The sequence below is a fragment of the Candidatus Lokiarchaeota archaeon genome (assembly GCA_014730275.1).
GTDB lineage: Archaea > Asgardarchaeota > Thorarchaeia > Thorarchaeales > Thorarchaeaceae > WJIL01.
Window position 1 is genome coordinate 1 of sequence record WJIL01000143.1, and the last position, 57671, is coordinate 57671.

General features: G+C 45.4%; 39 protein-coding genes (1 of these 39 running past the window's edge). 22 read left to right on the forward strand and 17 right to left on the reverse strand.

The genetic code is table 11. The annotated features are described in order from the left end of the window. Positions 1 to 288: 288 nt before the first annotated feature. The 3 genes from GF309_15955 to GF309_15965 form a co-directional block, all read right to left on the reverse strand. Positions 289 to 612 (reverse strand): hypothetical protein, encoded by a 324-nt coding sequence (locus GF309_15955; GenBank protein MBD3160273.1) that lies wholly within the window; start codon positions 610 to 612, stop codon positions 289 to 291. 298 nt (positions 613 to 910) lie between these two features. Beyond that, complete coding sequence (locus tag GF309_15960) at positions 911 to 2593, reverse strand: hypothetical protein (GenBank protein ID MBD3160274.1); 1683 nt, start codon at positions 2591 to 2593, stop codon at positions 911 to 913. Between the two features lie 8 nt (positions 2594 to 2601). Further along, complete coding sequence (locus tag GF309_15965; GenBank protein ID MBD3160275.1) at positions 2602 to 4848, reverse strand: hypothetical protein; 2247 nt, start codon at positions 4846 to 4848, stop codon at positions 2602 to 2604. Positions 4849 to 5985: 1137 nt separating this feature from the next. On the opposite strand from GF309_15965, the gene GF309_15970 reads away from it, so the two are divergent. The 6 genes from GF309_15970 (at position 5986) to GF309_15995 (ending at position 11103) form a co-directional block, all read left to right on the forward strand. Further along, a complete protein-coding gene (locus tag GF309_15970) occupies positions 5986 to 6240 on the forward strand; it encodes a hypothetical protein (protein ID MBD3160276.1) in 255 nt (84 codons plus the stop codon). A 609-nt stretch (positions 6241 to 6849) separates the two neighbouring features. Then, positions 6850 to 7425: a pyruvate synthase gene (locus tag GF309_15975; protein MBD3160277.1), complete on the forward strand. Its 576-nt coding sequence runs from the start codon at positions 6850 to 6852 to the stop codon at positions 7423 to 7425. Between the two features lie 23 nt (positions 7426 to 7448). Next, positions 7449 to 7718, forward strand: coding sequence for a 4Fe-4S dicluster domain-containing protein (locus GF309_15980; GenBank protein MBD3160278.1), 270 nt, complete (start codon positions 7449 to 7451; stop codon positions 7716 to 7718). Further along, on the forward strand, positions 7711 to 8925 hold the full coding sequence (gene porA / locus GF309_15985) for a pyruvate ferredoxin oxidoreductase (GenBank protein ID MBD3160279.1): 1215 nt from the start codon (positions 7711 to 7713) through the stop codon (positions 8923 to 8925). Before GF309_15980 ends, porA begins: the two co-directional genes overlap by 8 nt. After that, entirely contained in the window at positions 8926 to 9867 is a 942-nt protein-coding gene (locus GF309_15990; protein MBD3160280.1) for a pyruvate ferredoxin oxidoreductase, read from the forward strand. A 324-nt stretch (positions 9868 to 10191) separates the two neighbouring features. Beyond that, positions 10192 to 11103, forward strand: coding sequence for a DUF998 domain-containing protein (locus GF309_15995; GenBank protein MBD3160281.1), 912 nt, complete (start codon positions 10192 to 10194; stop codon positions 11101 to 11103). A gap of 155 nt (positions 11104 to 11258) precedes the next feature. On the opposite strand, the gene GF309_16000 is transcribed toward GF309_15995, so the two are convergent. Both GF309_16000 and GF309_16005 read right to left on the reverse strand, forming a co-directional pair. After that, complete coding sequence (locus GF309_16000) at positions 11259 to 11822, reverse strand: hypothetical protein (GenBank protein MBD3160282.1); 564 nt, start codon at positions 11820 to 11822, stop codon at positions 11259 to 11261. A 206-nt stretch (positions 11823 to 12028) separates the two neighbouring features. After that, positions 12029 to 12736 carry a hypothetical protein gene (locus GF309_16005; protein ID MBD3160283.1) on the reverse strand — a complete coding sequence of 236 codons (708 nt, stop codon included), beginning with the start codon at positions 12734 to 12736 and terminating at the stop codon, positions 12029 to 12031. Positions 12737 to 12901: 165 nt separating this feature from the next. Here GF309_16005 and GF309_16010 point away from each other — a divergent pair, with 165 nt between their 5' ends. Next, positions 12902 to 13708, forward strand: a complete 807-nt coding sequence (locus GF309_16010; protein MBD3160284.1) for a hypothetical protein — start codon at positions 12902 to 12904, stop codon at positions 13706 to 13708. Between the two features lie 36 nt (positions 13709 to 13744). Here GF309_16010 and GF309_16015 read toward each other — a convergent pair whose 3' ends face one another. The 5 genes from GF309_16015 to GF309_16035 are packed head-to-tail and all read right to left on the reverse strand — an operon-like array spanning position 13745 to position 16703. After that, positions 13745 to 14107, reverse strand: coding sequence for a hypothetical protein (locus GF309_16015; GenBank protein ID MBD3160285.1), 363 nt, complete (start codon positions 14105 to 14107; stop codon positions 13745 to 13747). A gap of 17 nt (positions 14108 to 14124) precedes the next feature. Next, positions 14125 to 14649: a GTP-binding protein gene (locus tag GF309_16020; protein ID MBD3160286.1), complete on the reverse strand. Its 525-nt coding sequence runs from the start codon at positions 14647 to 14649 to the stop codon at positions 14125 to 14127. Positions 14650 to 14666: 17 nt separating this feature from the next. Beyond that, positions 14667 to 16025 carry a hypothetical protein gene (locus GF309_16025; GenBank protein MBD3160287.1) on the reverse strand — a complete coding sequence of 453 codons (1359 nt, stop codon included), beginning with the start codon at positions 16023 to 16025 and terminating at the stop codon, positions 14667 to 14669. A 13-nt stretch (positions 16026 to 16038) separates the two neighbouring features. Beyond that, positions 16039 to 16428 carry a hypothetical protein gene (locus GF309_16030; GenBank protein ID MBD3160288.1) on the reverse strand — a complete coding sequence of 130 codons (390 nt, stop codon included), beginning with the start codon at positions 16426 to 16428 and terminating at the stop codon, positions 16039 to 16041. Further along, positions 16428 to 16703 (reverse strand): hypothetical protein, encoded by a 276-nt coding sequence (locus tag GF309_16035; GenBank protein ID MBD3160289.1) that lies wholly within the window; start codon positions 16701 to 16703, stop codon positions 16428 to 16430. The genes GF309_16030 and GF309_16035 overlap by 1 nt, the downstream gene beginning before the upstream one ends. A gap of 271 nt (positions 16704 to 16974) precedes the next feature. Here GF309_16035 and GF309_16040 point away from each other — a divergent pair, with 271 nt between their 5' ends. The 6 genes from GF309_16040 (at position 16975) to GF309_16065 (ending at position 23713) form a co-directional block, all read left to right on the forward strand. Further along, positions 16975 to 17112, forward strand: a complete 138-nt coding sequence (locus tag GF309_16040) for a hypothetical protein (protein MBD3160290.1) — start codon at positions 16975 to 16977, stop codon at positions 17110 to 17112. Between the two features lie 150 nt (positions 17113 to 17262). Then, positions 17263 to 17529 carry an Lrp/AsnC family transcriptional regulator gene (locus GF309_16045; protein MBD3160291.1) on the forward strand — a complete coding sequence of 89 codons (267 nt, stop codon included), beginning with the start codon at positions 17263 to 17265 and terminating at the stop codon, positions 17527 to 17529. A gap of 118 nt (positions 17530 to 17647) precedes the next feature. Further along, complete coding sequence (locus GF309_16050) at positions 17648 to 18478, forward strand: hypothetical protein (protein ID MBD3160292.1); 831 nt, start codon at positions 17648 to 17650, stop codon at positions 18476 to 18478. 121 nt (positions 18479 to 18599) lie between these two features. After that, positions 18600 to 19538, forward strand: a complete 939-nt coding sequence (galT, locus tag GF309_16055; protein ID MBD3160293.1) for a galactose-1-phosphate uridylyltransferase — start codon at positions 18600 to 18602, stop codon at positions 19536 to 19538. Next, complete coding sequence (gene galK / locus GF309_16060; protein MBD3160294.1) at positions 19538 to 20704, forward strand: galactokinase; 1167 nt, start codon at positions 19538 to 19540, stop codon at positions 20702 to 20704. The genes galT and galK overlap by 1 nt, the downstream gene beginning before the upstream one ends. Before the next feature lie 27 nt (positions 20705 to 20731). Then, positions 20732 to 23713 (forward strand): hypothetical protein, encoded by a 2982-nt coding sequence (locus GF309_16065; GenBank protein ID MBD3160295.1) that lies wholly within the window; start codon positions 20732 to 20734, stop codon positions 23711 to 23713. Positions 23714 to 23728: 15 nt separating this feature from the next. On the opposite strand, the gene GF309_16070 is transcribed toward GF309_16065, so the two are convergent. Beyond that, complete coding sequence (locus tag GF309_16070) at positions 23729 to 24277, reverse strand: DNA-3-methyladenine glycosylase (protein ID MBD3160296.1); 549 nt, start codon at positions 24275 to 24277, stop codon at positions 23729 to 23731. A gap of 257 nt (positions 24278 to 24534) precedes the next feature. Here GF309_16070 and GF309_16075 point away from each other — a divergent pair, with 257 nt between their 5' ends. Together GF309_16075 and GF309_16080 are read left to right on the forward strand one after the other, a co-directional pair. Further along, a complete protein-coding gene (locus GF309_16075) occupies positions 24535 to 27831 on the forward strand; it encodes a GNAT family N-acetyltransferase (protein MBD3160297.1) in 3297 nt (1098 codons plus the stop codon). Between the two features lie 385 nt (positions 27832 to 28216). Continuing rightward, positions 28217 to 29521, forward strand: a complete 1305-nt coding sequence (locus GF309_16080) for a TrpB-like pyridoxal phosphate-dependent enzyme (protein MBD3160298.1) — start codon at positions 28217 to 28219, stop codon at positions 29519 to 29521. 135 nt (positions 29522 to 29656) lie between these two features. On the opposite strand, the gene GF309_16085 is transcribed toward GF309_16080, so the two are convergent. Genes GF309_16085 through nadB form a run of 3 tightly spaced genes read right to left on the reverse strand, consistent with a single transcriptional unit; the run spans position 29657 to position 33686 of the window. Then, entirely contained in the window at positions 29657 to 31294 is a 1638-nt protein-coding gene (locus GF309_16085; GenBank protein ID MBD3160299.1) for a hypothetical protein, read from the reverse strand. Next, positions 31294 to 32073: an ATP-binding cassette domain-containing protein gene (locus GF309_16090; GenBank protein ID MBD3160300.1), complete on the reverse strand. Its 780-nt coding sequence runs from the start codon at positions 32071 to 32073 to the stop codon at positions 31294 to 31296. Before GF309_16090 ends, GF309_16085 begins: the two co-directional genes overlap by 1 nt. Positions 32074 to 32099: 26 nt before the next feature. Continuing rightward, positions 32100 to 33686: an L-aspartate oxidase gene (gene nadB, locus GF309_16095; protein MBD3160301.1), complete on the reverse strand. Its 1587-nt coding sequence runs from the start codon at positions 33684 to 33686 to the stop codon at positions 32100 to 32102. Between the two features lie 238 nt (positions 33687 to 33924). Here nadB and GF309_16100 point away from each other — a divergent pair, with 238 nt between their 5' ends. Beyond that, positions 33925 to 34770 carry a hypothetical protein gene (locus GF309_16100; protein MBD3160302.1) on the forward strand — a complete coding sequence of 282 codons (846 nt, stop codon included), beginning with the start codon at positions 33925 to 33927 and terminating at the stop codon, positions 34768 to 34770. 14 nt (positions 34771 to 34784) lie between these two features. Here the strand turns inward: GF309_16100 and pruA are convergent, their stop codons facing one another. Continuing rightward, positions 34785 to 36416, reverse strand: coding sequence for an L-glutamate gamma-semialdehyde dehydrogenase (pruA, locus tag GF309_16105; GenBank protein MBD3160303.1), 1632 nt, complete (start codon positions 36414 to 36416; stop codon positions 34785 to 34787). Between the two features lie 115 nt (positions 36417 to 36531). Continuing rightward, entirely contained in the window at positions 36532 to 38772 is a 2241-nt protein-coding gene (locus tag GF309_16110) for a hypothetical protein (protein MBD3160304.1), read from the reverse strand. Positions 38773 to 38996: 224 nt separating this feature from the next. Here GF309_16110 and GF309_16115 point away from each other — a divergent pair, with 224 nt between their 5' ends. From GF309_16115 to GF309_16140, 6 genes are read left to right on the forward strand one after another with little or no spacing between them, the layout of a single operon-like run. Continuing rightward, on the forward strand, positions 38997 to 40175 hold the full coding sequence (locus tag GF309_16115) for an ABC transporter permease subunit (protein ID MBD3160305.1): 1179 nt from the start codon (positions 38997 to 38999) through the stop codon (positions 40173 to 40175). A gap of 9 nt (positions 40176 to 40184) precedes the next feature. Then, on the forward strand, positions 40185 to 41864 hold the full coding sequence (locus tag GF309_16120) for an ATP-binding cassette domain-containing protein (protein MBD3160306.1): 1680 nt from the start codon (positions 40185 to 40187) through the stop codon (positions 41862 to 41864). Next, positions 41842 to 46251: a S8 family serine peptidase gene (locus GF309_16125; GenBank protein ID MBD3160307.1), complete on the forward strand. Its 4410-nt coding sequence runs from the start codon at positions 41842 to 41844 to the stop codon at positions 46249 to 46251. The genes GF309_16120 and GF309_16125 overlap by 23 nt, the downstream gene beginning before the upstream one ends. Before the next feature lie 2 nt (positions 46252 to 46253). Next, entirely contained in the window at positions 46254 to 47228 is a 975-nt protein-coding gene (locus GF309_16130) for an ATP-binding cassette domain-containing protein (protein MBD3160308.1), read from the forward strand. Then, positions 47228 to 53983 carry a hypothetical protein gene (locus GF309_16135; GenBank protein ID MBD3160309.1) on the forward strand — a complete coding sequence of 2252 codons (6756 nt, stop codon included), beginning with the start codon at positions 47228 to 47230 and terminating at the stop codon, positions 53981 to 53983. Before GF309_16130 ends, GF309_16135 begins: the two co-directional genes overlap by 1 nt. A 47-nt stretch (positions 53984 to 54030) precedes the next feature. Beyond that, positions 54031 to 55287 carry a tetratricopeptide repeat protein gene (locus tag GF309_16140; GenBank protein MBD3160310.1) on the forward strand — a complete coding sequence of 419 codons (1257 nt, stop codon included), beginning with the start codon at positions 54031 to 54033 and terminating at the stop codon, positions 55285 to 55287. A gap of 4 nt (positions 55288 to 55291) precedes the next feature. Here the strand turns inward: GF309_16140 and GF309_16145 are convergent, their stop codons facing one another. Next, positions 55292 to 57671, reverse strand: partial view of a hypothetical protein gene (locus GF309_16145; GenBank protein MBD3160311.1) — the 3' portion only. The gene runs 149 nt beyond the window's last position; only the last 2380 of its 2529 coding nucleotides appear in the window; its start codon lies off the right edge, out of view; its stop codon occupies positions 55292 to 55294.

Below are 57671 nucleotides of genomic sequence, written 5' to 3' on the forward strand. Positions count from 1 at the left end.
AATGGGTATGCCTATCTCGATGTTGATTTGCCTGACGAAATGGCTGGGAGACTTGGGCACAGATACAGTGTCGATTTCATTGAAAATGTGGGATGGATTTACGAAGACGATTATGAATACAGAACAGCTGACTGGGGTGACAAACCAGGTCTTGATATTGGTTCGAGCTATCCGGTTACAGCACAACTTCATAACTGAAGAAACAGAAACACACAAGGGATGTATAGTGACTGCTAACCGAGTCCCATCCCGGTCTCAGGATACAGAAGATTCTGTGTAATGCATATTTTATGTTCTTATAAGCCAACAGACAAAATAGTCGGGCAGGACATCCTCGATTTTGTCGATGTTGCCAATATAGAACTCGGTAGTCCATCCCCCGACTTCGTAGCTGTCAGCCATGCCTTCGGATGCATAAGACAGGAGGGCGGATCCTATCAACAACATGAGAATAAGCGCAGTTCCGTAAGCCATCATGATAGGGTCGGACCCTCTACATGCTGAGGTGTGAACGACTATGCCCACGGAGCGTCGGACAACGATTTCATCCAGTCCAAGATTTACAGCCTGCTTGAGCAGTACTGGTTCATCTGGATGCACGAGTTTGAGCATGGAGGTACCGTTTCACTGAGGTCTACACTAAATCTTGGCAACTCTAGGTGCGCACGAGTCATACTTTCGGTCCGCTCGCCTCGAACAGTAGTAACGGTGGACTGGACACCTCACCGGAGCTCGGTGTAATCGAGTTGTTACGTGATCAATACCTAAATTCCGCGACCAATCTATCCTGTTGGCATGCAGTATCGTGTTATTTCTACAATAAACTCACGAAAATCATGACAACTACGGACATGTATGCTGGATGAATTATAGTCTGCATCTACGAAGTAAGGGGCTGTGGTCTGACCTCTTAGTCGTCCATCTGAGAAGTTGTAGTCCTCTTTCGCCGACGCTTCGCAAAATAGGTGGTACCAATCAGGCCAGCTCCGATTATCACTATAATCAAAATATAACGCTCTGCATGTCCGTTCACAGAACGTGGATGCCAATCGAACGTGAATATGTTTCCCGGAATATAGTACGGTCCAATTCCGATGTAGTCATCCCAGGAATTACCTCGTCCTATTCCATTATCCCAACTGTTGAAGGAATTCCAATCCCATGCATTCCCTCTGGCATTTCGTGCCAAGACATTGCCATAAAACGTGTTGTGGTTACTGCCTTCGTTTAGAATGCCCCACCCACCGTTGCCCTCTATGGTGTTATCAATGACGCCACATCTGTTGGACTGTGAAAGAAAAAGACCCTGCAGTGTGTTATTCGCTATATGATTTGACCGTATGACACAGTTGGAGGACAATTCGATTTCAAGCCCGTGATACGAGTCAGCAAACGTAGAATCGAGAACCCTACAACCTGTTGATTGAAGTATCAACAGAGACGCCCATGTGGCTCCGTACGCCTGTATCTCTTGGACCGTACAATTTGTTGAATAGACAATATTGACTGGGATTTTGGTGGTGTGAAAATCACCACCATCCAGAGTAGTCGAAGTGCTGTTAATCAGGAATATCTGCCCATATCGAGCACCGTCTATGCTCTCATGTGATTTTGTCAGGAAATAGCCGAATTCCTTTCCATTGACATCGTTGCCGTGGAAATCATGCACATAATGAGGCAGTGAACCAGTGATTTCTATACCACAGTTCTCAAACGTATTATTCACAATTGCACATGAAGTCGAATCATAAAAATCTAGACCGTAGTAGCTGCAATTAACAAGCAAGTTATCTCGCACGCGTATCCTTTGGGAAAGTCCAATGCCTATCCCTCTATAATCTCGTATGATGTGATTATTCTGTAGGTCACAATCGCGTGATCCGGATAGATGAATGGCAGTAGCGTGGGTATTGTCCACCAGTTGATTATACGATACCGTGCAATCAGTGCAATTGCGTATTTCTATTGCTTCCCCCTGATGCCATACAAAATCTGCATCGGTTACCTGTACTGCTCTACCAATACCATTCAGGTCATTCCCACTAAAAATGCAGTCGTTAGAGTTCGATACATAGACTCCAACCCAAGAACAATCCACAATTGAACAGCTGGTAATACTGCATGCCTTGGTTTCATTCATTTCAATTCCATATGATGTTGAGTCAATAGTACAGTTCTGAATGGCACCGTTTTCAACCCCCTTCAGATAAACGCTGCCAATCAGTTCGCAGTCTCTCATAACGAAGTGCGCGGTTGTATTCTCTACTCGCAAGCAGTTGTTATTCGATTCAATTCTCAAGTTCGCAATAACAAAGGGATTTTCTGCTGTACCATTTCCAGGATATGCCTGCAAAACAAAATCACTATTGGAACCTATTATGATAGGGCTAGACTTATTGTAAGATTCTTCAGCGAGGACTGGGCTCCGTTCAGGAAAAGAGTATGTGTAAGATGGCTTAGTGCTCTTAGCTTCATGGCAAGAATGAATCCCGTCGAATTGATTTTCCAGATAAACAGCAAATTGGAAACCAATTAGTAACATCACTAGTATGCAGATGCTTTGTTTTTCCATTCTGTGTAACATCGAGTTCATTTTCCAAGTCAATGCATTGTTCGTTGAATGTTCTGGTTACTATTTACATGGCTCCATTTGGAAACTTGGGGCAATGTCATTATTGACCTGATATGGAGCGAAAAGGGAGATGAGCTACTGAAATAATCGGAATCTATAGATGGATGCAATTTCCAATCAGTTTCAGATAATGGACTGGATTGCATGTTTACTGTATCTGATTCATCGTTAGCTGCACAAACAAGTGGGCTAATTCCTGGTCTATCAAAATGATAGCGTATGACCAAATCCAAGACTCTGCCTAGGTGTCCATGATAATTGTAATATCGGGCACGTGCAAACTGGATTCCAATATACTTGATTTTTCTCTCAGGATTAAACTCATTCCCTGAATAATGGGTGTGTGTTTTTGGCGTGCCATCGTCAAGCTCACTGGTGAGAAATGTGATTGATTCTGGATTACATCCGAATAGCCAAGTAGCGGTGAAATTACCATAGTGCTCTCCTTCATACCAGTTATCATGCTCATCACCGGCCTTGGAATAATCGAAATACGAACGTGATACAGAGCCGTACCACGAATCGTAGAGACAAAACACGATTGACCTTTCTTTATTTGTGTCAAACAATGTTATGATAACATCTCCCATGGTATTACCATCAATCAGCTGCATTTTCGCTTGCAGAGATCGGATATCTTGAATCTCTACAGATGTGTGTAGCTCCTTGACAAACAACGGGCCGTGTTTCCAAGAGCTAGTTCCTGCTATTTGAGTGCAATATAGGTAATCCTTCTTAGTGTGAAGGGTACCAGAATCCTGAAGAGTACGGTACCCCTCGAATCCTGACCCAGGCCCTTTCCTTGTCCATCCAGAGGTGCTATTACATACGTCATGCCAAATCGATTCATAATAAGCTCCCCTTTGCCAATGCCACACACAATAGGTCGGATCAGAATCTATGCAGTCTAATCGGTGAGCGTAACAACAATCAGGGCAAGGACAATCTGTATTATCGTAGTAGTGAGGCATGCCTAGGTAGTGGCCAAATTCGTGCATGAGCACTGTCCTTCGAGCCGAAGAAATGTCTCGCCAATTCCAAAAACACCAATCCTTCCAAGCTTGATCGGGGAAGACTATGCTATCTCCACCATAGTATCCACCCGATTCCCAAATATAATGAGCAAATAAACACCATAACCAGTCAATATTACCTGCTTGCTGAGTATATTGCTTTTTGTGCTGAAAGTGGTTATCGTGCAATGCTGAAATTTCGGGAGGATGCAGAGTGTCGCTGAAAGCGAGCGATTCGTCCACTCTAATATCAACTCTGTGGTAGGAATAGCATTTGTAATAGCTCTCAAAATAGGAAATGAATGCATCATCAGGTTTGTGGTCAGAGCGATAATCCAGCTCGATGAAAGCGCCTCTATGATGAACCTGAAGAATAGTGATTTTTTTACCGCACTCCGTGTATCCCTGCCAATATATGTCTAATCTCAGCTCGTGAACAGAAGAATCGATATAATCCCCTAAATCTATCTCTAAGTTTGCCGGAACAGTTCTAGAAGTAATGAATGTGTCATCTACATATATATCGCAAATTCTAGTGTGAGTCTCCCATCCATTCTCAATAGCTAGATTGAGAGTTGTGTCCGGACCCATTTCCACGAGGTATCGCAGATTGCAATGACCCTCCTTATGTGTGAATTGCCCTGTAACATCTAGCGGATTGCCATCGAGGTCATAAACCCAGAAATGCTTCAACAACCATCCTTTCTCCGCATGTGCGCCGTAGTTTATTGTAATAGTTATTGTATGTTCTCCGACTCCATAGATAACTGGTGTACCGGTAGAAGTGTGATAACCGTCCTCATCTATCCAAATATTCTCAGCAAACGGTTCACCATCTAAACTTAAAGTTAGATAACGTGGGTACGAATCTTGATCCTGTTCAATCTCCAAATGAATTATGTATGAAATTGGGCCTGGCTGATTAGTCTCAAATGAGAAATAGAGTTTAGAATAGGCTTGTTTCGGAAACCAATGACCTCTCTTAGCAGGCGTCAATGGAGTCACTGGAGCATCATCATCACCGGGTTCAGCTAGAATTTGAGAGTCTCGAGTTTCGGTTTCAAGGCTGCCAGTATTGTTACCATTCAAGGAATCTGAATCCGAGTAGCGTACTTCCGAAGGGGGGCTGCCTGTAGGCATTTGGAGAGTACCATTGTCTAGTTCCTGGATATATTCAAGCCCGGATTGCCACGTCGTATTCATGAAGCGCCTTACAATGGGGGTGTCAGAGTGATCAGGATCTTGTAATTGACGATTTTTTGTTATAGATGGCTCTGGAAAAGAATGCGTTTGGTATTTGGATTCTAATGTCTTATCGGAACCGTTAGCGAGGCCTTTAGAGGGTTCATTTGATAGCGTATTTGGAATACCCGGGAAAATACCTATCGATATTAAAACCACAATTACAAACGTTAAGATGATCGTTCTATAACCCATAGTTACGAACTCCAAACCCCTCAATGGTTATTCATTTTTAAATGTTACTAATTATTTATCTCTATGACAAAAGTCAAGAACATAACGCGAGCTTCTATAGGGCTACGTTTGCGAGATTTTCGCCCCTCTTTCCCTATTTCAGAACCTATAGCATTTCTTAACCGTTTCTAGAAAGATAGAAATTTTACAAATTCATAAAGAATCCAAGTGGAGAAGCGGAAGATTTCTGTAGGATTTCATCCAAGTGCTATTGTGACTGAGGGCGGTAGGCCACTCCCCCACGGGAGAAGCGCCCAGCCCCGAAGGCTGTAAGGAAGACTGGTTCTTCTAAGCAGAAGTCCTCACTCTCCAAACAAGGGACTCTATCAAGTCCCGGAGAGTCCGCGGCTGTTCACCTCGTCCGTAATGGACCTCCTTAGCGGCGGTGACAATGTTGAGGTGGGTGATCATGACCACGCCGTGACAAGCACTGTGGAAAACCTCGCTGTCGCCGGGAGTGATGACCTGGGGCAACGACAGGAGAAAGAAGCCAAGACCGCGAGAGGAATCCCATTCCGATGAACGTGGACAAAGCCTCTGCTGACTCACGGGCCTACGGGTACCATGGGGGCGGCGACGCTGGCAGGGGAAGGGTGGAACACAGAAGTTTCACGCAGTTCCTAAAACTGTAAGAAACAGGTTATCTAGATGGTTGTCACGAAAAGAGAGTCCTCAATTTTTCACACTCTGACGGTGAAGAGAAATCGATATATCTGTTATGTCCATTCCTTTGAGCGTTACTTGGTCTGCCATTTAAGCTTACATCTTCTTCCCCTATTGTCATTACTCGTTGAGTATTCTAATGTCGTCTTGCTCCAAGGAAGTTACATCATACTCACAATCCTTTCCGTGATACTGAGGTTCATGGGAGGAGAAACACAGACACGTAGCTCAATGTCAATCCTTCTGACATTCTCCGATAGTATCTATTGTATGTGCGGCCGTTTCTCACTGCTTGCCCATCAGAAGCTCCTACGAGAGCGCTTCAACATCGACAGGTTCGACCACGTCCCCGACAAACTGTACAACATAGATTCCGAACAGGAGATAGCAGTCATCATCGTAGTGCAAGTGTCTATCTTCTCTGTAAGGTGCCTCCCCGAGGTTATGATTGTATAAGACATCATCTACTGCTGGTATGCAGTTTTCTCCATCTCCGTGGATCAGAAGCTTAGCTCCAAGTACACCGACACCTCCAACCTTCTCTTCTGCTTACTTAGCACATTGATTAAATCCTAGGCCATTAACAACATTGGACCAGAAATATTGGTCAAATTCTGTGGCTGGATTGTGATAGACCGAACCTTGCCATCCGAAGTAGGTACACACACCACTACTAAGTGTCACATTCGCTAGGTACAAATGTGCAGAACTGGATTGCGACGCGAAGCATCCAGAGTGCCATGCTGAACCATAAACGATTTCGGCATGATTCCTGTCGTTGGGAACATTCCCTGACATAAATACGCTTTAGGTATCATCACGCGGAAATAGGGTAATCTGTAGGCAATCCTATCCGTGTTAATATCATTGTAATTGGTCTTTTCGTGTGGTTGAAACTAATGTGGTCAGATTTTTTGCCCGGGCAGAGGGGGAATAATAAGCTACAAGATGGGAATGAAGACATGCATAGAGTTTCACACCACCATGTAGAATGGTTCATAAGTAACAGACTAGAAAAATGAGTGAGAGGACAGACAAAAAACATCGAGCAAGATGTGATAATTAATGAGTCTTGATTTTGCGAAGGGCATAAAGGAATTCCGCTGGCACGGCAGAGGCGGTCAGGGCGTAGTGACCTCCAACCAGATGCTTGGAAAAGCAGCCCTGGAAGAAGGAAACTACATTCAGTGCTTCCCGGAGTTCGGGCCGGAGCGCACTGGCGCCCCTGTGAAAGCATATTTACGAATTAGTGAGAAACCCATCCAGATTTACGCTCAAGTGTATACGCCGAGTACTGTGGTTTGCATAGATCCAACCCTGCTACAGGTTCTAAACCCAGCAGAAGGATTGGATGAAGATGGCACCCTTGTTTTGAATACGGATATGAGCCCCGCAGAAGTACGGGATCAATTCGATTTCAGAAAGGGTACTGTAACTACGGTTGATGCGAGTACTATTGCTATGGATATCATGGGCCGTCCATTCTATAACATGCCCACGATGGCAGCAGCAATTAAGGCGACCGGCGTGGTCAAACTTGAGACTGCTATCAACACGGTCATGGAACGGTATCCAGGAAAGGTGGGCGAACTCAACAAAGCCGCGATGGAACGAGCGGTAGAGGAGGCTGAAGTAGATTGACTGAGCGATTCGACGAGATACCCATGGCTGGCAATATTATCAAGCCAGGCAATGCGACGGAGTACAAGACCGGTGGCTGGAGGTCAAAACGGCCTATTCATATCCCCGAAAAGTGCTTGTGGGTGAAGAACGGCACGTGCGGTCTCTGTTGGATTTTCTGTCCAGATGATGCCATTCGGCTTGAAGAGAAAGATGGTGAATACGTGCACATCTATGACTACGACTATTGCAAGGGCTGTGGTATCTGTGCAGAACAGTGCCCTGTTGATGCAATAAAGATGGAGGATGAGTAGAGTGACGAGTGTTGAAAGAGTACCTGATGATCAGATTACGATTGAAGGACTGACTGGCGACGCAGCGATTGCACATGCGCTGAAGCAATGTGATCTTGATGTTCTCGCTGCGTATCCGATTACACCACAAACCATCATTGTAGAAGACTTCCAGAAGTTTGTTGCAAATGGTGAGGTGAATACACGAGTTATCCCGGTAGAATCTGAGCACAGCGCGATGTCGGCTTGTATTGGTGCATCGGCGGTGGGCGGCAGAGTTGGAACAGCTACTGCATCTGCTGGTCTGGCACTGATGTGGGAGATTCTGTACTGTGCGGCTTCCATGAGAATGCCTATCGTGCTCAATGTTGCAAACCGAGCCCTGTCAGCTCCCATCAATATCCATAACGACTGGAGCGACAGCTACGGTGCTCGTGACAGCGGCTTCATTCAAATCTACACGCAGAGCTGTCAGGAAGCCTACGATACGACAATCATGGCGTTCAAGCTTGCAGAAGACCATGATGTGCTTCTGCCCGCGATGGTATGTATTGACGGTTTCATTCTGAGCCACAATGTGGAACGTGTTGAGATGCTTCCTACCGAGGCTGTTCAGGATTTCCTGGGTACGAGAGAACCTGTTTTGCCCCTGGATCCTGACGATCCAATCACGATGGGTCCTTTGGCTTTGACCGACTATTATTTCGAGTTCAAGGAGCAGCAGGACCGGGCAATGAAGAATGTTCCCAAGGCGTTCAAGAAGGTCGAAGAAGAATTCGAAAAGATGACAGGACGCTCCTACGGCATGTATGAGGAATACAAGACCGAGGATGCCGAGATCATCATTCTGACCCATAGCACCACTGGCGGCACAGCTAAGGCAGTGGCTGATACTCTCCGAGAGAAGGGTGAGAAGGTGGGTGTGCTTCGACTTCGAATGTTCAGACCATTCCCGACTGAAGAGATTCGAGAGATTCTCGCCGGTGCAAAAGCAGTTGCCATATTTGAGAAATGTCGTTCCTTTGGTGCGGCAAGCAATCCGCTTGCTCTTGAAGTACGAACTGCACTCTATAACCTAGATGAACGTCCGATGGTTTGTGATTTTGTTGTTGGACTAGGCGGGCGAGATGTACCACCAACGACTATCGTTGATGGAATACGAAAGACAGAGGAGTACCTCGAAAAAGGTGAAGCTCCACTGTACGAAACACTGGGGGTGCGTAAGTAAATGGCTACGAAACTCAAAGATATGTTAGAGACTGACGAGATACTTTCCTCTGGACACCGCATGTGCGCAGGGTGTGCAGCGCCGGTAATAGTAAGACTCATGGGTCAAGCCCTTCGTGGGCCCACTATTGTCTGTGAGGCAACAGGGTGTCTTGAGGTTGCGACCACGATTTACCCATACACAGCATGGAAGATTCCCTGGATTCATGTGGCGTTTGAGAACGCATCTGCTGTAGCATCAGGTGCTTTCGAAGCCATTGAGGTCATGAGGGAGAAGGGTCGCTACAAGGACGAGCATGTTGACGTCATTGCTATTGGCGGTGACGGTGGAACGTTTGACATCGGCTTCGGTTCTCTGAGCGGTGCTCTAGAGCGGGGCCATGACTTCGTCTACATGGTATATGATAACGGTGCCTACCAGAATACTGGGATTCAGCGCTCAGGAGGTACATTCCCTGGTCAGGAGACAACCACAAGCTGGGCCGGATCAGAATTGCCTGGAAAGACTCAACGCAAAAAGCCAATTACAGAGATTGTGGCAGCACACAAGATTCCTTACGCTGCCACTGTGTCTCCGTATTACTGGCGTGACTTCATCAAGAAGTTCAGAAAAGCGCTTGAAGTTGATGGACCAGCATTTATCCACGCAATATCCCCATGTCCGCGAGGATGGAGATCTGAAAGCTCCAAGAGTATCGAGTTAGCCAAGCTGGCTGTGGAGACTGGAATGCATCCACTCTATGAGATAGTGGATGGCGAAGAATACGTGATGTCAACTCCAAGCAAGCGGCTCAAGGAACTCAAGCCAATCGAGGAGTACATGAAACCACAGGGCCAGTTCAAACACCTGTTCACTGATCGCTGGGAAGATTTCCGCGAGCAGATACAGGAATGGGTCAATGAGGACTGGGAACTTCTGAAGAAGAAGTGTGCTGAAGAGTAATTTCGTAGTTTAATGGAGCACTGAACGGTGCTCCTTTTTCCTATTTTTTCTGTAATGTAGCATTTTGTTGTAAGAAGAGCCAGTAGTAGCAGTTATTACAGTCTGTTCACCATCTAGTTTGGTGATTTAGATGGGGTTTTTCGGAACATCGGCTAGTATTTTTGCTGACATCAATCTACTTATTCAAATCGTTCTGCTTGTGTTGTTGATCTATGGCAGCATAAAGAGCAAACCGTATCCTTTTCATGGGAAAATAATGACGGTTTTGACAATCGTGACGCTACTCACAACCGTATTCATTATGGCACCCGCGCTTTTTCTGAAATGGGATCTTTTCTCTGCAATACCCTTTCCGCCTGGGTCAAGTATAGTCATAGTACACCATATTGCTGGACTTGTTGCTCTCTTTCTCGGATTGCTATGGAGCTACAGATATTTCGATGCACGGAGAAACCAGAAACCATTCACCTGCGGTTCACGACGGATGATGTGGCTTACAGCGATTCTTTGGGCCTATTCGCTCTTTGGCGGCATTGTGATTTACTACCTTGCGTATATATGAAGGCTGTTTCCAATAGATACGTCCAAGTCAATAACCAAGGGCATGAGAGCATGAGTGGATATTGGAAGAAGCATTGGCCTTTGACAGTAAGTGGTGGGGTATTGACAATCGTCTTCTATTGCCTATTCACTGGGATCTCATGGATTCTCTACCCTGGGGGATACGGCCCACTAACACATTACCTGAGTAGATTGGGCAATTGCGATTATAGCCCGTTTGGAGCTTGGTTCTATAATCTTGGCTGTGTCTTAACTGGAGCGATGCTTATACCGTTCTTCCTTGGCCTACTACAGTGGCATACTAAGCACATGTACCAACGAATGGTCTTATCACTTGGACAAATACTGGGAGTTTCATCGGCGGTGGCTCTCATGGCAATAGGAATTTTCTCTGAGGACCAAGGAGCCCCTCACATACTCGCTTCATCAATCTTTTTCGAACTAAATTTTGTGGTTCTTATTCTTGTTTCCATTGGTCTTCTACTTCATCCAAGTTTTGTGAAGATATTCGGTTTATACGGACTATTCATAGATTTTTCCAGTCTTTTCCTAGCTTTTTCTCTTGGCGGTCCTATTGTCGAGTGGTATACGGTTTTCGGCGCACTTGTGTTTGTTGCGATGGTTTGTCTGAATACAAGAAAGATGGATATCACACTTCGAAGCTATTTTGAATGAAAATAGCATAATTGAATATTGCTGTCATATCTCTCTTGACTGGGGAGCCTCGATAGTACATCTTTTTGAAGTCAAGGATTTGAAAATCGGAACACTCCTTTCGTTCCTGGAGGAAGTCTACCAAGACAAGGAAAAGCGGTTATGGCGGAATGCAACTAGTACCATTCTCCTCTGCGTTTTCTAAGAATCTCTCTTTCAATGTCGAATAGATGCTGAATCTCTTTGTATTTTACATGCGCCAATAACCTGGCGACTACGTTTCCTAATGCAGGAATAAACAAGGCAAATGCTAACGCGATGAACGGAAGTGCCAATAGAACATTTGCCCCCGCATTTGCTAACCAAAGCCAAATCGCAAATAGTACTGTTGCGAATCCATATGCAGCCAGCAATGTCCCAGCGCGAAGCATTTTTCGGAATCTGAGAAAGAGCTCGATATGCTTTTCTGGTATTTCTCCTGTTCTTGGTTGAATTACATGTTCAAGAAACTCATGATCAGACTTTGCAGAAGGAAAGGACCCATAGACAAATCCGATGATTATGATGAACGTCGGTAAAGAGAGGCCGCTTTTCAACAGCCAGTCCTCAAATGATAGAATGACAAACTGGCCAATTATGAGCGCGAGTCCAACAAAGACATGTACATTTCGGATCCTCTTTTCCGTTGGACCAGGTTTGGAATAGGGAACCTTTCGTGACTTCTCTTCTTGTGCCATCATCTTGTACTCCTCTAATCTAGCCAATCAAGATAGAGCTGGCCAATATATACTCCAATATTTATCAGAACAAGAGTGTATCCCGCAGGTGTATTCAGTATTGCTGTATTGAGGGCGATTAGGGCCGAAGAATAAGGGAAGATAATTGACAATCCGTAGGCTATTAACAGGAACAGTGAGATTAATGGGAGAACTAAATCCAGTGGGGATTAATACCCTCCCATTACAGCCCTTGCCAGTAACGCTGTATCAATGAAAAGCAAGGTTCCCATCCCATATATCGCATTTACTACGCCTTGTGTAATGTATAAACCTGCACCAGCCAACATCAATCCAATCATGAAATTTATCGTATCCCAAGCAAACTCCAACGTGGTTAGTTCCAAGAACATTAGCGGAGTTTGGCCCGTAGCAAGAGAAATGAGTTTAGATGCAATTGCGTTTAGAGAATGAACCCCGCCGAGGATGAGCGAGACAAGTAGCGCACCTAGATTTGACTCAACGCTCCCATCAAAAAGCAAAGCCTCTTGCGGAGATACATAGGACTCAAGTTGCTTCGAATTACAGGCAAGAACAATATCCTTTGACGGTGTAATTGCTATATCTTTGGCAAACTCACCCCACAACATTAGAGCGTTGTCAGCAAGGATTCCCTGCTCCGATCCATGAGATACCCAGATTGCCGCTCTAATAACTCTCGAAATTAGAATGCTATACATAGGAGATCTATAATCTACCACTATAGAATTCGGAGCATTATCTACTAGAGTAGCTATAGCTTGATTTGTTGCGTTATCATCATTCATACGCACTATGACATTGGATACTACTGGTACTGAAAAGGGCAATATAATACATGATGCAACAAAAATAGATATGATTAGCGAGCAAGATAAATTCCGTTTTTTGTAGTTCAATGTTGAAACTCCTCTAGTAAAGTATTCTCTAAAAACAATATAAGAATATTTACAAACTAAGAATATTTACAAACTTTCCGGCTTGCGTTTCATAAAATCATTAATTGCTTTACAAAAAATGATTCATCCACTTATTTGATAAGGAATACATTCTACTGATCTCCCATGAGGCAGTCCGTACTACGAGACAATCGTAGATATCCGCTCATAATGGCGCACAGAGGAGACCCCACATGCGCAATAGAGAATACACTTTCTTCTATATCCTCAGCTGTCCAGCTGGGTGTGGATGTAGTTGAAATCGATATCAGGATGACAAGGGATGGCAAATTAGTCCTCTTTCATGATGAGACTTTGGAACGACTCACTGGTATCGGCAAACCTGTGGAGGCTATGGTTTTGGATGAGATCCAGCAGATCAGGCTGGGTTCTGAATCGGAACCAGATGAGCAACGCGAGGAAAACCAAATGTTCCTTCATCGGATTCCGAGTTTAGATCAAGTTTTCCAGCATTTCCCGAGAACGAAATTCAATATGGATATCAAGTCCGAAAACCCAAAGGCGCCTGAGATCCTAGCCGATATCATCTCACAATACAACAAGGAACAAGAAGTAATCGTTGCATCTTTCCATGCTAAGCAAATCTCTTATTTCCGGGAGATGTGTCCGGAGATTGTCACCGCTGCCCATCCGAATGAAGTCTATCGCTTTCTATTTGGGTCAAAGCTTCGGTTGCTATCGTTGCTTGCAAGGAACACCGAATATGATGCTCTTCAGGTTCCCCCCAAACAGGGTCCTATCACTGTTGTCGATAAGCGGTTTCTTGCTGAGGCACACAAGAGGGATATCGAAGTTCATGTTTGGACCATAAATGAGGAATCAGAAATGGAGCGGCTTACAATGCTGGGGGTTGATGGCATTTTTACAGATTATCCGGAGAAGATGTTTAATGTGCTAAATCAGCTTGGTTGAGTATATCTCATACCCACCTGATTCTTGGGCGCCAAATCATGCCTTTTCATTGTTACTTAATGATTCGACAAGTCTCTTCAATCTGCCCTTGAACATTCTATCTTTAAGCGAGTCTCTATTCTTTTCACATAGCGCAAGGATTTCCTCGTGTATTCTCTTAGGATTTGCACTCTTGATGGCATGGATTGTAATCAAATGATAATCCAGAATACTTGAGACAAGGAATCGATATTCTCCCATCTCCATCTCTTGTACTGCATCGCCAGAAACCATATCCGAGAAATCCTGCAATGCAGATAGAAAGCCCCCTAGCAACGCCGTATCGGGATGCAAATCTCCTGTGCTCAACGAATGGATGGTATTTCCTTCGTTATCGATTATAATAGCACTCTCTACCACACTGAATCCTCTAATCATTATTGCATATGTTCGGTATGAAGGTTACGAGCCACTGTACGGAATAATTCGTCTATGTTTTCACCAGTCTTAGCCGAGACTTCGATACAGTCTGCTCCATACTTGGAAGCAAATGAACGTCCTTCCTCTATTGGCACTCCCGAGCCATCATCTCTCACGTCGATTTTATTGCCAACTATAAGGATATCCGCTTCTGGACTTGCTTCTCTCAACCTTGATATCCAGTCGTCTAGACGGTCCAAAGTGTACCTTCTGTTCGCGTCGTATACTGCTATTGCGAATTTTGTTCCGTTGAAGTAGTCACCAACAACATCATAGAATCTTGGTTGTCCGCCCAAATCCCAGATAGTCAACTTTAGTGGCTCTCCTCGAACTAGAAGTTTCTTGGTGGCGAAGTTTACGCCTATTGTCATTCGCATGTCCTCATCGAACTTGTCTTCTGTGTAGCGCACTACAATACTCGTTTTACCGACGCCACCTTCTCCAATAGTGGCTACTTTGAATATTGGAATTCTGTTCTGCATTGTATTGGATTTCCTCACTAGTTAGTGCCTAGAAGTTGATCTGCTCTTCCTGTAATACCAAGCAACCAAATAACGAAGGCTACCAGAAGCAGTGATGCAACTAGGGGGTTAACGAAATTTCCTAATGGCAGAGCTATTACAGCAAATAGAATCCCTATACCTAAGAACAATGGTCTGGAACGGTTTTTGATATCCGCTACACGCATTTGATGCCACAGGTAGAAATACATTCCCATTGGGAGAATTACCTGCAACGCAGTTGTGATGATGAGCAACGGATTAAACCAAGGAGTACCCATTGGGTCTGCAGGATAGGAGATAAGCAGGTATGTTGCAACCGGCAAAGCAAGCATTGCTGGGAGCAGAATTACCCTATTCCATTCCAGAGCTACAATTGCTCCGACATTCAGAAGTGCAGCAGCACTTATCCACATCAACCATGAGGCATAAACAATCTCTGTTGATACGAACAGCCCTAGTTCTTGAACTGAGAATATCAGAATCGATAGGGAAGCCAGTAGGAAAAACCCACCAAGATAAATAGTGGCTGGATTGGGCTTCGTTCGCCATCTGCCATAGGTGAATGCTACCGTGACCAGTCCAAGTGTAGCAACTAGTGCCAATGCTGACAATGCAATAATGCGCACCAATTCAATGACCACTTGTGCGATAACGAATGAAAACCAGAAACCTGCTACCGCAAAAGCAGCTCCATATCCAAAAAGCTCTCCTGAAATCTCTATGTCTTCAGCAAGGAACGAACTGGTTACCAGAGCTGGTCCAATAAGCCTTAGAATGATGAGGAATACATTACCCTCCAATGGCGTTATCTCGAATAGATATGATAGCGGATAAGTCAGAACTGCGAGAGTCAAGGATAATGCTCTGGCCCCTCTTGTTCTATATGTCAGGAATCCATACAGGAGCCCTGGAACCAACAGTAGTAGGAGCGTGAAGAATCCGACAACGGCATCCGTAACAGTTGGATCAAGACCCAGTTGGGTTCCACCAATTGAAGAAAGAAGCCCCAGAAACATTAATGCGAGTGGAGCTATCATAAGCTCTTTCCAATCCAGAATCATTAAGGCGGCAACAGATAATGTTCCTGCCCCCAAAAGAATAGTTACATATGAAATCATGAGATATCGAGATATAGTTATTTCAAACAGATCAATCATAATACGATAGGTAAACGTTGATCCCGAACCTATTCCCAGAAGCCCCAGTCCTGCAGCCGAAATAAACAACGGCCTTGCAAGTTCTCTTTCTTCTGCGTCTACTTTCCCCGTTTGAATAAGAGCGTATATTGAGATAACACCTGCTGCTGCTAACATACCGATAGCCATGAAGACTTCGCTAGCTTGATAGGGTTCCATATTCATTTACACCTCAAAGCATCTTTTCTGCCCATTCACTCGCCTTGTCCGCCCCTGTAACAGGTCGTTCAGCTTCTTCCTTCAATTCCTTAATGAAATCATTGTCTGTGAGACACTCTTCGTTGTCTTTACAAAGCTCGAGGAGGCGGTGGTGATTTGTTTTGGGATTATCTTCCCCTTGAGGGTGTATGGTTACGAGGAAATTCTCATTCACACGTGATATGATTAGCCGATATTGGCCAATCTCCATTCCCTTAATCTCGTCACCGGCCATTTTTTGCGAAAAACTCTGAATAGCCGACATGAAACCTCCGAAGAGGGCGTCATCTGCTTCAAAATCCCCGATGTTCACAGAGGCGAGTGTCTCGCCTTCCTTGTTGATGATAAAGATGCTCTGTATCATTAGAAATCTGCCATCCATTTCTTGGCTTTGTCAATGGAGCTTTCCCCCTCATCTTCATCACCTTGAACCGCCTCTCCAGCAATTTCTACGTCGCGAATTGTGAAGTTGCGATCCACAAACAATACTACACTGTGGCCGTTCTCGCATTTCGCGGGAACAATGACAGGAGTCCTCTTTGCGTTAAGTATTACATCTTCGTCAATTTTGATGTCGCGCACCCTTCCGTTATCACTGCATGCTGGGCAAGGTACGCTATCTAAGGTACGCTGAGGCACATTGAATTTCTCCTGTGTATCCACGAATGTTGTAGTATCAATTTGATGCTTCGTTACAGTGGTTTGGCGAAGTGCATATAGGTGGATTTCATGCGGGGTATTAAACTTAATTCTGTTATGCCTCTTTCTTACTCGTAGCATGATGAAAACGGATAGACCAAGCGAAGAATGTTAATATGCGGAACCAACTTGTAACAAGCTAGGTCCGGTGTGTACTTGCAAAAACTAAGCACAGGGGACTCTGAAACGAAAAGAGCAGGAGAAACAAGACATGGAATGTCCCGAATACAACGAAGAAAATGATACCTGCAGTGTCGACGGCTTCAAGTTCTATAGTGGCATGAACAAGCCATGTGACACACCAGGTATGAACAAGGATAAATGCCCCCGATTAGCAATGAAGGGTTGAATTACCGTACCGGCGCAGTTCCCAGGACCCTCTCGTGGGAACTGCTATCTCTCCTTCGTGAGGCACAAGTACTTCTCATTTTTCATTTTTCAGTAACAGTTATCTAGGGATGGCTAAGCTATTCTAAACCGCACCTGGTGGTACCTGTCAATGGTGAAAAGCTACGTACTCATTAAAACACAAGCTGGAAAGGAAGACAAGGTCCTCCGCGATTTAGGGGCTATGAACGTTGTTGAGGAGGCTCACAAAGTATTTGGGGAATTCGATATCGTGGCCGAGGTCAGAGCCCGTGATATGGAAGCAATTGTAGAGGTAGTCACCGAGCGAATACGGAAAGTCGAAGCTATCGAAGATACACAAACCCTCCTTGTTATCGATCTTGAGCTTGATATGACCTCCACCGGCTTGGCAAATTGAAGTATATTCATCGACGAATCTGTTAAAAGGCATACTATGATTATCAACATGGTAAAACTCCGAGGAGGTCTCCAAAGTTTCGCCTGTTAAGACGCTCTCACGAACGCCGTTTGTTTTGATGTTGAAAGATGAATCTGGCGAAATCTCGCCAATCAAACTTGATTCTATTCACGTAAATAGCGATAATGCGCTCATCGTATTGGATGAGTATAGCGATGTGTGTTGGGTTTGGATTGGTCGAAATGTCAGTATGCCTACCCGCATGCACACTCTGCGAATGGGCAGATCAATCAAGAGATCTGGTTACAAGATTGGTCCAACCACTATCGGCTTGGGTATTGCTGATTTCATCGAGATGCGCGAGAAGAATGATGATAATCCGGAAGTAGCAGCCAATATTGACAAATTCCGAGATGCTATTTCGGGGAGTTGGGGCTATGAGGACAAGTTCTTGGCCTACAAAGAAGATTACCAAGTCATTCCTTCCGGCGGTGCGGCCACTGAAGAGCCCACATCACCAGAGACACCTTCGACGGTAGAGCCTGAAGAGGCACCAATACCCTCAGAACCTGAAGACGAACCTCTACCTCCGGAGCCCACAACTCCATCACCAGTGGCAAGTCCTTCTCCCACAGTTGAGCCCGCCTCAGAAGAAGTAGCGGAGGAAGAAGAACTGGAAGAAGCACCGGCTGAGGAAGGCGGACAAGTCCTTGAACTTTCCGGAGAAGAGAAAGCGGCACTCCTGCTATATAGTGTGGTAAAGCATTCTGAACTGGTCTATGCAGAACGCATTGATGAAGAAGGCAAAAACGGGTTCAAAGTTGAGTCACCAGGGCAATTGGTTCTAACTGTAGAAATCGATGGCAACGAACTTCGTATGCATCCATCCGACTTTGGTGAATCTGAAATTTCTGATGCTATTAGAGAAGAATATCAGAAATGGGTATGAATGCCGTTCATGGTCGGTAATTCCACAGCCAATTCACCTTTGATTCATCTAGCCAACCATCGGCGTTAGTCGTCAGTTTAAAGAGATATATGTCCGTCTCAAGTCGTGGGTGTAACAACTCATGAGCCGCTTGCGTTGGAACCCACTCTTAGGAGAATGGGTAATCACTACTCCCAGTAGAGCTGATCGCCCATTTCAGGAAGATGAGCGAAAATGTCCCTTCTGTCCGGGCCAAGAAGAAACGACAGGAAATTGGAAGGTCCTTACACTCGATAACAAGTTCTCAGCTTTGGATCCCACAGTTGGACCAGTGCCACTCGAAGGCGGCCTGGTGATGGACGCCCCTGCGTATGGCACATGCAAAGTTATTATTCTATCCCCAAATCACAATGAGCAGATAGAGGATATGGATGAAGAACAGATTCTCTTGGTATTCAATGAGTATCTCGAAGTTTTTGAAAAATTAGACACGATGAAAGGAATTTCTTATGTCATGCAGTTTGAAAACAGAGGGCAATCCATTGGCGTAAGTCTTAATCACCCCCATGCGCAGGTCTACGCGCTGCCTTTCATTCCGCCGCGAATACGCCGCGAAATCAACCAGTCGAAGAAAAAATGGGTGGATGAGAATACGTGCCTCATTTGTGAAGTGATACAGAATGAGCTTGAACAGGGAACGCGCATTCTCAAGGAGACTGATGAATTCGTATCATGTGTTCCCTTCTTTGCCAGACTCCCATATGAGGTGCATATCTATCCAAAAAGGCATGTTCACAGCTTGAGTGGATTAGATGACAGTTTGCTGGGTCTAGGGAAAATGGTGCGTGATGTTGTCAAGAGATATAGCAATGTCTTTGATGAGACAGCTTATGTCATGTCATTTCACACTCGACCATCCACAGGAGATTATCCATTCTGGCATTTCCATGTAGAGTTCTATCCACCTTGGCGGGACAAAAGCCGACGTAAACATCTGGCTGGCATTGAACTTGGAGCAGGGACTTACACAAATGATTCTCTCCCTGAGCAACGCGCTCAAGAACTTCGGGAGGCTCTTTAGTGGAACATTCACATACCCAAATGAAAACAGCTCTTGCCGATTTGATAGATGCCGATTTTCATTACCCGGTACTGTCGAGAGCACCCGGACGCGTTGAGATTCTAGGCAACCATACTGACTACAATGGAGGCCTCGTCTTGTCCTCGACGATTGACAGGTATGTCTATTCATTGGGGGTTGGGGCTGATGAAGTACACCTGTTTTCTCTGGATTTCGATGAGGAGATTGAATTCTTTCTAGGAGGGTTGTCACCAAGCGGAAGGACAGAATGGCATGATTATGTTCGTGGTGTCTATTGGGCTATGGCGCGCCGCGGTTACAACGTGAATGGTATAGCTGCTGTTGTAACAGGTGACATTCCAATAGGAGCGGGCCTGAGTTCTTCAGCGGCTTTGGAAGTATCTTTCGTCAATTTGATAGCAGAACTAAACGACTTGCATCTGGAACCCAAGATAAAAGCGATGATTGCCTTTGAGGCCGAACGTATCTACTGTGCAGTAGCTTGTGGCATAATGGATCAATTTACCAGCCAACTCGGTAAGGAGAATTCTGTTCTTCGCATCAACTGTTCGTCTCTTCAAACAAGAAGCATCCCTCTTCCTGCTGATTTGAGTTTAGTAGTGACAGACAGCAAGGTGTCTCGACCGGCAGGTGAAGCGTTGAATGAACGCAAATCGGAATGTCAAGAAGCGTTGAACTTGCTGAAGAAGAACGATTGGGAAATTGCGAATCTTAGCTCAGTAACACCGAATCAGCTGTCCGAAGCTTCGGAGATTCTTGAGGAGACTTTGATGAAACGTGTTCGCCATGTAGTCGAAGAGAATCAACGAGTAAAAGACGGATTCCGAGCACTCGAGCGTGGTAATTTGATCCTGTTTGGAGAACTCATGTACGCCTCTCATTCCAGCTCAAAATCTCTATATGAGGTCAGCCACCCAAAACTAGACCTCCTTGTTGATATTGCACGGAATGCAGAAGGAGTCATTGGTAGCCGCTTGACGGGAGCAGGATTTGGTGGATCAACTATTTCTATTGTCAAATCCTCAATGGTTGACTCTTTTGCAGATAGAATCAAACAGGAATACTTGCATGAGACTGGTATCGAACCGCAGGTCATGAAATGTGAAATTCCTGAAGGGGCTACTCTCAGAAGGATTGACGTTTAGCTGTATGTCTCAAACGATTGATTTTTCTTGTGTGCTCAATCTCTATTCTCAGTGCCTCCAAGGTGGATATTGTTGCGCGAAGATAATTTGGACGCCATAATAATCAGCGAAACACACTGGGATCGAGCTTGGTATCACACATTTCAAGAATTCAGACTCAAGCTTGTTGATTTGGTCGATAAGCTCCTGAATATCTTGGACACCGATCCTAATTTTGAACATTTTACATTTGATGGTCAAACCGTTGTGCTTGAAGACTATTTGGCAGTTAGGCCATACCAAGAAAACAGACTTCGTTCCTTTATTCAAAATGACAGGATTTCAATTGGTCCATGGTATATCCTGCCTGATGAATATTTAGTATCTGGGGAGGCGCTAATCCGGAATCTGCTGACTGGTAAACGTATAGCCAATGAATACGGAACTCCTATGGACGTTGGCTACACCCCTGATCCATTTGGTCATGTGAGCCAGCTACCTCAGATTCTTGCTGGATTCGGATATGACTCTGCTATTTTTGCAAGGGGCGCTGGTGACGAAGTTGATGACCTTGGCTCTGAATTTATCTGGAATGCCCCTGAAGGAACTTCCGTCCATACACACTGGCTTCCATTGTCATACGGAAATATCGCCAATCTACCTGAAGATATCGATGATGCAGTTTCGATGATTACAGAGGTCATCCATGAACTCAAGGATTGGTCGAATATCGATACTGTACTGCTTATGAATGGTTCAGACCATCTGGAGCCGCAGGCTCACCTTCCTGAGATTGTTGCTCGGTATAATGAAAACCATGAGGGAAAGGTGAAAATCGGCACACTACCGGAGTTCATGGCTCTTGTCAAAAAACATGCAGACGAGTTTCAATCCGTTAGCGAAGAATTCAGACAATCGAAATATCAGAATCTGCTATCTGGTGTCTATTCTACGCGAATCTATCTGAAGCAGGAAAATGAGCGGTTGCAGCGAAAGATGGAACGGCTCGTAGAACCGATGGCCTCTTTGGCCTACCTGCTTGGGAAAGAGTACCCTGCTGAAAAGATCCGATTGGCTTGGAAATATCTGCTAAAATGCCACCCGCATGATGACATATGCGGTTGCAGCATCGATGAAGTCCATGAAGATATGATGCAGAGATTCCGGTGGACTGATGAGATAGCTGATAGCCTTATTGCTGATTCTTGGGAACGAATCAAAGAACGGCATGCTGATTCATCACATAGTCTAGTGCTTTTCAATCCGGTTCCTTACGCTCGAAGAGAGGTAGTGACCTGTAGTATTCCCCTTTCAAATCTTCGATTTGCAGAACTTGGTGATATTCAACTGTATGATCCCGCCCTTCAACCTGAATCCCCTCTGGAGGCGGCTAAGAATGAGGTACACATCGCGTTTGTGCGTCAGCAGGGATTCGACATGAATCCCACCTCGACCAGAGAGATATCTTTGAACGGGGATACTGTTACCGAATTTGAATTCGATTTTTCCAATCTTATAGCATTCTTCCCGGGAATGGAGCATATCGTGGAGGAAATCCCGACAATCTATAGAATTCGTGTAAATTCTGAGAACGAAATCGTTGAAGTCTGGGGAAGAAAACCCCACGCTACAACAGCAATGGACGGAGGAATTCAGCTATTTGACGAGACTGGTAATTCGATTCCTCATCAATCTCTAGGCACTCATCTAGAACCAAATACTGATTCAACTCTCGTTCAGGATGAACATGAGGTTATACGGATAGCGTCCTTAATTGACACGGAGGGTTTGAGCACATGTACCCTAAAACTTGGTCTAGAGGAAGAGCATGCCAGCTACAAGATAGAGGGAGAAGTTCAAGCAGGTGAGAATTGGCTTGAGAACAACATTGTTAGAATTGTAGTGGCTGAAACTGGCACCATATCATTGCTTGATAAGAGAACCAAAGAGGTCTATGATGGTCTTCTGGAATTCGAAGATTCAGAGGATATTGGAGACGAGTACGACTACTGTCCGGCTCCTAATCACAAAAGCATCCGCTCAAGCAATACTCTACAATCTGTCGAAGTTATTCATGAAGGGCCTATTCTTGGCCAGCTGCGCATGACAGGTGAGTTCTCTCTTCCATCTTCAGCTGATCCAAAACGGAGAGGTCGAGTGGAATCTACAGTTGTATGTCCATATACAATTGAACTTACTATGAAAGCAGATTCTCCCCGAATTGAGACAAGAATTCTATTCGAGAATAATGCTGAGGATCATCGACTACGGATTCTCTTCCCGACAGGAACTGAAGCCGAGACATGTCACGCCGATTCTGCATTCGATGTTATCAAACGCCCAATCCACCACCAAGCTCACGAGGACTGGTATCAACCAATGCCTCCCACATACCCTCTTCGAAGCTTCGTAAGTATGAATTCTGGGAAGCGCGGCTTAACGGTAGCCACCAAGGGCCTTCTTGAATTCGAGATTCTAAAAGGACAAGGTGGAACTGTTGCGTTGACTCTACTTCGATGCGTGGGATGGTTATCTCGAATCGGAATGAAGACTAGGAGCGACACTGCAGGCCCCGTTATGAGAACTCCTGGTGCACAGTGTCCCGGGCTGCATGAATTTGAATTCGCACTAGTCCCCCACGAGGGTGATTGGTTAGAAGCAAATGTACAAACTGAGGTAGAGAACTATCTCTTACCGCTTCTGGCCGAATATGGTACTCCCATTGATACGTCAAAGAATGAAGAAAGGACCAGTCTTGTCAAAGTACATCCTGAACCAGTCAAGATTTCGGCTATAAAGAAAGCTGAAGATAGTGATGGTTTGATTGTACGAGTCTGGAATTGCGGAAGTGAAAAGCATTCATCCACTCTTGAGTTTGGATTTCCCATAATCGAGGCCACGACTGTGAATCTGGCTGAAGAGATGAATGGCGGAAGAATAGAAGTTGAGAATGGGACTGTGGTTCATTTTGATATTCCCGCCAAGCGAATCAGGACCTTCCTTGTTCGTTTCGACGACGGTTCCCTTTGATTGTGGGTGAGCCATTCACTTCCTGCTTATCCATTTGTTTTGCTTTTCATAGAAGCGAAGCGGCAATTCGGATCCTTCTGACAATCCAATTCTAGTTGTCTGTTCAATCTCTCCAACTTGCCAAACAGAATCTAATACTTTAATCGTTTCTCCGATTTTCTCACCATTGTGAGAACGGTCTATTCCCAGTGCTTGAGTTAATCTACCTGGCCCGTTTGTTAGGTTCTCATTTCCATCACGATTCTCGCGCATCGTCTTGATGCCTTGCAATGGTTCGAGAGCTCTGATTAGGACGGCTCCAGGTATACCCCTTTCTTCACACACAAAATTGAGCATATTATACATTCCATAGCAGATATACACGTAGACTCTTCCTGGTGGACCAAACATGATTTCGTTTCGTGGAGTCTTCCCTCTATATGCGTGGGAACCAGGTTCGGCCATATATGCTTCTGTCTCCACTATCCTTCCCTGCATTTTGCCTTTCTTAATCCGTTTGCCGATTAAATCGATGGCTACTTGATCCGTTTTTCGCGCAAAGAATGACAGAGATATCTCTTGCATATGCTGGTGAACAACGCTCATCCTAAAATGATAACGGTAATCTGGTCAATTTCAGAAACCATCTCCTCCAAGCATATCATTGGATGATATCCCGACTGTATTTGCATCATTGTTCGGTGATGATCCCTCTCGCCCCGCATATTGCTGCAGGTCTACTGGTCACAAATGCTCGGAAAAGTCATATTGAGTGGCCAGATACTACCGCATTCAGTAATTCTCTGATCGAAATGGGTGGCAAGCTCAAGGAATGAAAAATTATGTCTGAGGAACTCGATGTTCAAATTGTTAGATACAAGCCCGAAATGGCTGCGGAACTTGCTGAAATGTATAACTCGTGGGATGAACTGTGGATTAGCGGATACACTCAAGGCGTTCCCTATGATGCTCAGCGGGTACGAGACCGATATGACAAGATGAGTGCCATTGCCATACTTATAGCCGTGAAATCTGATGACGGCAAACCTGTTGGATCCTGTACCTTACACGAACATTGGCGAGACGAGGATGCTGCATATGTTGGTGTGTTAGGGGTTAGGCCTGAGGCTCTCGGCAAGAAAGTTGGCAAGAAGTTACTTCTTAGGTCTATTCAGATTGTGCGCAATGAGGGTTACAAGCGAGTAGACCTACACACTTGGGCTGGCAATACGCGGGCCGTTCCGCTTTACAAGAAAGTCGGACTTATGTGGAACCCTGAAGCTTCTGGAGTTCACATGGAGGATTATATTCCTGCAATTCTCGAACATCCGTTTTCAGAGCCTTTCTTCGACGGAATGCAGGAGAATGAATGGTATGATTTTCAGAAACGGGAACTAACCCAAAAGCCAGATGAAATGACCTACAAGGGGATGGATGTTTATGCCTACAATTTCGAGCGCGACCAAGACGATTTGACGGTCATAGTCGATCGTCATGCGAGGGCGATATCTTCCATAGATCGCACAGTAAACGGCCAGCGTATCACCATATCTGCCAGAGTTGACAGTCATAAGGTTCTTTGTGGAGTCACTGGGCAGTATATTCTCGAAGTGATTAACGATAGCGACGAACAGCTCTCGTTTACGGTCAATCTGAACTCATTCCCTGCTCTTGAATTCAAGGGAGAGCCCTCGATTGAATTTGATGTTGATTCTGGTGATACATACCAATGGACAGTACCATTTGTTGTCAGCTCCTCTGCTCCTATTCATAGAGAGAACATTCGGTCCCCTGCAATAGATTCCAATATACACATGAATGGGGTTGAGATGAATTTCCAAACTGGAATGGTCATCAAGCCTATTGCGGACATTAAGAATCGATGGCCTCATTCGAGAGTTATCCCTGGCGGTTCTTCTAATGTACCAATTACCGTATTGAGTTCTATTGAGGAAGAGTGCTCTGCAATTCTGAATTTAGAAGTCGATCATTCGTCATTCAAAATTGAACCACGAGAGAGTAGAATTGATATTTCACGAGAGGGGATTTCAGGGGTCAATGCTCTTGTTTCCGCTGATTATGAAACAGAACCTGGAGAATACGCAATAGTAGCGAAAATCAAAACTGATGAGAAACTAGGTGAGAATGGAAAGACCATCGAAACGCGAGATTTCAAGATTCCTCTCTTCTGTGGTGAATCAGGAATTGTTTCTGCCTTTGAAGACAAAAGGAACAATGATGTCATTATCAATGGAGTGAATTACCAAGCTACTATGAGCCTTGAGGGTGCAATGCTGAGAGTACGAGATATTCACAATAGGACCGGTTCGCTCTTTCAGGTACGTTCACAAGTTGGACCTCCTTTCGGAATGGATCCTTTCAGATATGCTGAACGAGATTTCTCAACGGAGAAGAGTGATGAGGGTATTACTGTATCGGTGGTGGGCCGTCACCCTGAAAGACCTTTGAAAATTGAAGACCGAGTTTTCTTCCAGCATGAAAGCGGTGTAATATCTCACGAAGTTTTGATAACCAACGAAGGTGAAAATAGACAAAAGCTGCAATTGCGTGTGTACTGTGGAAGCCAAGGTATTGATTTGTCTCCTGGAACTGTGACTGTTCCACTCAAAGACGGCATTGTCAAACAAGGTCTTATTCACGACCTTTTCACACACCCTTCCGTACCTAGTTCTCCAGACACATTCTCCGAGGGTTGGATTGCATCGAATAAACGCGGGCTAACTAAGGGCCAACTCTTCGATTTGGAGGCAATTGATGAAATTCACATGGGCAACGATCAAACTGCATACCTCCAATATCCCCTTAGAACCTTGGAGCCCGGAGAAACGGCGAGAATTTCCAAAATATGGTTTCTCACCAAAGCAAGTGATTGGCAGGATGTTAGGAGAACATGGCAGGAAAAAATCTTGCGTAAGTCTTCCATTGAATTTGGACAACAGGAATCGCTGGAAATGCATTCCATTGTAGATATCTCAGTAGATTCCTGTACTATTGATGAGCCATGCGATTGCGAAATCCACGCCCAGATACATAAGCGAATTGTTGCCCCCCTAACGGTTGAAGCTTCTGTTCAGGCTCCAAATGGATGGTCGGCAGAGGTAATTCCACCTAGTGAAGATGAACCCGCTGAGCAAATTGAGCTTAAAGACGTGACTTCACTCAGAATAAGACTAACTCCAACGGAAGCATTTCCTGATGGTTTCCGTATCCATGAGGGGACTATAGTAATCCAAGCTGCTACCACTTACAAGAAGGACTTTCGCATCATTCAACTCGGTGAATCGAATACTCGTGTTTCTGTTGATCAGTTGGAAGACAGCGGACTTCAGTCCTATGAAGTTTACAATGGTTTAATCCGGTTCAGGGTTTCTCCTGAGTATGGCGGCTGCGTTTACTCATTGAAAAATTCGAAGGGTACTGAGCTGCTGGTTTCAACTTTCCCTGAGGGAGGACCTAAACCAGGTGCGATACTTGCAAATTATTATGGCGGAATACAACCGATAACTTGGGATGACGAACTGAACGAAAACCTATCGAGCGCTGAGACCAACAAAGAGGACATGTCTGCCAGCATATGCGAAAAGGGGTTGTGGCGTGGAGTTGAGATTTCTTGGACTGGAAAGGTCCAAGATTCAGTAAAGGGCGTTTCTTTCCGTCTTCAGTATTACACATTCCCAAACTCTCCTTTACTTGCAGCCAGATGGATTATCAAGAATTCTACCTCCGCCCCTGTTAAGATATCTCCTACTTTTGTGGTAGATCCCGCATTCGACGGCGACGTATCCAATATCATGACACATATGAATTGGGAAGGGGAGAAACAGAATGTCAAGCTAGCTAGATACCCTCTTGCCATAATGCCTTCATCCAATTGCATATGGATTGAAGACGAGGTTCTTTCAGAAGAGGAACCCCTGGGTTTGGGTCTTACAGCGTCATTTGAAGAGGCTGAACTATTATACATCGGAGTTGGTGACTTGATTCTTACTGGTACTAGTAGCCTCAACCGTCAGCTTCTTCCCGGAAAGGAACTAGTTACAACTTCTTGGTTTATGGTGAACCCACAGTCTCTGCAGGAACTTGACCTGCTTAGGAAGGTCGCTGATGACCTGATCTGAACAAAACCCCTGCCTCAATCCCGATAGCAACTAGATTAGGATATGATTTCGCAAGGGCCCATCAATGTACAAAAACATACATCAATGTACAAATATGAGTAAAACTTAAATAGGATACCGAAAGGAACCGCCTAACCGCAACTGAGGTATGAAACGGTGACGAGTGTGAGCGTGCAAAACCGCCAATGGTATTACGGGCCCCTAGGGCTCTCTCAACCACATATCTAGCTAAGGCTTATACCCCTGTACACTCGTCACTCCTGCTATTTCTGCTGAGTTTCTCCTGCTCCGGAGACATATTCTCAACAAATCTAGTTGTCTTTAGACAGTTTTCTACATTCTCAGCATCAGCGGTAACAAATTTGAAAGAAGGAACTAACCAAGAATGAACGCAATTAGTACCAAAATAACACTCGACAAGGAAGATGTGCCGAAAGAGTATGTCAACATTCTCCCATATTTACGAAGCCCTTTACCACCGCCACTGGATCCGAAAACTGAGGAACCGGTTGGACCGGAGGCACTGATGGCCATATTCGCTGAGGAGTGCGTCCGTCAAGAAATGTCGGAAAAGAAACGCATTCCAATACCTGAACCAGTTAGAGAGGCTTTGATTCATTACAGCCGTCCTACTCCACTTCAGAGGGCTAGGAGACTTGAAAAAGCGTTGAATACGCCCGCAAAGATATACTTCAAACGGGAAGATGTAAGCCCGTCCGGCAGCCATAAGCTAAATACTGCATTGGCTCAAGCATACTACGCCAAGAAGGAAGGCGTAGAGCGGCTGGCAACCGAAACCGGTGCGGGTCAGTGGGGTTCTGCTGTATCTCTTGCTTGTGAGTATTTCGGCTTAGAAGCAATGGTATACATGGTGCGCGTGAGTTATGACCAGAAAGAGCACCGAGGCACACTCATGAGGGCTTATGGTGGAGCAGTTGTGCCTAGTCCATCTGAAAAAACCAAATTCGGAAAACAGCTACTTACTGATAGCCCGGACCATCCCGGGACGCTTGGCATAGCCATCAGTGAGGCTTTGGAAGACACTTTGTCTGATGAATCTACCAAGTATACACTGGGGTCGGTTCTCAATCACGTTCTCCTCCACCAGACTGTCATTGGACAAGAAGCTATTGCTCAGCTTGAGTCGGTTGATGAAACACCTGATGCTCTGGTGGGTTGTGTTGGGGGTGGAAGCAATTTCGCTGGGATGATATATCCTTTCATCGCAGATGGCCGTTTTGATGACGCGGATTTGATAGCTGTTGAGCCTGTTGCTTGTCCAACCCTTACAAAAGGGGAATACCGCTATGACTTCGGTGATACTGCCGGAATCACACCGAAACTGAAGATGTATACACTTGGAAAAGATTTCACTCCCCCCGGGATTCATGCGGGTGGGCTACGTTATCACGGCTGCGCTCCAACTTTGAGTGCTCTCAGGCACGAGGACCGTATCAAGCCTGTGGCCTATGATCAAATCCCAGTGCTGGAAGCTGGAATCTTCTTTGCTCAACAGGAAGGTATCATTCCAGCACCAGAATCAGCACATGCTGTCAAAGCAAGCATCGATTTGGCAAGGGAAGCAAAGGCCAAAGATGAAGAGAAGACTATTGTTTTCAATTTGTCTGGCCATGGACAGTTCGACATGGGTGCATATCGTGCCCTCATGAATGGAGAACTCGAAGAATAGATGTTCTTCCATTGATCTTAGAGAGTACCGGGCATTCCTATTTCGAGAGAATGACCCGGGACTCCTCTTTTCCTTTCGCCAAGTAAAGCGATTCAACAATGAGCACTCAATATACTTGATTAACATACTTCTGAATCAATTCTTGAGTAACTTCGGAATACCCTTTACTGCTACCAATGATTCTATGATTATGAGAATGCCCTGTAGGCCGATACCCACAAGAATTTCTTGTGCTAAATACGTGCCCAAAAGAAATCCAAGTATAGGAAGCGACCCCACACTTAGTGATACAAGAAAAGCGACGAATGTGGCTTTCTGATTGTTCACTGGATTAACTGCCACGATCCTTCCTTTTCCGATTACTCTTGACAGTACTCCCCCTACAGCAAGAGCCAGACCATACCCAAGAGGCATCTGAACAAAAGGTATGAAGAGAGCAAACCATGAGAACGGAATTCCAATCAGAAGAATGATTGAAACGATCGTCATAAAGAAGACATATGTTACTGTGAATAGGACAGCTTTCGCCTTCAGATTCATCATTGAACTGAGAGGCAGCCCATCATAGATTGATGCTCCCTGTGTGTCTATCCCTAACAGCCCAGTAATACTGATTCCTGAGAAGCTCTGAATTATGACCATCATTGTTACTAAACTCAGAAGGTCGATTCCGCCTTCCGCCATAATAGCAAGTGAAGGCGCCCACGCAATAAGCAGCATGAGTGGAAAGATCAGTATTGTAAGTGATCCCAAGTCTCTTGTGGCAAGTCGAAGGTCCTTCTTGATAATTGCCCTAATCGAACCAGTAGTTTCGATGGGCTGATTCACAATGGTAGCTACTTGGGTTTCAACTCCACCCATGACTGCTTTTCTGAGCCGTTCTCTTGCAATGCGATATCCTCGAACAGCAACTACTGCATAAAAGAGAGCGGCGCCAATCGAAAGCACAATGATTTCGGTTGATACCTGCAAACCATAAGCTGCAATGGCGGTAACCATTCCAAGAGTGAATGGGAACACGAGACTGAATAGAATATCAATGATAAGCCCGTAGTTTTGTGAGAGTGAAATCAATAGATCTACTAGAACTGGGAGATAATTACCTACTGAGTAAACCGCTATTATTCCTACCATGAGCATTACGCCAGTCAGCACGCGGACTACTGTGGAGAGCTTCGAGCCGGGTTGTTCAAGTGATTTTCTTTGATACCATTGCGCGACCAGAATCAGTATCGAGAAGGAAACTAGGATTGTAATTCCACAGGCGAAGAAAGCGCTCAATGCTGCCATAGGTCCTATCAGAATAAGAAAACCAACTGGAAGAACAGTCATGATTGCTATTGAAGGACCTGCAAATACCCTCATGAATGCAAGAAACATGATATCCTCGAAATCATCTTGAGACATTGGCAACATCGCAGCAAATGTTGCTACGCCTGACATGAAGAAACCCGAAGTCCCTACAAGGTTCAAGAAGAAAATCAGCACGAAGCTCAGCAGAAGAAAAGAACCGACACCTACGGTCATTGTTGTAACACCGGATTGTGATGGGTCTCCGAAAGCAATCAATCCCAATGAAACGCCACCTAGCACAACAACAAGAAATGTTGTAAATGCCATACTGATAGTATTGCTTCGCTTGACGTTTCGCATGATCTTTTCTGGCTGTTCCTTCGCCCTAGATCGATAGGAGGGATTCGAACTTAATTGCGCTCTGAATCTTGCTTCTCGAATAACTGTTCCAGCAAGCTCCCATTTTTTTCTGAATTCCATTATCCGGAAAATGCCTCCCGTAGTGCATCCACACCTTCAGTAACCTCATCAACTTGTTCAGTGAGTTTAAGAAAAATCTGTTCCAGCGTCGCCCCTTCCTGTTTTGCTTGTGTTCGAAGCTCTTCAAGAGTACCTTCAGCAACTAGATTTCCCTCGTCAATTATGCCAACTCGATCACAGAGAGATTGTGCTACCTCCATGATGTGTGTGCTTAAGAGAACCGAACCTCCCGTATCGACGTGAATCTGAATGGCGTCTTTTAGGATTCTTACGACTCTGGCATCCAAACCTGAGAATGGCTCGTCCAGAATCAGGAGTTTCGGACGATGAACTAATGCTGCCATGAGAAGGCACTTCTGCTTATTGCCCGATGAGAGTGTTACAATCATCTTTTCCATATATTCGGTAAAATCGAGAGCTTTGGCGATTTCTGAAACCCTCTTGTTGGCAACAGATTCTGAAATTTCTCTAACGGATGCGATAAATTCGAATAATTCCCGTGGAGTTAAAGATTCGTATAATACAGTTTCTTCTGGTACATATCCAACGAGTGATTTTACTTCTACGGGCTTCGCGAGGCTATCCACACCCATGACTCTCACCCTACCAGAATCAGGGTCAAGAAGACCCATCAGAATTTTCAGTGTAGTGGTTTTCCCTGCTCCATTTGGACCCAGAAGGCCGTAGATTTCTCCATTTCGTACCTCGAATGAGAGATTGTCAACTGCTGTTACTGTTCCAAATGTTTTCGTAAGTCCTTGGATTTCAACTGACGCCATTAGAATCCCACCTTGCATACTATGCGCTACTTTACCCGTTTGTATCCCTTTTTGAGAAGTGTATCTACTTGTTCATTTGCTTTCTGTGGATAGTCTTTGTTGTAATGTGTCCCACGGCTTTCCCTACGGAGTCTCGCGCAGGAAACTATGACATCAGCCACATCTGCGATGTTTCTAAGCTCAAGCAGGTCTTTTGTGATGATGAAATCCCAATAGTACTGACTGATTTCGTCCTGTAGAAGCTCAATCCTGTGTCTTGCGCGTTCCAGTCGCTTATTCGATCTAACCACACCAACATAATGAAACATAGTTCTGCGTATTTCATCCCACATGTGACTTACAATAATACGCTCATCTGGATCCGTCGCTTCACCCGGATCCCACGCTGGAATATTCGTATTCAGTTTGACCTTCTTGATAACTTCAGCCGCTGTTTGCGCCGCTCGATTGGCAAGTACAAGACCTTCAAGTAATGAATTGGACGCCATTCGATTGGCACCATGGAAACCTGTTGCTGCGGTCTCTCCTATTGCGAAAAGCCCCTTGATATCTGTTCGACCTTGCATGTCGACTTTGACTCCTCCGCACATATAGTGAGCTGCAGGTACAACCGGAATTGGCTCTTCTGTGATTTCTATACCTACCTCTTTGCAGTTCCCGTAAATGAGGGGGAATCGGTTTTTGATAAATGAAGCATCACGAAATGATATATCGAGCCAGACATGATCGGCGCCTGTTCGTTTGAGTTCGTTATCAATGGCCCTGGATACCGCGTCTCGAGGTGCTAACTCCGCATCTGGATGGTATTCATCCATGAACCGCTCGCCGTCAGGTCCAAGAAGCTTTGCACCTTCACCCCTCAAAGTTTCTGAAATGAGGAAATTACGCTTCTCACGATGGAACAGAAGCGTAGGATGAAACTGTACAAACTCACAATTCATCATGGTCGCTCCTGCCCTGTATGCCATTGCTATACCATCCCCGGTCGCCACATCGGGATTACTGGTATACAGGAAGGCTCTACCAGCACCACCTGTTGCTAGAACAGTAATCTTGGATGCAAACGTTTCTACTTTTCCCATATCGCCATCCAAGACATAAGCACCAAGCACCCTGTTGTTCTTGGTATAGAGATTTACAGATGTATGGTCTTCGAAAATGTGAATGTTGGATTCTTCTCTAGCTCTTGCAGCAAGAACTTGTTCCACATCTCGACCAGTATGATCCTTTACATGAAGAACTCGTCGCTCGCTATGACCACCTTCCAAGCCCAAATCGTATGAATCACAATCCTCTGCTCTACAGAAGTCAACACCCATTTCTACAAGTTCTTCGATTCTCGCGGGCGCCTCCTTCACGAAGGCTTCTACAACTTCAGGATGGCCGAGCCCCTCTCCGACCCGCATTGTGTCTTTGATGTGCTTTTCGAAGGAATCCTTGGGTGACACAACAGCAGCAATTCCGCCCTGTGCTCGAAGGGTTGCAGAATCTGTCAACGACCCCTTTGTGATGAGATTGACAGAACCGTGCTTTGCTGCCTTCAAAGAGAATAGGAGCCCTGAAATACCTGAGCCAATCACAAGAAAATCCGCCGTTTGGACTTCTGAAGTCATCTAGTGGTTCCCCTCTTTGGGAAATTCTACTGATTCAAGGACATTTGGCATTGTTCTAAGGCTTTTGGTGCAGTTAAAATCCCTTCGTGTTCACATAACTACAAGTTCATATAATGGTGACAGGAGTCACTTCGCGGAACCGTGAGTACGGTATGTTCATCGAAGGGACCCGATGCCTTCTTAAGGAAGGTATATCGTCGTATAGTCGTACAGCTAATAATAGGGGATATGCATACATATGGAAATAGAAGGAGTGATTATCTTCAACGCTGATTCCGGCGTGCCTCTGTATTCGCGGCTGAAGAAGAATATCGATCCTTCATTGTTTTCCAGCTTTGTAAGCGCTGCAAGGCACTTCTCAAATGAATTAGAGCTGGGAGGACTATCTTCTTTCAGCACAGATGAGAAAGTTATCTTCATGGCTGAAAACAAAGAAACCATTACAGCACTCATTGCGCCGAAGACACCTGAATTCGAAGAGACCGTAGAAGTAGCCTCCGTCCTTGGAGAACATTTCGAGAGGAATTATGAAATAACACAGCGACCACGAAATGGTGCATATAGTGGTTTCTCCATCTTTGTAGATCAACTGCTCAAAGAAATAGAGCATCCGTTTCTGGATCGTGTGGCGCGTTTTGTACACGAGGAATATGGTGGGGAAATTTCCATCAAGCCAAGACTCATGAAACGAAATGGCGATGAAGGCGTCATTGATGCCATGCTTAGTCAGGCGAACAAAGGCAAGTATGCTGATATGGACAAATCAGAAAGCAGGATGAATATGTTTTGCGATAGCATTAGCTTCATTCGTGCCATAGATGGTATCGCTGACAAAATCGACTTGATGGATTTCGCCGATCAAACAGACAAGTTCGGAATCCGAATGATGGATGGCGATGAGATGGAATTCAAACCCTATTTCCCCTCACGAGCAATTGTTGTGGCACAGGATTATGATCCCTCAGCCTTTGAGTATCTGAAAGGCTTGCCAGAAAAAGATGGTTGCAAGTGTCTTGATGGTCAGAATACTGTCATTGACTTGTGGAAATGGAATGAGCAGCACCAGCCTGAGAAGCTAAGCTAGTCCTTTCCATTATTTCAGGGCTCTGACATGTGATTATAAACAAAGAATTTTGCAGGAGTGAAATTCTCCTTTATCGAGCGTGGAGAAATCCACCGCATAAGATTGATTCTGCTTCCTGCCTTGTCATTTGTTCCAGATGCCCTTGCCCCTCCAAAAGGCTGTCTGCCAACAACAGCAGCGGTGGGCTTGTTGTTTATGTAGAAATTGCCAGCTGCATGCCTCAGTATGTCTGTGGCTAGGACTATTGCGTCTCGGTTCTTTGCGAAGATAGACCCAGTGAGGCCATAGGGCGAAGTCTTATCGCACAAGTGAAGGGTCTGTTTATATTCCTCATCAGGATAGACATAGATGGTCAAGACTGGCCCAAAGATTTCCTCTCGCATAAGTTTATCCTTGGGGTCAGTTGTAACAACAACAGTAGGGTCAATGAAATACCCCACCTCATCGTCATATTCCCCTCCAGCGATGATTTCGTTACTCTCGGATTCTCGTGCATACTCAATGTAGCTCACGATGTTGTCAAATGCATCTTGATCAATCACAGCGTTCATGAAGTTTCTGAAATTCTCAGGATTTCCGACCTGGACGAGCTCAAGGTCCTCAAGTAATTTCTTCTTTGTTTGTGGCCAGAGAGAATTTGGAATGTATGCTCGAGATGCTGCTGAGCATTTTTGTCCTTGATATTGGAATGCTCCCCGAATTAGCGCTGTTACCACTGCAGCAGCATCGGCACTTGAATGGGCAAAAACGAAGTCTTTTCCGCCAGTTTCACCAACAAGACGCGGAAAGGTCTTGTACTGGTCTATTCTTTCCCCAATTTGTTTCCACATGAATCTGAAGGTGCTGGTGCTACCCGTAAAATGAATACCTGCCAAATCGGGGTGTTTCAGTATCGGATCCCCTACTTGTGAACCTGGACCGGGCACGAAATTGATTACACCCGGGGGTAGTCCTGCTTCCATAAGAACTTTCATGACATGATAGCTTGTGTAGACCGCTGATGAGGCAGGTTTCCAGATAACTACATTGCCCATCAACGCAGGGGCTGTAGGAAGGTTGCCCATGATGCTCAAGAAATTGAACGGCGTTACTGCAAAAACAAAACCTTCTAGGGGTCGGTATTCCATCCGATTCCATTCTTGTGGTCCTGAAGTAACCTGCGTTCTATAGATGTCCTGCATAAAATATGCGTTAAACCTAAGAAAATCTGGGAGCTCATTTGCACCATCGATTTCCGCTTGATAAATGGTTTTGCTGAGCCCAAGCATAGCTGCTGCATTTACCGTAGACCTGTATGGTCCTGCTAGCAGATCCGCCGCTTTCAAGAATATGGCTGCTCTGTCATACCATGGGGTTTCACCCCAAGATTCTCTGGCATCAAGGGCGGCATCGATAGCCTGATGAACTTCCTTCTCGCCTGCATTATGAAATTCTCCGAGAACATGATTATGCTTGTGAGGCATGACTGCCTTCTTGACATCTCCAGTACGTACTTCTTCCCCTCCAATAATGAGCGGAATCTCAATCTTTTCGGAACGCATTTCTTTCAGTTTAGCCTTTAGTTCAGCTCGTTCTTTGCTTTCTGGTAGATAGCTTAGTGTAGGCTCGTTTTCAGGACGCGGAATCTCGAATTTTGTACCGACCATGATTTATGCCACCTTCTTATGGTTAATGACCTTTAACTATTGTTAATGCTATCTTAGAAATTAATAAACTTTCAGTTTTTGAAACACAAACCAGTATCCTTTGCAAATCCTAGCTCTATTTTGGAAAAGCAACTACAACCGATTCGGTTAGTGGGATGACTCTGAGATATGGGTTGCTCTCGTGATCTACCCTATCAATTATCGTTCCGCCAAATGATTTCGCCATTGAAATCGAAAATCTGTGGGGTACGAAAACAAGTAGTTCCTCAGGCAAATGTCTGAGAGCTATTTCAAGCTGATGCTGGTTTGTTGAGGTTCCAACTTCAAGCGTGACACGACCGTAGGCGGAAGGTATTTCTGAGACTAGCATTGGTTCTCTAGAATCATACCAGCGGTCAGTGATAGACGGAAAGACCAGTAGATTCCCATCCTGCTCAGAAAGCAACATAGTTTGTACAAGAAGAATCAAATCCGCTGCTGCACAGATACTCCCATCCGGGGAAAGTGGATATTCGGTTCCTTCCTTGGTAATTGTGTTTGGAACCTGGTGAAATGAGTTCGTCTCTGAGACAACTCTGTCCAAGATTTTCATTACTGTTGCACTTCTTTTTCGGTATGCATAGTATGATGCAATTCTTAGCAAATGATTGCCAAGTGCTCCTTCAGACTTGTGCTGGCATCTCTCCAGATTCAGGATTTTTTGAAGTTGAGAATTCATGATATTGTCTATTGCATCTAAATCGAAACAGTCCGGTTTCACGAGTGCGATATCAGCAGCAGCTTTCGTTATCCAGTATAGGTCAATTTCAGAATGGTTGTTTTCACTCTCTTGTTCTTTCTTCAGGAGTGCCAGGTTCTCTGCAAGGTAATTCTGTAGACGCGTTGCGTGATCTTGGATTTCTTGGGCTTTCTCTCCATTTTTGGTATACTTTGCTATCTCATGAAGCACAGCCCAGCCCCAAAATGCTTTGTGAATCTCCTCAAACGAAGCAGCTTTAGTCTGCGGCTTTTCTTCTGCATGGGCATCTTCCGATATCCCGTCTTGGCGAACATCTAATGGACTTGGAATTTCTTCTCTTGTCAGTATCCTGTAGACCTGACTGGTTAGTTCTCGGAGACTATCTTCTGGAATGGACGGTTGTTGATAGACTGCAACTTTGAGGATTGACCAGATAAGTGAAGCATCAAGTGTGTCCGTTTCTCTGATGGTGGAAATAGTTGACTTTGTGACATCTCTTACGATTTCGTCAATTGAAGTTCCAGGATTCATTCGTGCAAAAGCAAGCATTGCTCTGGCTTTTTCACTATCCATTAGAACCGAAGATTTTGGCTTTTCGCTGGAGAGAAGTGTAGAATAGATCTGTATGGCAATCCTTGCTTTTGCTTCGCCAAGTGCAAGGTTGAGATTGTCGTCAGGGACCTCATCGACACTTGTAGATGAATGAAACTCAAACCATCGTCTTACTGTATCTTTTCTAATGGTTTCGTCCAACACGAACTGTGAAGTCTGAGCATCTGAGTTATTCCTCAATGGAGATGCGAAGTAAAAAATCCTTTTTCCAGCCGGCTCCAGTTCTATATCATACCGTAGAAGTGCTGTAGCCAACCCGGATTCAGCTGAGATTGTGTCATCTATTCTGTTTTCTTTGTTTCGGAGATATTTGTCTATTTCGTAACTATCAGCCGTGGTGAGCATAACAGATGTGGGTGGTTCATTATACACTAATGCTGCCATGTTGTTTACGAAGAGGATGTTGTTGGATTCGTCCAATCTAATGTGTTCAATGGGGTCTATGCCCTTCGATGTAATGGGTGCAAGATGTACATAGAAGGTGAATTCAGTTTCTTCAAGTGAATGGTTTTGAAGCTGGATCTCGTTGTAGATAGCTTCCTCATTATAGGAGTGATACACCAAACGTTGGTAGTCTACCGCCTCATATCTTTCCTCAAAATGATAGACTTGATCGGAAGTGGAAAGCAGCTCAAGCATCGGTCTTTCACTATTACCGAGAACCAGATCTCCCCGTTTTTTTGGAACCAGTACATTCATTGAGCCAGCTCCCGACAGGGTTGAAACTAGTCCGAGGGCATCACAAACGCCATAATGCTTTCCTCCCGGGCTCCCAATGACTGATCTATCTATCTCAAAAAGCCGCTTTTCATTATCGTATGTAGCTGATTCGAAAAACCTCCATTCGGGAAGTGTCCACATTTCGGCCTCATCGAGGATTTTGGTGTTGAGCAATTGCCGTAGTGTCTCTGGTTCTATGTTTTCCCTTGGTTCCCGGATGTCAATTTCGTGCTTGTTGGCTACGCGAAACAGGCGTTCGGTTACCTCGCAATCTTCATTAATCACACACTATACCTCCGATCCTCGTCTGAGGTAAACTTGGCCGTACAACATTCTATCTCTCTTGTGGAGTACTTATGTTTACTTACTGTAAACACCATCTCATTTTTCTTGCAGCGCCTACATAGCAGCGTATAAAACCTTAATAGTCTCTGCCAAGGCCACCTATCAGTAAGAAGCGATAAGACTTTGATAGAACAATCCCAACTAGCATATTGAGGGGCTCATGAATGGCTGAAGTTGTCACAAAACCTTCTAGGCGTATAACAAATATGGTAGCCAAAGAACTTCGGCTGATTGTGAAAGACAAAGTTGCGTTGTTCTTAATTTTTCTCTTGCCAGCCGCTCTTATTGGAACATTATACTTTGTAACTGCAGAGAGTGGTATGGGTGGCATGCAGATGGGTGGAGACGATTCTGGTGACTCAGATGATGCCATGAATGAGACAGCTGATTCCGATGTCACCCTAGGAATCATTGATTTGGACACCACTCGCACCTACGAAGGTGAAGACCTCTCAGAGAATTTCACTGCATATTTACGCAATTTCACTGGAACATTAATCGAGTATAATGACTCAGATGCTGCTTTCGAGGATTTGTATCAAAAGGAGATTATAGGTTATGTTGTGATTCCAGATGGATTCGAAGCGAACCTAACGATTAATGAGCCAACATTTGTAGAAGTTCATACAGACGCAACCGAACTAATTGACCAGTCAACTGTTCAGGGCATTGTTCAGGGAGCCATAATTTCATTCCGCGCATCTCATATGTGGATTCGCTCGGAGGTCTTTCCGTCTATGACTATCGAGTTCACTCCTGACGGTGGCTATGTTGAGAGCCAGTTTGGTGGTTTTATCGTAATCTTTTCGAGCTATCTTGGGATAGCAATGACCTCTGCACAGTCTATTGTTGGCGATATCCCCCTCCGACGGATGCTACTCACGCCCACTAACAGGCTTGAGGTAATACTGGCGAAAGTAGCAGGTTATCTTGTTATTGGTTTCTTCCAGTCACTATTACTCATTACATTGTGGATTGTGGTCTTCGGACTGAATCTCAACACAGGTTTCTTGTCATTAGTGCTAATTATGAGTCTCATATCGCTTACAGGCTCAGCTACTGGTATTCTCATATCTGCTGTGGCGTCTTCACGTCTCCAAGCCAACCAAATGTTTCTCTTTGTTCTTTTTGGAACTCTCATTCTTGCTGGCTTTTTCATTGACGTTGGTGTTCTGGATGAAATCTTGCCCATGAATCAGGGTTTGGACTTGCTTATAAGCACAGCATTCAAAGGATTGAGTATATTCGAGGTGTGGCTCCCGATTCTTAAGCTACTTGGCTTTTCGGTGCTAGCCATTTTGGCAGCAACTGTAATTTTCTCTAAGAAGCCAACTCTCGGTTAGGTGGTAGACATGACAAGCAATACAATACAAGACACAGAGGCGAGCGAAAAACCATCATTCGTTGAGGAGGCTTTCTTCTCCGGAGCCAGAATGAACGAAGTACTGGATTGGTGTCTTGCACGTAAAGACCGGGAGCTTCATTGTGATGTCCAAGGGAAACTCACTTCCACGGACGAGAACGTACGGGTGCGTGGCAGAATCCTCGATATCAAGAAGGGGGTTATCACCCGCCGTTTGGCTGTTCTTGTGGAGGAAGATTTGAGTCGAGAAAGCCATGGAGATATCGACAAGGTGGTGACTATTGGTGGGCAAGGATCTTCACAAGAAGATATTGCAGCAACACAACTCACCCTTCAGAATTATTTGAAGCGTGACCTGTACGATGATTTCTTTTACGAAGGTAGCGAGCTTCAACAGGCAGTTAAGGATTTGGAGAAAATACTGGGTAGTCAAGATGTGACATGTACTGTCTGGGGCAAAAGGGTTTCAGATAAGTTGCCTATCATGATTCGGGGTAGCTTGGTGGGGGCCTCAACACAGCCAGCTCCAATTCTACCTGAAGGATTCCTTGAAGTTCGAGTTGCGCCAGAAACCTCGGTTGGTGACCCACAAATATTCCTTGTAACCCAGCCGCAATTCCTAATTGGTCCCCGTTCAGATCCGGATCTCACTATTCTGGCTGATAAGATCTATGTCCAGCCATTTGCTTGGAAACAGGCCCCTGCCTACAGAAATGTCCTTGAAGCAAGGAATCTCACAGTTACAGTCAAGAGCGGCAAGAAAATAATTGAGAATGTCACATTTTCAATGAACGAAGGTGAGATGCTTGCCATTATTGGCGAGTCAGGCGCTGGCAAGTCTACCTGTATCAAAGCTCTCATCGGAGACATTCCCAGTACCGGTGTAGCTCGGATTGCTGGGATAGATTCACGACAAACACGAAAGGTTCGGCATTTCTTCGGCTACTGCCCACAGGACCTCAGCTATATGTACGAAACATTCACTCCGCTTGAAAATATCATTGCGTTTGGCAAGCAGTATGATATTCCCGAATGGCAACTAATCAAAAGAGGAAAAACTCTGCTCAAAGACTTCGGCATTCTAGAGAAAGGGAACGAACCAGTTGGAGAACTTAGTGGTGGTCAACAACGAAGAGTTTCGATAGCCATAGCCCTTGTACACCGGCCCAAGGTCCTGCTAATGGATGAACCAACGAGTGGGTTGGATCCGGATAATCGCAATGATCTATGGCATTTTCTCGATTATGTAAATCAAGAATACGGTACATCCATTGTTGTTGTCACACATTATCCTTCGGAAGGTGAGTTTTGCGACAAGGTTGCAGTCTTCATGCGAGGCAAGAGCTTGGTTGCATTTGGTAGTCCCGCCAAACTAAAACAATCTATGCCCTCACGAGGTTTCTCAGTGGGTGTGGTTTTGGAAGATGTAGATCCACGAGCTCGGCCTACATTGGAGGATGTAGAAGGGGTCAGTTTCGTTCTCCAAAGAGGAGAATTGCTCAAAGCCTTCACCGATGAACCATTGCAAGTGGTTGCTGAACGGTGCGTCAAGGCATTGGAAGAGACTGATATTCCAGTGAAAATCGTAAAGACCAAGTCTGTCGCGGATATGGTGGATTACTACATCGCTATAACACGAGGTTTGATTGCAGGCACTATTGAGAAGTGATGAGATGGTTCGAGCTAGGAATAGAACTTCGACTATGTCAAGACGCATAGCCATTTGCATACTTGTTTTCATGCTCTTTTCTGCATTTAGCGGTACCACCGCATTTCCAACCAGAAACAGAGATTCGACCAATCAACCGACGAAGATTCAGGGCAAGCTCGTAAATAAGACGGAAAGTAATGAGCAATTGGATGTCCTTGTACAATATGACACAGATGCGAGCAGGCATAAGGCTGCCCAAGCAATCAAGGCTGTTGATTCTCATGCAGAGATTGTAGAAGCTTTTGAGGATTTGGGACTTCTCCGTGTGAAGTTGGTTGGAAGTTCTCTGCGGCATTTATCCCGTAGCAACCTCATAACCAAAATTTGGTCGAACGAACCTCAGAATCTTACAGCTAGATTTGATTTTTCCAGTATGCCTTCTAGTTCTGAATACAGCTCTCCTGTCAACCTGACTGGAGCTCATGAATTGTGGGAGGAAGGCTACAATGGGAGCGGTGTCGTTATTGCAGTTTTGGATACGGGTGTCAATTTTCTTCATCCCGACCTTGATGATTTCGATGATAATGATACAACACAAGACAGCAAAGTCACGGCGTATGCATCCTTCGTTGAAGGAGATTCATTACCTATTGATTTGATTGGGCACGGAACGTATGCAGCTTCTGTCTGTGCTGGTACTGGTAATGCTTCAGATGGGCTGTATGCGGGTATTGCTCCTGGCGCAACCATGATTTCAGCCAAAGTGACTTTGGGCGGCCTTTTGGCATCCCCGAGCTGGATCGTTTCAGGGATTGAATGGGCAGTCAGCAGAGGGGCAGATATCATTCTCATGCCCTTCAACACTTTTGGCTCTCCGGGCGATGCGGTTGATTTGGCCCTGCAAGAAGCTGCTGAGATGGGCCTTCTTGTTGTTGCCGCTGCAGGGGATGATGGTCCCGACTATCTTACGGTGATGTCACCCGGTGGCTCCCAGGTTGCGCTCACGGTGGGAGCATACGATACAGAGAACCAGGAAGTACCCACCTTTTCCGGTCGTGGTCCATCCTTTGGTTTGTTTGCTAAACCAGACTTGGTGGCTCCAGGTACTGGCATAGTTGGCGCAAGGGCTGATGCTGCAGCTAGTGCTGCAGGATTTGGGTCACTTGATACTGCTGAGTTGGGTGGAGTCTCTTCTTTACTTGGAGGGGATTTTGGAGAAGAGGTTGATGAAAACTACATTCGAGCTGATTCTACAGCAGCTTCGGCATCTATCGTAGCAGGAGCAGCTGCAATTTTACTCCAAGCATTTGACCGTGCCACCCCCATAGCTATGGCCAATGTTCTCAGAGACACGGCAACCGAGTTAGAGTATGGTGTAAATGACGCTGGTGCTGGTCTACTCAATCTTCCGGCAGCTTATGATTACTTGAGTACCAAAGAGCAACCCGGCCAGGCAGAGAATCGTACAACTGGTTTGCCATTACTAGCCACAGGCCTACTTTCAGCATCGGCTCAAGATGCATCAACTACTTTGCTAATGAGTAGTTTCGGAACTTCTGTTGTTGCAATCGATAGCCGTGGCGAGTCCCAGTCAAGTATTCATCAGCTCATGGGTATGTTATGGTTGAGATGGAATGATAACGATCCAATGCGTCTGATGGAATTCAAAGTGAAACGGGAGATGCATCAAGTCGCCACAGAATCAGATCAGAGTAATTACAACAGGTGGATAGGCATCCTCTCATACAATGATACAGTGTATGTCGCATTAATGGTAGAGGCCTACAATTTTACGTTACAAACTACAGAACCAATAGTTGGGTTCAGGTTCACTCCACACGTTCTCAATCTGGGTCCGGAACCCCTTGAGAATGTCAGTCTCTTCATGTCCTACTCTCTAGATTTGTTTTCTGATGGACGTGATGACCATGGTAAGTATGATTTGCTTCGGGATGAGATTTTCGCCTATGCAATCTCAGAAGATCACAGGGACTACTACTTCGGACTGAATGCAAGCAGGGAGCTCTCAGCATTCGAAGTAGGCAATTCCTCAGATATAGACTCGCATGTTTCCAACGACAATCTAACTGGTTCTACTCAATTCGATGGTTCAGTCGGTCTTGGAATGAAATGGGATTTCGGCCATCTATCCTATAATGATCCGAAAAACGTCACAATAGCAATGGGATTCGCAGAGAATCGTACTTTTTTGGATGAATCCATCGATAGGATGTGGACTGAGGAACCACCCGCGTTGCAATCTGGCCAAGGTGACTTGATTGTTGTAGAAGCCACAATTCCAAGGACCACTCAAGCGGGCATGATCTATGAATCAAGTGCGGTTGTCATGAATATTGGATTTGAACCCTCTCAGATGGTGGCTGCGATGGTCATTCTGGAAGGTGGAAATGAAACCGGCACAGTCTTCAGCAAGTATTTCAGTTATAGCGAGGTGGACCCATTTACTGCAAAAACCCTTTCCACGGAGTGGAATCCGGAGAAAGAGGGGATGAGATCTGCGGCATGGGTAGTCTCAGTTGGTTTGGAGTACGCACTTGCGTTGGTGACAAACCCCTCTGGCCAAATCTCAAGTACTGCTGTGAGTCTTCTCGATGACTTCTTGATTCGAGATGTATTTGTTGAAACTCCTATTCAGTCTACTTCAGTCTTCCCGAAACACCTTCCCTCTTCACCTTTCAATATTCGATTCCCCTCTGACTTCAGTTTATGTACCGTGTCTTTGACTAGTACTGTTCCTCTTGGCAATGTTACTGTTACAGGCTTTGGAAATGCCAGCGATTGGGGTGATCCAAGCTTACCCGAAAGCGAGAATGTAGAGGGATACTACAATTTCTCCCTCTTTTCTCTTGCTCCACCCATAATGATGGATGGCTATCACAGATGTGACTATGTTGTTAAAGCAGAAACCGGCTGGTCGCAAAATACCACGCTTGAAACCGTAATCCAATATCCAAAGGCTATGATGCTCTATGATACCTCTCACGGCGGTGGATTCTCTTTGGGAGGTGGACTGGAAGGTGGACTGGGAGGCGCAAGCGATACCGACATGGGAAATGGTATGAGCTTCCCACTCGCTCAAGAATCCAATGAAACTGAAGATGATGGCGAGGCTATCAGCATTGGAGGCTTGGACGATTTCGGTGCTATTGATGAACTAATGGCACAATTTCGGATGACCACTTTTTCGGGTTTGTCTAAGATGGATGAGAAGATGGCCAAGCAGGGTCTTGACCTAGTTGAAACCCCAGGAATGGAGCTCGACGCTAATCTACTAACCCAGTTTGCTGCTGTCATAATTGCTGCGCCCTCAGAAGGCTTCAACTCTACTGAGATTTCCATTCTACGGAATTTCACTGGTGATGGAGGGAAGCTGATTATCCTTGGAGATCATGAGGACCGCAATAATATCACAGGTCTCAATTCATTACTTGAACCATATGGATATTCTCTCACTGGGAAGCATACGCAGGAAAACACTACTGAGATTGTTCGTAGCTCCCCATTATCCCCGAATATTGAAAGCATATACCTAGAAGAAGGGGCCTTTATTGAAAACAACCATTCAATGGCTGCAGCTACCGTCGGCGGCCGTCCTGTTGTTCTCCTTGACAGCTCCTCTCCAGAACTTGTACTCTTTGGTTCCTCGCGCCTTTTCATGAATAAGAACCTAGAAAAAAATAACAACTCTATCCTCTTGGATAATCTGAACGAGTACCTATTGAAGGATACACTGAATGGTGTAGCAACCCTATCTGAGAATCAGACCTCGTATCCAACAGGAAAGAGCGTTTATCTGAATCTCTACATAACTGACCATCAAGGACGCCCTGTAAATGATTTGACCGTGGCTGTAGCATTCGAATTACCCAACGGTTCTTTGGCATATTTCATCGCAGGCTTTGTTGGTGATGGCCTTTATTCTTCACAGTTTACACCCAATTATTGGCGGTCTGACGGACGCATAAACGCGATTTTCATCATCCTTGGCGAGGAATATGCAACCACCTATGCGAGTGTCAGTTTCACGCTGTACGAGGAGAGTGTTACTCCGCCAGTTCCTGACGGAGAAGGTCTTTTGACAATGCCACAATTTGCTCTGCTTGTATCCACTGGTACATTTGGTGTTGTGGGCATTTTCCTAGCGGCCAACAGGATGCGACGGAGAAGGCGGATGCGAATCCCTGAAGTTGATCCTGAATTAACTCGTCGCATTGATACAGCGCTGAATACACTGTTGGCAGTCTTCAGACAAATGGAAGAAATAATCCAACGTGAAGATCTTGACCGCATAGAAAAAATTGAATCATTACGGGGTCTAAAGGACAGTCTCGAAGAAGCAGAAGAGCTGTTCGAAGAAGTTAATGACATGGTTGGAGGTGTGTGACGATGCCAGACCATGAAAAAGAAATTATTGTGGATGACTTGAAAGTTGCGTTTGGTGATTTCTACGCACTCAAAGGAGTCTCGTTCTATGCTAACAAAGGTGAATTCCTTGGAATTATTGGTGCTTCGGGAGCAGGAAAAACAACTGTCTTACGGGTGCTAACCGGACAGCTGGAGCCAACGAGTGGTAAGGCTTTTGTCGGAGGATATGATGTTACTGAACGGATTGAGCTCATAAGCCTCCTAGTGGGATATGTGCCACAGATTGAGCACCTATCACTCTATTATGATTTCACCCCTTTGGAAAACGCGCAATTCTTTGGTCGATGCTTCGGGATGAAACCAGCTGAAATTGAAGAAAAGGCTCGAAAGATACTACGCATCCTGGGCTTTGACGAAGAGCTCATAACAAAACGGGTGAAGCGTCTATCTGGAGGAGAACGCAAGCGGGTTTCTATTTGTCTTGGTATGATTCATGAACCGCCACTATTGCTCCTAGACGAACCCACAACAGGTCTGGATGCCCATCTGCGTCATGAAACACTCAATTATCTCAAGGAACTAAACTTCGAACTTGATACCACAATGGCCATTATTAGTCACGACCTTGAAATTGTTGATTATTGTACACGAGTTTGCCTTCTGGAGGATGGTTATGTTAGCCGGTTCGGCACTCCAGAAGACCTCATTTCAAGTCTCCCTGGTGAGGGAGAAAGCCTTCAAGTTGTTTTTCCTTCGATGTCGTCTGCAATCAGAGACCGAGTACGTTCTATTGAGGGAGTTGAGTACATTGCCCGAACCGGTCGTAACACACTCAAGCTCTTCATAGATGAGCCGAAGGATAACATGCTAGAGGTAATTCATAGCCTCAACGAGCTTGATGTGCCGTTTGAAGAAGTATCTGTAGTTGAAGCAGATTTCTTCGATTTCTTTAATGTAAAGCCTTGGAAAGAAGCCGAGGCAGGAGGAAGTGCTTGATGCGATCAAAATACCTTGTTGGAGCAGTCGTTGTTGTTGCTGTAGTGTTGTTTCTTTCAGTTCCAATTGATGATGAACTCGTGCCAATGACTGAAACTCCAGCGCAGTATGAATCGAGTGTTCCCGCCGACTTGCGGCCATTTGAGACGGCTCTGGTTTGGTCAAATACAACGGATGGTTCTATTATCGACCTTGCAATGGGTAACTTCGATGCTGATGCCTATGATGAAGTTGCGGTTCTTACTGAGGACCAGCTGTACCTTTACCAAGAGGATGGAACTGAGGATTGGGTTCTCAATCTCAGCTCGACTTCATATTCACTAGCCACACTACAAGTGGATGCTCAAACTGCTCAGGAGATCGTTGTTGGGACCAGCAATGGATTCTTTGTGGTGGGCGGAAACAAGACTCTGCTAAGAAACGTCACTCTTCCTGATGATACACGAGCGGTTCTGGGTGCTGACCTGAATGGCGACAGCATCGATTCCGTTATTGCAGGTTGCGACGATGGGTTAGTGTGCTCCTACGATATCAATGGAACACAGCTTTGGAACTACACAAGCACTGGTTCAGTGCGATTACTGACAACTGGGGATATTGAAATCGATGGCCGAGAAGAGCTTTTGGGCGCAACACTATCCAATCGTCTTTTCCTGTTACAGGATAATGGATCCCTTCTGTTTTCAAAAAGCACAACTCAGGAAATCAACACCATCCAACTCGCAGATTTGGCAGGAAATAGCAGCCTTGAAGTGATATATGGTGGTAGCGCTGGGAAACTACAGGCCTACTGGAACAACGGAACTGCACTGGTAAGCAGGACCTTTGATGATTCGATAGAAGCACTGTTCGCTGGTGATGTGAATAATGATGCAGCAATCGAGGTCACCATTGGAACAATTGGTAGCGAGCTGTATACACTCAACACGACTTTCGGTACGCTGTGGAACAAGACCCTGAGCACTTCTGTTGTTTCACTACGATACTCGAATATTGATGGTACCACAACGGATGAAATTGCTGTGGGAGTAGATGGTGGTTCGGTTATCATCTACAATGCTACGGGATATGAAATCTCGACAACCGATGTGACCGCCTTCTCTGGTATTCTCGATACTGGGGATTTGGACAACGATTCTAAATTCGAATTCGCGGTAGGATTAGACAACGGTCAGGTCAGTGTGTATGGCATTGATACCGACCGTGATGATTTGCCAGATGCGCGGGAGACTCTTATCGAAAACACCGATCCGGCTGATTCTGATTCTGACAATGACAAATTGACTGACGGTGAAGAGGTACTAGAATACAACACCGATCCGAACGATAGCGACTCGGACTCGGATGGACTCACAGATTTCCAGGAAGTGCGCACCTACGAAACGGATCCAAATGACCAAGACTCAGACGGAGATCTGCTCAATGACTGGCAAGAAGTCTATCTTGACACGAATCCAAATCAAGCCGATACGGATACTGACGGGCTTGATGACTATGAAGAAAACAACATAACGGAGACGGACCCAACGCGGTCAGACTCAGATGGCGATGGAACCAACGACGCTCAAGACGATAACGATGGCGACGGCCTTTCAAACATTCAAGAAGTCCGTCAGACGGAAACTGACCCGAATGAGGTCGACAGCGACGATGATGGCACATCCGATTACTACGATGATGAAGACGAAGACGGCCTGACGAACTGGAAGGAGTTGCAGGTGGGGTCGGATCCTCTAGATGAGGATAGCGATGACGATGGGCTTCTAGACGGTCCCGAGGTCAAAACATGGAAAACTTCGCCTACTGATTCTGACACGGATGACGATCAGCTGACCGATTGGGAGGAGGTGACAATCGTAGGGTCGAATCCGCGAGAAGCAGACACAGACGGAGATGGGCTTGATGATTTTGAAGAGTACTCGGAATACGGTACAAATGCATCAGCAGCGGATACCGATTCAGACGGGCTGGATGATTTCGAGGAGATTAACACATACAACACAAATGCCACGAACCCCGACAGCGACGGGGACACTTTGACAGATGGAGCAGAAGTGAATACGTGGGGTTCAGATCCAAACAGCAATGATACGGATTTGGACGGTCTCAATGACTACGACGAATGGTATGTCTATGGAACCAATGCTACCCTTACTGATACAGATGATGATTCTTTGGATGATGGAGCCGAGGTTCTTACCTATGGCACCGATGCCACCTTGGAGGACACTGATGGCGACGGCCTTCTAGACCCGGATGAAATCGAGTACTGGAACGCAAGTGTCGCACTTGACGCCACGTTCTTTGATGGTGTTACGAGTGACTATGACTTCGACTATGATGGGGATGACCTATCGAATGGGGATGAAATCTATTTCACACGAACTGATCCAACTCTGGTTGACACAGATGGAGACGCAATAGACGACGATGTGGAAGATTCTGACTTGGACAATTTGAGCAATTACGATGAGCTCTACGTGTATGACACTCTGCCGCGCAATCCTGATAGTGACGGAGACGATGTTGAGGATGGCGACGAGGTACTGATTCTGGGAACAAACCCCAATGACAAAGACAGTGATGACGACTCCATCTCTGATTATGACGAAGACTTCGATGATGATGGCTTATCGAATGGTATCGAGCTTTATGTAACTGAAACCCTCACAAATGAGTCGGATACTGACGGGGACGATATTTCGGATTATAATGACGATGAGGACTCTGACAATCTTCCCAATTGGTTCGAGGTAGAGATGACGGAGACCGACCCGCTCTACAATGACTCTAATGATAACGGTGTTCTTGACTGGGAGGAGGACCCCGATACGGATAACCTCACGAATCTAGAAGAATTCAATGCCGAGACGGACCCCCTTTCCAGCGACAGTGATGGGGATGGACTCACGGATGGTGAAGAGGTTCTCCAGGTCTTGACGGATCCTAATGATTCAGACAGCGATGATGATGGCATTCTCGATGCTGATGATGACAAAGATCACGATGGCCTTACTAACGTGGAGGAGCTCCGTGATTACAACACCAACGCCACAAACAGGGACACGGATGGTGACATGCTGAGGGACGGCTTGGAAATCGAAGTCGGCTTGAATGCCACACTGGCAGATACTGATGGCGACGGTCTGGTCGATGGATTCAACGATACCAATTCTAATGGTGTATGGGATGCTGGAGAACTGGGTGAAGACCTCGATTTGGATGGTGTTGTGGACGAATATGAGACTGATCCTACGGTGGCAGATACTGACGGTGATGGGCTTGAAGATGGGCAGGAAGTATCTGTATACTACTCCGATCCCCTTGTTGTAGATTCTGATGAAGATGGAATCGAGGATGGCCCTGAAGTCAATGACTATGGAACCGATCCGACAAAAAACGATACTGACGGAGATTTGCTCTCAGATTTCGTCGAGATTAATATGACACTAACAGACCCGCTTGAACAGATGTACAATTCAACACACACTCATTATGAAATCGACAGCGATGGAGATGGATTAATCAACGGTGTTGAAGTTGACGATTATGAGACATCGCCCGGTGACGCAGATACTGATGATGATGGCCTTTTTGACGGGGAAGAAATCAACACGTATGGTACAGACCCACTCGAAAGTGATTCCGATGGAGATTCGCTTTCAGATTACGAAGAAATCTTTGAGCAGTCAACAGACCCGCTGGACGCTGACTCGGATGGAGATCGGCTATACGATGGATTCGAGGTTGACCAGCTTGGAACTGACCCTACCAAATACAGCACCTATGACAATGGCACCTCCGATTACGATTTAGACATGGATGGCGATGGTCTTAGTAACGGGCTTGAAATCTATGGTTACGGGACTAATGCCACAAATCCAGATACCGATGGCGATTCATTACTAGATGGTTTTGAGGTCAATATTGCTGGATCCAGCCCCACGGACATGGACACAGATGATGACGGAATCAGTGACTATGACGAGCACATGACGTATGGCACCAATCCTGCCCTTGAAGACTCGGATGCAGACAATTTATCGGATTATGATGAAATCTACGTTCATGAAACTTCGCCAACGCTTTGGGATACGGATGGCGACCAGCTTGCAGATGATGCCGAAATCAATGAACACGGAACGAATCCAAACCTTGCTGATTCGGATGCGGATGGCATAGGCGACAAGAAGGAACTTGACTTGGGAACTGACCCCAATTCGAATGATACTGACGCAGATGGGCTCAGCGATTGGGAGGAGTGGAAGCTTTACGATACCGATCCTACCACCGCCGATGGAGATGAAGATGGGCTGAACGACAAGGAAGAAATCGAAGAAGGAACAGATCCCGATAATGCTGATTCGGATTTCGATAGTCTTTCAGATGGTGAAGAAGTGAACACCTACGGAACGTCGCCGCTTGATGAAGACACAGACAATGATCGGTTGGCCGACAATGATGAAATCTTCAACAGCCACACAGATCCCACTTCTGCTGACAGCGACGGAGACGGCATTACTGATGATAATGATGATGCAGACGGAGACGGATTAAGCAACTATCTTGAGATTTACCTCTATGAAACCAACTGCACACTTATCGATACGGATAGTGATCGGCTTTCGGATTATTATGAAATAGAAATAAGCGAAACTGATCCGAAATCTGCAGACAGTGATCAAGACGGACTGGAAGACTGGGATGAGCTCTTCTACTACTCAAGCGACCCCAATTCGCTCGATACTGATGGTGACGGTTTAGACGATGCGGAGGAAGCTAGAACGTTCTATACACTGTTGAACAATACTGACACTGATTCAGATGGTCTCTCCGATTACGACGAGATCCGGGTATTCGAAACAGACGCCTTACAGCCAGATACGGATGGCGACGGGCTTGAAGATGGAGCTGAATTAAACATACACAACACTGACCCGCTATCGGAAGATTCGGACAGTGACAAATTGCTGGACTCTCTCGAGGTCGCCATCGGGACCGACCCGCTTGAGAAAGATAGCGACTTGGACGGTTTGACGGACTTCCAAGAAAACAATCTGACCCTTACTGACCCTCTCCTCTACAGCACAAAAGGGGACGGCACATCAGACTCTGAATGGGACATGGATGATGACAACCTCACGAATGAGCATGAAATAGAATTGACAGAAACGGACCCCCGCTTGAATGATACAGACGGTGACGGTACTCTTGATGGTGCGGATGATGAAGATAGAGACCTTCTCACCAATTATGAGGAATGCGTCCTAACGGAGACAGATCCACGCGACAAGGATAGCAATGACAACGGCTTATCAGACTACAATGATGATGAAGACGACGACGGTTTGAGCAATGGTGAGGAGTGTCAGATTTACGAGACTGATCCGCTCAAGGATGATACGGATGGTGATGGGCTTTCGGACTTTGAGGAGGTCGATGAGTACGCAACTGACCCTCTAAGCAGTGACTCAGATGAGGATGGCTTATCAGATTTTGATGAGGTGGAAGAATACGGATCGAATCCGCTGTCGAATGATACTGATAACGATTCATTGAGTGACTATGAAGAAGTGTTTCTAACCGACACCGACCCAACAACGAACACCACCCACGGTGATACGCTGGACGCCAATTATGATTCTGATGACGATGGGCTTACGAATATAGAAGAACTACGAACACACGGTACAACCGCATTGGACCCGGATACTGATGATGACGATTTACAGGATGGCCGTGAGATTGAGCTGGGAACGAATCCACTTGATGAAGATTCTGATTCAGACTTGCTTCTTGATGGTGCCGAGGTTGATCAATACGGAACGGATCCGCTGAATAATGATACTGACTCAGACCTCCTCTCGGACTCGCAAGAAATCGGCGTATTCGGTACGAACGCTACAAACCCCGATTCTGATGGAGATCGCCTAACTGACTACGAAGAAGCCATAGTCTACGAAACGAACCCTCTTGACGCAGATTCAGATGAAGATGGCGTTGAGGATTACGATGAGGTCATCACTTGGGAGATTAATCCTTATGATTCTGACAGCGATAACGATGGGCTGTCTGATTACTTTGAAATCATGAACACTGGCCTGCTCGGCTGTCACCCAGGAAACAATGATACAGATTCCGATGGGCTCGATGATGGCGAAGAGGTCAACACCTATGGAACTAGTCCAAGCAATGAAGACACGGATCAGGATGGCTTGACTGATTATGAAGAGGTTGTTGTCTTTGGTACAGATCCGCTGAGTCAAGATTCGGATGGAGATGGCCTCAAAGACCCGGATGATTTCCAGCCAAAAACTCACTGGGCAATCCCCGTGGCCATCAGTGTAGTCGTACTCGGGGTGGTTCTAATAGTCGCCAAACGGATCAGGCAAGAGATTGAGGTTGAAGAATACATAACCGAAGCCGAACCCAGCAGTCCCGGCCTTGAACCCGGTATGGATGTGTCTGTTGAGTACAAGATTCGGGAAGGTATGGTTGTATTCGGTGTGGTTGTGCGGAACGGATCGGAGATGACGATGCGTAATGCTCAGGTTGTGCTTGGCGTGCCTGAGCTAACCGAGACAATCAAGAGCAAACACATTGGGACTATCGCTCCTGGTGAGCTATCGGTTAATGAAATCGAATTCGAGCTTCAGCCTGGTGCCAAGGGAGAGCTTGTTGGCATGTTGGAATATGATACCGCAGAAGGGGAACACCGCGTGGTGAACCTTCGGCCTGTTGAAATCACAGCTTAGTCAAACTTGATAAGAAAAGTCTCCTTCTTTTTCACAGGGAGAGAACGTTGGAGACAAAGAAGCTCCTCGGGAACATTCAGCGTGTGCTGGATTCAGTAGGAGTTGACAAGCACATAGATACCGATCGTCTTCACCGTCCTGAGATTGGAGCTTCGCGATGGGAATATCTGAAAGAGCTAGAAGCGGACTTACGAAAAACGATTGATGCATTCAGTGATGATGAGCGTCTTCCAGATACACTCATGCGGCTTGCCAATCTGCATTTCCAAGATGGTAATCTAGCAAAGGCCATTATGCTGTACGATTTGGTTTTGGGTATTGAACCCCGTCGTCCTGAGGCTATCATGTATATGGGCATCGCATATCTCTATGCAGACAAACCGCGTGATGCAGTTGAGTGCTTTCGCGTCATCAATGACATGCAACCCAATGAAGCTGAAATCTTGGCATATTTGGCTTTGGCTGAGTTTCAGGCCGGTAAATTGTCTCGTGCGAAGAACCACCTGGACCGTTCTCTTGAGATTACCCCAGATTGTGACCGAGCATTATATGTCAAATCTCTCTATTTGGAAGAGCTTGGGAGAATAGAAGAGGCTACAGATGAACTCGAAAAGCTGCTCAAAATCAATCCCGCCTCATTTCCCGCTCTTCTCCAACTAGCGAGGATGAGAACTGAGCAGGGCGATGTTGAATCTGCTAAGAAACTTCTAGATCGTGCCCTGAATATGGATCCTGCTCATCCCATAGCCCTCTCAGCTTTAGGCGATATTTTCTATGAACTGGACCAATATGAGTCTGCGCTCTACTACTTCGACAAAGCACTAGGAATCAATCCTGACTTTTCCGAACTCTGGGTAAAAAAGGGGGATGCCCATATGGCTTTGAGAGCCACAGAACAGGCTCATAACGCATACGAGAAGGCGGTCAGCTTGGATCCGGAAAATGCGACTGCTTGGATGAAGAATGGTGAGCTATTGGCGCTTCAAGGAGATAGGTCTGCTGCACTGAAATGTTACGATACAGCTATTTCTTTGGAACCTGAAAACGCTGAATTTGCTCATCAGCGAGGTATGCTTCATATTGCTGCTGGAAAACTCGAAAGTGCACTAATCGATTTTGACCTTGCTCTCGCAGCAGAACCAAGCGATCCCACGCATATTTACCAACGGGCAATTGTATTGGAGCTTCTAGATAGGCCAGAAGAAGCAAAGCGGACTTGGGAAATCGCTCGGGACTTGTATGAAAGCATCGGAAATCCCAACAAAGCAGCTGAATGCTCAGCTCGTGCAAGAAGACTTGCTTAGCTGATTAGAGATTTTCCCGTTGATGCTGTCTATTTGAAGAATTGCTTCTCATATCCTTGAGATTATGCACCATGTTGATACTTGGTGCGACTACAAAGAAACATTCCACATTCTTGCTTTCTCCTGGGTTCAGACGAGCATCATCTTTGAGTGTAATCCATTGGACCTGCTCTCCTCCGTTTGACAATGAAAGTGCTCTATTTGATTTGTTGTTTGAAATGATTCCGAGAATCTGGTTAGTTTCCTGGTTATGGAAAGCACCCCACCCCTCTTCTGAGTCCGGGCGGAGGGCTGTTGAAACCGCTGTAGGCTTGTATGCGATTCTCTTTCCCTCAATAACGGTATGGATTTCACTTTGGGCTTTCTCACCTAATCTGGGCACACCACGAAATCCATAATGAATACTATTCCATTTCTTGCTTCTATTCTTAATGCGCATACAACTATTCACTATTGGCACACCTTGAAGAAGCAAATGACTGATAGTTACCTCAATGCCTTCAATTTCGGGACAATGCTCCAACAGAGTTCTCATTTCATATCCATACCAGGGACCCTTCTGGACTTTTTCAATCGTCCATTTCTCTTTTGGAACCGCGCTTTGCCAATCCCAGATACTCCAGCCTTGCAGTATAGGTGTCATACCGCTATAATGCTCGTCATCCCAGATGAAGGGATTAGCTTCGGGAAATGTATCGTAGAATACATTCTCCCCCTTTCGACCAAATCGAACAAGGCTGGCACAATAGCTTGGTGAGACTCCCAGCTCATAGTCTTTGGATTCTACAAGGTAAAGATTTGTTCCACTATGACTTTCTATTCCATAGTTGAGATTGGCTTGGCTATCATACACGATTGTTGTAAATGGAATTGTGACCATTCTATCTAGAAAACTGAGATCAATTCGTCCACCTTCACAGAAAGCTCCGCAATCAGTTTCACAGGAGATCTCGAGTTCCATGAGAAATGGTTGCTCGATACTGAAATCTCCAGTCTGAAAATCGATGGGTTCTTTCTTTGACGCTGTGATTCCTTCCGGAAGCCGAAGCACACCACTGGCCTCTATTGGCTCTCTGTGAATAATCTCCATCTGGATTCTGACTTGATTCACTCTCGATTTGTCCAAGAATAGAACGGATTGTACTGGTCCAAATGAATCCTCATTCACATTCAGAAATCCCACTTCTATATCTTCTCGAATTGGTGGTTTCTCATGAATGTCGATGCTTCTAGACCGAGTCTGTGACCAAACCTTCCTGACCTTCTGCCAACCACCTTGTCCAATCACAAGACTGACCAGTTGTTTTTCAACACTTACTCCAGGAGATAAATCATCCAGTTTGTATTCCAGGGTTGGCACCATTGGCCTTCTTGCGAGTTGAATGCTCTGTATATCTTCATGGCTCCAAACTGATCCAACTAGGGAGTTGCCATTGTCGACCTCCACAGACGCCCATTCCTCTTCATAGTATTCCGGCTTTTTGGGTATCTGTCCCCTGCCTGTCCATTCAGGGCTTACCAGCTGATAGAGCCCTTTGGTTAAGGGGACCGAGATTTTATCTCCGCGTTCGTTAGACCACCCTCCTATTCTAACACCCAGGTTGTCGTACTTTGAATTCCCCTTATTGTGGAGGTTCAATGATATCTGCAGCAAACCGTCTTGCGTAGCACAGTACTTTGCTTTGTAATGGATTCCAGGCCTTTCTTCTGAATCTTTACTTAGTATGATTCTAGCGCTTTGTTGATTATTCTCTAATTTAACTCCCAGCTCCTTTTGACTCCACTCACTACCAACATCTGGGAATGGATATCCAAGTTGAGGCAGGTAGAACCACCCGGTTATTCTATGTCCAGTGATTTTGTTCTCGATTTCTCTAATTTCCATTGGCGGGGTGGGATGAAGTCTCATTCGCCATGAATTCGTTTCCAAGATATAGCAGTTATCAAGTGCCTGATAGGCTATTGCCCCCGATGCATCGAGGACAGGTATGACGAGATCCTCTTTTCTCAGTATCTTGTATTCGTCTTCATCCTTCACCAAGATTTCGATGGATATCTTTGACTCCTTGTTTCTGATGTCCTCTTGTGCGATTACTTCTACTTCAAATGTAGCAATGTCGCCAGATTCGAAATCAAAGGTCTTCTTCTGAGCTTGTACCATAGCTTCCCCGTCTGGAGAAATTTGGACAATGCCTTCCAATGGTGTATCAGTACAATTCTCAAGGATGAGGGTTAGCTCTTTAGATTCTCCAGGTACAAGGCAAGGGTACCGTGGCCCAGTTGAAAGAGAAACAGGTTGAATAGGTATGATGCCGGAGTATAGAGTTATTCCCGCTCCATCAATTTCTAGATTGAACTCGCAATAGGTTTTTAGTTTCTCATCA

What these genes read in the sequence shown, in the direction of transcription:
- GF309_15955 (MBD3160273.1), bottom strand. Translation starts at nt 612, where the DNA reads ATGCTCAAACTCGTGCATCCAGATGAACCAGTACTGCTCAAGCAGGCT.
- GF309_15960 (MBD3160274.1), bottom strand. Translation starts at nt 2,593, where the DNA reads ATGAACTCGATGTTACACAGAATGGAAAAACAAAGCATCTGCATACTA.
- GF309_15965 (MBD3160275.1), bottom strand. Translation starts at nt 4,848, where the DNA reads ATGAATACGACGTGGCAATCCGGGCTTGAATATATCCAGGAACTAGAC.
- GF309_15970 (MBD3160276.1), top strand. Translation starts at nt 5,986, where the DNA reads ATGGGAGGAGAAACACAGACACGTAGCTCAATGTCAATCCTTCTGACA.
- GF309_15975 (MBD3160277.1), top strand. Translation starts at nt 6,850, where the DNA reads ATGAGTCTTGATTTTGCGAAGGGCATAAAGGAATTCCGCTGGCACGGC.
- GF309_15980 (MBD3160278.1), top strand. Translation starts at nt 7,449, where the DNA reads ATGGCTGGCAATATTATCAAGCCAGGCAATGCGACGGAGTACAAGACC.
- porA (MBD3160279.1), top strand. Translation starts at nt 7,711, where the DNA reads ATGAGTAGAGTGACGAGTGTTGAAAGAGTACCTGATGATCAGATTACG.
- GF309_15990 (MBD3160280.1), top strand. Translation starts at nt 8,926, where the DNA reads ATGGCTACGAAACTCAAAGATATGTTAGAGACTGACGAGATACTTTCC.
- GF309_15995 (MBD3160281.1), top strand. Translation starts at nt 10,192, where the DNA reads ATGGGATCTTTTCTCTGCAATACCCTTTCCGCCTGGGTCAAGTATAGT.
- GF309_16000 (MBD3160282.1), bottom strand. Translation starts at nt 11,822, where the DNA reads ATGATGGCACAAGAAGAGAAGTCACGAAAGGTTCCCTATTCCAAACCT.
- GF309_16010 (MBD3160284.1), top strand. Translation starts at nt 12,902, where the DNA reads ATGAGGCAGTCCGTACTACGAGACAATCGTAGATATCCGCTCATAATG.
- GF309_16020 (MBD3160286.1), bottom strand. Translation starts at nt 14,649, where the DNA reads ATGCAGAACAGAATTCCAATATTCAAAGTAGCCACTATTGGAGAAGGT.
- GF309_16025 (MBD3160287.1), bottom strand. Translation starts at nt 16,025, where the DNA reads ATGGAACCCTATCAAGCTAGCGAAGTCTTCATGGCTATCGGTATGTTA.
- GF309_16030 (MBD3160288.1), bottom strand. Translation starts at nt 16,428, where the DNA reads ATGATACAGAGCATCTTTATCATCAACAAGGAAGGCGAGACACTCGCC.
- GF309_16040 (MBD3160290.1), top strand. Translation starts at nt 16,975, where the DNA reads ATGGAATGTCCCGAATACAACGAAGAAAATGATACCTGCAGTGTCGAC.
- GF309_16045 (MBD3160291.1), top strand. Translation starts at nt 17,263, where the DNA reads ATGGTGAAAAGCTACGTACTCATTAAAACACAAGCTGGAAAGGAAGAC.
- GF309_16050 (MBD3160292.1), top strand. Translation starts at nt 17,648, where the DNA reads ATGTTGAAAGATGAATCTGGCGAAATCTCGCCAATCAAACTTGATTCT.
- galT (MBD3160293.1), top strand. Translation starts at nt 18,600, where the DNA reads ATGAGCCGCTTGCGTTGGAACCCACTCTTAGGAGAATGGGTAATCACT.
- GF309_16070 (MBD3160296.1), bottom strand. Translation starts at nt 24,277, where the DNA reads ATGCAAGAGATATCTCTGTCATTCTTTGCGCGAAAAACGGATCAAGTA.
- GF309_16075 (MBD3160297.1), top strand. Translation starts at nt 24,535, where the DNA reads ATGTCTGAGGAACTCGATGTTCAAATTGTTAGATACAAGCCCGAAATG.
- GF309_16080 (MBD3160298.1), top strand. Translation starts at nt 28,217, where the DNA reads ATGAACGCAATTAGTACCAAAATAACACTCGACAAGGAAGATGTGCCG.
- GF309_16085 (MBD3160299.1), bottom strand. Translation starts at nt 31,294, where the DNA reads ATGGAATTCAGAAAAAAATGGGAGCTTGCTGGAACAGTTATTCGAGAA.
- GF309_16090 (MBD3160300.1), bottom strand. Translation starts at nt 32,073, where the DNA reads ATGGCGTCAGTTGAAATCCAAGGACTTACGAAAACATTTGGAACAGTA.
- nadB (MBD3160301.1), bottom strand. Translation starts at nt 33,686, where the DNA reads ATGACTTCAGAAGTCCAAACGGCGGATTTTCTTGTGATTGGCTCAGGT.
- GF309_16100 (MBD3160302.1), top strand. Translation starts at nt 33,925, where the DNA reads ATGGAAATAGAAGGAGTGATTATCTTCAACGCTGATTCCGGCGTGCCT.
- pruA (MBD3160303.1), bottom strand. Translation starts at nt 36,416, where the DNA reads ATGGTCGGTACAAAATTCGAGATTCCGCGTCCTGAAAACGAGCCTACA.
- GF309_16115 (MBD3160305.1), top strand. Translation starts at nt 38,997, where the DNA reads ATGGCTGAAGTTGTCACAAAACCTTCTAGGCGTATAACAAATATGGTA.
- GF309_16120 (MBD3160306.1), top strand. Translation starts at nt 40,185, where the DNA reads ATGACAAGCAATACAATACAAGACACAGAGGCGAGCGAAAAACCATCA.
- GF309_16130 (MBD3160308.1), top strand. Translation starts at nt 46,254, where the DNA reads ATGCCAGACCATGAAAAAGAAATTATTGTGGATGACTTGAAAGTTGCG.
- GF309_16135 (MBD3160309.1), top strand. Translation starts at nt 47,228, where the DNA reads ATGCGATCAAAATACCTTGTTGGAGCAGTCGTTGTTGTTGCTGTAGTG.